This window comes from Frigidibacter sp. SD6-1, from assembly GCF_030143255.1.
In the GTDB taxonomy this organism is placed as follows: Bacteria; Pseudomonadota; Alphaproteobacteria; order Rhodobacterales; family Rhodobacteraceae; genus TMP-24.
On sequence record NZ_JARJNR010000001.1, the window covers coordinates 783,786 to 840,080 of the forward strand.

General features: G+C 68.0%; 52 protein-coding genes (2 of these 52 running past the window's edge). 24 read left to right on the forward strand and 28 right to left on the reverse strand.

The annotated features are described in order from the left end of the window. Together guaA and P0645_RS03805 are read right to left on the reverse strand one after the other, a co-directional pair. Positions 1-1,436, reverse strand: the 5' portion of a protein-coding gene (gene guaA / locus P0645_RS03800) for a glutamine-hydrolyzing GMP synthase (protein WP_284163222.1). It extends 121 nt beyond the left edge of the window; only the first 1,436 of its 1,557 coding nucleotides appear in the window; it begins with the start codon at positions 1,434-1,436; its stop codon lies beyond the left edge, outside the window. Positions 1,437-1,477: 41 nt separating this feature from the next. Beyond that, the gene (locus tag P0645_RS03805; protein ID WP_284163223.1) at positions 1,478-1,927 is read right to left on the reverse strand and encodes an NUDIX hydrolase; all 450 of its coding nucleotides are present in this window, start codon (positions 1,925-1,927) and stop codon (positions 1,478-1,480) included. A 166-nt stretch (positions 1,928-2,093) separates the two neighbouring features. Between P0645_RS03805 and P0645_RS03810 the strand changes: the two genes are divergently transcribed. Beyond that, a complete protein-coding gene (locus P0645_RS03810) occupies positions 2,094-3,635 on the forward strand; it encodes a trimethylamine methyltransferase family protein (protein WP_284163224.1) in 1,542 nt (513 codons plus the stop codon). A gap of 55 nt (positions 3,636-3,690) precedes the next feature. Here P0645_RS03810 and P0645_RS03815 read toward each other — a convergent pair whose 3' ends face one another. Next, positions 3,691-3,975 carry a DUF6477 family protein gene (locus tag P0645_RS03815; protein ID WP_284163225.1) on the reverse strand — a complete coding sequence of 95 codons (285 nt, stop codon included), beginning with the start codon at positions 3,973-3,975 and terminating at the stop codon, positions 3,691-3,693. A 221-nt stretch (positions 3,976-4,196) separates the two neighbouring features. Here P0645_RS03815 and P0645_RS03820 point away from each other — a divergent pair, with 221 nt between their 5' ends. After that, positions 4,197-5,309 (forward strand): DUF6456 domain-containing protein, encoded by a 1,113-nt coding sequence (locus P0645_RS03820; protein ID WP_284163226.1) that lies wholly within the window; start codon positions 4,197-4,199, stop codon positions 5,307-5,309. A gap of 55 nt (positions 5,310-5,364) precedes the next feature. On the opposite strand, the gene P0645_RS03825 is transcribed toward P0645_RS03820, so the two are convergent. Further along, positions 5,365-6,741 (reverse strand): M20/M25/M40 family metallo-hydrolase, encoded by a 1,377-nt coding sequence (locus P0645_RS03825; protein ID WP_284163227.1) that lies wholly within the window; start codon positions 6,739-6,741, stop codon positions 5,365-5,367. A gap of 260 nt (positions 6,742-7,001) precedes the next feature. On the opposite strand from P0645_RS03825, the gene hemA reads away from it, so the two are divergent. From hemA to P0645_RS03860, 7 genes are all read left to right on the forward strand, one after another. Continuing rightward, positions 7,002-8,225, forward strand: a complete 1,224-nt coding sequence (gene hemA, locus P0645_RS03830; protein WP_284163228.1) for a 5-aminolevulinate synthase — start codon at positions 7,002-7,004, stop codon at positions 8,223-8,225. A 109-nt stretch (positions 8,226-8,334) separates the two neighbouring features. Further along, positions 8,335-9,555, forward strand: a complete 1,221-nt coding sequence (locus tag P0645_RS03835) for a helix-turn-helix domain-containing protein (RefSeq protein WP_284163229.1) — start codon at positions 8,335-8,337, stop codon at positions 9,553-9,555. A gap of 66 nt (positions 9,556-9,621) precedes the next feature. Beyond that, the gene (ispG, locus tag P0645_RS03840; RefSeq protein ID WP_284163230.1) at positions 9,622-10,764 is read left to right on the forward strand and encodes a flavodoxin-dependent (E)-4-hydroxy-3-methylbut-2-enyl-diphosphate synthase; all 1,143 of its coding nucleotides are present in this window, start codon (positions 9,622-9,624) and stop codon (positions 10,762-10,764) included. A gap of 99 nt (positions 10,765-10,863) precedes the next feature. Then, positions 10,864-11,508, forward strand: coding sequence for a helix-turn-helix domain-containing protein (locus tag P0645_RS03845; protein WP_284163231.1), 645 nt, complete (start codon positions 10,864-10,866; stop codon positions 11,506-11,508). Continuing rightward, positions 11,505-12,218, forward strand: a complete 714-nt coding sequence (locus tag P0645_RS03850; RefSeq protein ID WP_284163232.1) for a DUF3307 domain-containing protein — start codon at positions 11,505-11,507, stop codon at positions 12,216-12,218. Before P0645_RS03845 ends, P0645_RS03850 begins: the two co-directional genes overlap by 4 nt. A 22-nt stretch (positions 12,219-12,240) precedes the next feature. Beyond that, positions 12,241-12,618 carry a HesB/IscA family protein gene (locus tag P0645_RS03855; protein ID WP_284163233.1) on the forward strand — a complete coding sequence of 126 codons (378 nt, stop codon included), beginning with the start codon at positions 12,241-12,243 and terminating at the stop codon, positions 12,616-12,618. A 10-nt stretch (positions 12,619-12,628) separates the two neighbouring features. Beyond that, positions 12,629-12,952 carry a TfoX/Sxy family protein gene (locus tag P0645_RS03860; protein WP_284163234.1) on the forward strand — a complete coding sequence of 108 codons (324 nt, stop codon included), beginning with the start codon at positions 12,629-12,631 and terminating at the stop codon, positions 12,950-12,952. A 36-nt stretch (positions 12,953-12,988) separates the two neighbouring features. Here P0645_RS03860 and P0645_RS03865 read toward each other — a convergent pair whose 3' ends face one another. Genes P0645_RS03865 through P0645_RS03880 form a run of 4 tightly spaced genes read right to left on the reverse strand, consistent with a single transcriptional unit; the run spans position 12,989 to position 20,382 of the window. Then, the gene (locus P0645_RS03865) at positions 12,989-15,346 is read right to left on the reverse strand and encodes a DNA/RNA non-specific endonuclease (protein ID WP_284163235.1); all 2,358 of its coding nucleotides are present in this window, start codon (positions 15,344-15,346) and stop codon (positions 12,989-12,991) included. Further along, positions 15,339-16,640, reverse strand: a complete 1,302-nt coding sequence (locus P0645_RS03870; protein ID WP_284163236.1) for a hypothetical protein — start codon at positions 16,638-16,640, stop codon at positions 15,339-15,341. Before P0645_RS03870 ends, P0645_RS03865 begins: the two co-directional genes overlap by 8 nt. Positions 16,641-16,648: 8 nt before the next feature. Beyond that, entirely contained in the window at positions 16,649-17,758 is a 1,110-nt protein-coding gene (locus P0645_RS03875) for a trypsin-like serine peptidase (RefSeq protein WP_284163237.1), read from the reverse strand. A 17-nt stretch (positions 17,759-17,775) separates the two neighbouring features. Further along, a complete protein-coding gene (locus tag P0645_RS03880; RefSeq protein ID WP_284163238.1) occupies positions 17,776-20,382 on the reverse strand; it encodes a DNA/RNA non-specific endonuclease in 2,607 nt (868 codons plus the stop codon). Positions 20,383-20,710: 328 nt separating this feature from the next. Between P0645_RS03880 and P0645_RS03885 the strand changes: the two genes are divergently transcribed. The 5 genes from P0645_RS03885 to P0645_RS03905 all read left to right on the forward strand — a co-directional run bounded on the left by P0645_RS03885 (position 20,711) and on the right by P0645_RS03905 (position 27,897). Beyond that, the gene (locus P0645_RS03885) at positions 20,711-22,639 is read left to right on the forward strand and encodes a trypsin-like serine protease (protein ID WP_284163239.1); all 1,929 of its coding nucleotides are present in this window, start codon (positions 20,711-20,713) and stop codon (positions 22,637-22,639) included. Further along, positions 22,636-23,526, forward strand: coding sequence for a S1 family peptidase (locus tag P0645_RS03890; RefSeq protein WP_284163240.1), 891 nt, complete (start codon positions 22,636-22,638; stop codon positions 23,524-23,526). The genes P0645_RS03885 and P0645_RS03890 overlap by 4 nt, the downstream gene beginning before the upstream one ends. Next, positions 23,508-24,821 (forward strand): hypothetical protein, encoded by a 1,314-nt coding sequence (locus P0645_RS03895; protein WP_284163241.1) that lies wholly within the window; start codon positions 23,508-23,510, stop codon positions 24,819-24,821. The genes P0645_RS03890 and P0645_RS03895 overlap by 19 nt, the downstream gene beginning before the upstream one ends. Before the next feature lie 157 nt (positions 24,822-24,978). Next, positions 24,979-27,195, forward strand: coding sequence for a peptidoglycan-binding domain-containing protein (locus tag P0645_RS03900; protein WP_284163242.1), 2,217 nt, complete (start codon positions 24,979-24,981; stop codon positions 27,193-27,195). A gap of 12 nt (positions 27,196-27,207) precedes the next feature. Beyond that, entirely contained in the window at positions 27,208-27,897 is a 690-nt protein-coding gene (locus P0645_RS03905; RefSeq protein WP_284163243.1) for a hypothetical protein, read from the forward strand. A gap of 212 nt (positions 27,898-28,109) precedes the next feature. Here P0645_RS03905 and P0645_RS03910 read toward each other — a convergent pair whose 3' ends face one another. From P0645_RS03910 to P0645_RS03970, 13 genes are all read right to left on the reverse strand, one after another. Continuing rightward, entirely contained in the window at positions 28,110-28,610 is a 501-nt protein-coding gene (locus P0645_RS03910; protein ID WP_284163244.1) for a hypothetical protein, read from the reverse strand. Further along, complete coding sequence (locus P0645_RS03915; RefSeq protein WP_284163245.1) at positions 28,610-29,602, reverse strand: hypothetical protein; 993 nt, start codon at positions 29,600-29,602, stop codon at positions 28,610-28,612. The genes P0645_RS03910 and P0645_RS03915 overlap by 1 nt, the downstream gene beginning before the upstream one ends. Positions 29,603-29,623: 21 nt before the next feature. Further along, a complete protein-coding gene (locus P0645_RS03920; RefSeq protein WP_284163246.1) occupies positions 29,624-30,814 on the reverse strand; it encodes a PASTA domain-containing protein in 1,191 nt (396 codons plus the stop codon). Between the two features lie 2 nt (positions 30,815-30,816). After that, entirely contained in the window at positions 30,817-31,353 is a 537-nt protein-coding gene (locus P0645_RS03925) for a phage tail protein (protein WP_284163247.1), read from the reverse strand. Beyond that, positions 31,340-33,895, reverse strand: coding sequence for a baseplate J/gp47 family protein (locus P0645_RS03930; protein WP_284163248.1), 2,556 nt, complete (start codon positions 33,893-33,895; stop codon positions 31,340-31,342). Before P0645_RS03930 ends, P0645_RS03925 begins: the two co-directional genes overlap by 14 nt. Then, positions 33,882-34,313: a GPW/gp25 family protein gene (locus P0645_RS03935; RefSeq protein ID WP_284163249.1), complete on the reverse strand. Its 432-nt coding sequence runs from the start codon at positions 34,311-34,313 to the stop codon at positions 33,882-33,884. The genes P0645_RS03930 and P0645_RS03935 overlap by 14 nt, the downstream gene beginning before the upstream one ends. Further along, positions 34,310-34,657 (reverse strand): hypothetical protein, encoded by a 348-nt coding sequence (locus P0645_RS03940; protein ID WP_284163250.1) that lies wholly within the window; start codon positions 34,655-34,657, stop codon positions 34,310-34,312. Before P0645_RS03940 ends, P0645_RS03935 begins: the two co-directional genes overlap by 4 nt. 2 nt (positions 34,658-34,659) lie before the next feature. Then, a complete protein-coding gene (locus P0645_RS03945; RefSeq protein ID WP_284163251.1) occupies positions 34,660-36,165 on the reverse strand; it encodes a phage baseplate assembly protein V in 1,506 nt (501 codons plus the stop codon). Next, a complete protein-coding gene (locus tag P0645_RS03950) occupies positions 36,162-37,010 on the reverse strand; it encodes a CIS tube protein (protein WP_284163252.1) in 849 nt (282 codons plus the stop codon). Before P0645_RS03950 ends, P0645_RS03945 begins: the two co-directional genes overlap by 4 nt. 1,116 nt (positions 37,011-38,126) lie before the next feature. Beyond that, positions 38,127-38,597, reverse strand: coding sequence for a phage tail protein (locus P0645_RS03955; protein WP_284163253.1), 471 nt, complete (start codon positions 38,595-38,597; stop codon positions 38,127-38,129). Positions 38,598-38,622: 25 nt separating this feature from the next. Next, the gene (locus P0645_RS03960) at positions 38,623-39,813 is read right to left on the reverse strand and encodes a phage tail sheath family protein (RefSeq protein ID WP_284163254.1); all 1,191 of its coding nucleotides are present in this window, start codon (positions 39,811-39,813) and stop codon (positions 38,623-38,625) included. 82 nt (positions 39,814-39,895) lie between these two features. Then, entirely contained in the window at positions 39,896-40,357 is a 462-nt protein-coding gene (locus P0645_RS03965; RefSeq protein WP_284163255.1) for a hypothetical protein, read from the reverse strand. Positions 40,358-40,691: 334 nt separating this feature from the next. Further along, complete coding sequence (locus P0645_RS03970) at positions 40,692-41,828, reverse strand: aminotransferase class V-fold PLP-dependent enzyme (protein ID WP_284163256.1); 1,137 nt, start codon at positions 41,826-41,828, stop codon at positions 40,692-40,694. Between the two features lie 139 nt (positions 41,829-41,967). Here P0645_RS03970 and P0645_RS03975 point away from each other — a divergent pair, with 139 nt between their 5' ends. Next, a complete protein-coding gene (locus P0645_RS03975; protein ID WP_284163257.1) occupies positions 41,968-42,765 on the forward strand; it encodes a crotonase/enoyl-CoA hydratase family protein in 798 nt (265 codons plus the stop codon). 3 nt (positions 42,766-42,768) lie between these two features. Further along, complete coding sequence (locus P0645_RS03980; protein ID WP_284163258.1) at positions 42,769-43,695, forward strand: DMT family transporter; 927 nt, start codon at positions 42,769-42,771, stop codon at positions 43,693-43,695. A gap of 84 nt (positions 43,696-43,779) precedes the next feature. Here P0645_RS03980 and dtd read toward each other — a convergent pair whose 3' ends face one another. Continuing rightward, positions 43,780-44,217, reverse strand: a complete 438-nt coding sequence (gene dtd / locus P0645_RS03985) for a D-aminoacyl-tRNA deacylase (RefSeq protein WP_284163259.1) — start codon at positions 44,215-44,217, stop codon at positions 43,780-43,782. Beyond that, complete coding sequence (locus P0645_RS03990; RefSeq protein WP_284163260.1) at positions 44,214-45,140, reverse strand: carbohydrate kinase family protein; 927 nt, start codon at positions 45,138-45,140, stop codon at positions 44,214-44,216. Before P0645_RS03990 ends, dtd begins: the two co-directional genes overlap by 4 nt. A gap of 185 nt (positions 45,141-45,325) precedes the next feature. On the opposite strand from P0645_RS03990, the gene P0645_RS03995 reads away from it, so the two are divergent. Beyond that, positions 45,326-45,754 (forward strand): Hsp20/alpha crystallin family protein, encoded by a 429-nt coding sequence (locus tag P0645_RS03995; protein ID WP_284163261.1) that lies wholly within the window; start codon positions 45,326-45,328, stop codon positions 45,752-45,754. Between the two features lie 2 nt (positions 45,755-45,756). Here P0645_RS03995 and P0645_RS04000 read toward each other — a convergent pair whose 3' ends face one another. From P0645_RS04000 to P0645_RS19290, 4 genes are all read right to left on the reverse strand, one after another. Continuing rightward, the gene (locus P0645_RS04000) at positions 45,757-46,917 is read right to left on the reverse strand and encodes a primosomal protein N' (replication factor Y) - superfamily II helicase (RefSeq protein WP_284163262.1); all 1,161 of its coding nucleotides are present in this window, start codon (positions 46,915-46,917) and stop codon (positions 45,757-45,759) included. 3 nt (positions 46,918-46,920) lie between these two features. Next, positions 46,921-48,057, reverse strand: a complete 1,137-nt coding sequence (locus P0645_RS04005) for an SPFH domain-containing protein (protein ID WP_284163263.1) — start codon at positions 48,055-48,057, stop codon at positions 46,921-46,923. A gap of 24 nt (positions 48,058-48,081) precedes the next feature. Beyond that, positions 48,082-48,900 carry a DUF2927 domain-containing protein gene (locus P0645_RS04010; protein ID WP_284163264.1) on the reverse strand — a complete coding sequence of 273 codons (819 nt, stop codon included), beginning with the start codon at positions 48,898-48,900 and terminating at the stop codon, positions 48,082-48,084. Between the two features lie 255 nt (positions 48,901-49,155). After that, positions 49,156-50,826, reverse strand: a complete 1,671-nt coding sequence (locus tag P0645_RS19290) for a pseudouridine synthase (RefSeq protein WP_349775068.1) — start codon at positions 50,824-50,826, stop codon at positions 49,156-49,158. A 119-nt stretch (positions 50,827-50,945) separates the two neighbouring features. On the opposite strand from P0645_RS19290, the gene P0645_RS04020 reads away from it, so the two are divergent. Both P0645_RS04020 and P0645_RS04025 read left to right on the forward strand, forming a co-directional pair. Beyond that, complete coding sequence (locus tag P0645_RS04020) at positions 50,946-51,398, forward strand: nucleoside deaminase (protein ID WP_284163265.1); 453 nt, start codon at positions 50,946-50,948, stop codon at positions 51,396-51,398. Positions 51,399-51,798: 400 nt separating this feature from the next. Beyond that, positions 51,799-52,029, forward strand: coding sequence for a hypothetical protein (locus P0645_RS04025; RefSeq protein WP_284163266.1), 231 nt, complete (start codon positions 51,799-51,801; stop codon positions 52,027-52,029). Between the two features lie 101 nt (positions 52,030-52,130). Here the strand turns inward: P0645_RS04025 and P0645_RS04030 are convergent, their stop codons facing one another. Continuing rightward, on the reverse strand, positions 52,131-52,835 hold the full coding sequence (locus tag P0645_RS04030) for a metal-dependent hydrolase (protein ID WP_284163267.1): 705 nt from the start codon (positions 52,833-52,835) through the stop codon (positions 52,131-52,133). Positions 52,836-52,939: 104 nt separating this feature from the next. On the opposite strand from P0645_RS04030, the gene P0645_RS04035 reads away from it, so the two are divergent. The 5 genes from P0645_RS04035 to P0645_RS04055 form a co-directional block, all read left to right on the forward strand. Then, on the forward strand, positions 52,940-53,497 hold the full coding sequence (locus tag P0645_RS04035) for an RNA polymerase sigma factor (RefSeq protein ID WP_284163268.1): 558 nt from the start codon (positions 52,940-52,942) through the stop codon (positions 53,495-53,497). Beyond that, positions 53,481-53,849 carry a DUF6768 family protein gene (locus P0645_RS04040; RefSeq protein WP_284163269.1) on the forward strand — a complete coding sequence of 123 codons (369 nt, stop codon included), beginning with the start codon at positions 53,481-53,483 and terminating at the stop codon, positions 53,847-53,849. The genes P0645_RS04035 and P0645_RS04040 overlap by 17 nt, the downstream gene beginning before the upstream one ends. Before the next feature lie 87 nt (positions 53,850-53,936). Next, positions 53,937-54,224 (forward strand): Asp-tRNA(Asn)/Glu-tRNA(Gln) amidotransferase subunit GatC, encoded by a 288-nt coding sequence (gatC, locus tag P0645_RS04045; protein WP_284163270.1) that lies wholly within the window; start codon positions 53,937-53,939, stop codon positions 54,222-54,224. Positions 54,225-54,235: 11 nt separating this feature from the next. Next, the gene (gene gatA / locus P0645_RS04050; RefSeq protein ID WP_284163271.1) at positions 54,236-55,723 is read left to right on the forward strand and encodes an Asp-tRNA(Asn)/Glu-tRNA(Gln) amidotransferase subunit GatA; all 1,488 of its coding nucleotides are present in this window, start codon (positions 54,236-54,238) and stop codon (positions 55,721-55,723) included. Between the two features lie 35 nt (positions 55,724-55,758). After that, positions 55,759-56,295, forward strand: partial view of a hypothetical protein gene (locus P0645_RS04055; RefSeq protein ID WP_284163272.1) — the 5' portion only. The gene runs 198 nt beyond the window's last position; 537 of the gene's 735 nt are visible here — the first part of the coding sequence; the start codon lies at positions 55,759-55,761; its stop codon lies off the right edge, out of view.

A 56,295-nucleotide genomic window follows, 5' to 3' on the forward strand; every position in this document is an offset into this window, starting at 1 on the left:
TAATAGTCCGCCGTCATCCCGTCGACCGAGGTCACGGCGCGGAGCCCGATGGCGTAGTCGTAGGTGCGATAATCGCCCATCACGCCCACGGTCCGCATCGGCAGGATCGCCGCGAAGGCCTGCCAGATCTGGTCGTAAAGCCCGTGCTTGCGGATCTGGTCGATATAGACCGCGTCCGCCCGGCGCAGGATGTCGAGTTTCTCGCGCGTGATCTCGCCGGGGCAGCGGATGGCGAGGCCGGGGCCGGGGAAGGGGTGGCGGCCGATGAACGATTGCGGCAGGCCAAGTTCGCGGCCGAGAGCGCGGACTTCGTCCTTGAAAAGCTCGCGCAGCGGCTCGACGAGCTTCAGGCCCATCTTTTCCGGCAGACCGCCGACATTGTGGTGCGACTTGATCGTGACCGAGGGGCCGCCGGAGAAACTGACCGACTCGATCACGTCGGGGTAAAGCGTGCCCTGTGCCAGGAATGTCGCGCCGCCGACCTCGGCCGCGTGTTTCTGGAAGACGTCGATGAAGAGCTTTCCGATGGTCTTGCGTTTCACTTCGGGGTCGGACACGCCGTCCAGCGCACCGAGGAAGAGGTCGCTTTCATCGGCATGGATCAGCGGCATGTTGTAATGGTCGCGGAACATCGACACGACCTGCTCGGCCTCGCCCAGCCGCAGAAGGCCGTGGTCGACGAAGACACAGGTCAGCTGATCCCCGATCGCCTCGTGGATCAGGACGGCGGCAACAGACGAATCCACACCGCCCGACAGGCCGCAGATGACCTTCGCGTCGCCCACCTGCTCGCGGATCTTGCGGATCGCTTCCTCGCGGTAGGCGCCCATCGTCCAGTCGCCCTTGAAACCCGCGAGCCGCACGAAGTTCTCGTAAAGCTTCGCGCCCTTCGGCGTGTGGTGCACTTCGGGGTGGAACTGCACCGCATAGAAGCGGCGGTCCGGGTCGGCGGTGATGGCGAAAGGCGCATTCGGAGAGGTGCCATAGACCTTGAAACCCGGGGCGATGCGGCTGACATGGTCGCCGTGGCTCATCCAGACCTGTTCGGGGCCCTCCTCGTACCATCCCGCCAAGAGCGGTATGGTCTCGTCGGCGGGCGTCACGAAGGCGCGGCCGAATTCGGCGGTGCCGTGCCCGCCTTCGACCTTGCCGCCAAGGCAGTGCATCATCACCTGCTGGCCGTAACAGATGCCGAGGATCGGCACGCCCATCTCGAAGACGCCCTTGGGCGGCATCGGCGCGCCCTCGGCATAGACCGAGGCGGGGCCGCCGGAAAAGATCACCGCTTTCGGGGCGAAATCCTTCAGGAAGGCTTCGTCCACCCGGTTGAACGGATGGATCTCGCAATAGACGTTCAACTCGCGAAGCCGCCGCGCGATCAGCTGCGTGACCTGAGAGCCGAAATCGATGATGAGAAGGCGATCATGCTGGGTCATGGCCAGCCTCTATTGGCTTCGCCCAGCGGGTGCAAGACCTATCAAAGATAGCCGATAAGACCGTCGGGAAAGAGCTTCATCGCCCCGTCGCGGAACAGTGCCGCTGGCATCCACGCCGCGAGGTCGCGCCGCCCGCGCTCTTCGATGAAGAACCGCTCCGTAGCAGCAGCGCCCGGGTCCAAAAGGCTGCCTTCGAACACGAAGACAATCTCATGTCCAGGCTGGCCCTGATGGTGGAAAAGGTTCTCCAGAACCGCGATCCGGACGAGTGGCCCTGCCGTTGCCCCGATCTCCTCGTGAAGTTCGCGCCGAAGCGCTGTTTCGGCACTTTCGCCGAATTCGATGCCGCCGCCAAGCGGGCGCCATCCCTTGACGCGCCCGTCGTCCCCGGTGACGGCGCTGACGAGCAGGCGCGCGTCCTGCCGGATCAGTCCGATTGCAATTGCCCGTAACCGTGTTGCCGGGCGCCATTCGGTTGTCGGATCGCTCATCGCGCCCTCCCGGCTACGGTCCGGCAGGCTGGCGGCCGGGCCTCTGCGTCACACGGAAAGCGACGCGGCGCAATGTCGTTTTTGGGCGCCAAGTGCCGCTTGGCGTGCGAGGACCGCAAGGCAAAGGCGTAAAAGCCGAGGAAGCGAATTCCAAGGAGCCGTGAACATGAGTGATGTCGTCGAGGGCCGCAGGGCAAGGGGTGGCGGCGGGGCCGCGCGTCGGGCGGAGCGGACGGCCGTCCGCATCGAGGCCGCGCGTTTCATCGAGCGCAATATCCCGAATCTCGAGATCCTGAACGAGGAAGCGCTTGAGATCATCGAGGCGAATGCCGAGACGATCCTCGAGGAGATCGGCGTAAATTTCGTCGAAAATCCCGGCGCGCTGGCGCTGTGGAAAGAGGCGGGCGCCGACGTGCAGGGCGAGCGCGTTCGCATTCCGCGCGGGCTGGCGCGTCAGCTGTGCAAGACCGCGCCATCGTCCTATGTGCAGCATGCCCGCAATCCCGAGCGTTCGGTCACCGTCGGCGGGCGGGGCCTTGTCCTCGCGCCGGTCTACGGTCCGCCTTTCGTGCGTGATGAAAATGGCCGCCGCTATGCGACGATGGAGGATTTCCAGAAGTTCGTGAAGCTCGGCTACATGTCGAAATGGCTGCATCATTCCGGCGGCACGGTCTGCGAACCGACCGACATTCCGGTGAACAAGCGCCATCTCGACATGCTGCTGGCGCACATGACGCTGTCCGACAAGCCCTACATGGGCTCGGTCACCGCGCCCGAGCGCGCCCAGGATTCGGTCGAGATGTCGGACATCCTGTTCGGCGGGCTCGACGGGCGCACGGTGATGACCTCGCTCATCAACATCAACTCGCCGATGACCTTCGACGGCATCATGATGGGTGCGCTTGAAGTCTATGCGAAGGCCAATCAGGCCGCGATCATCTCGCCCTTCATCGTCGGCGGCGCCATGTCGCCGGTGACGGTCGCGGGCACGCTGACGCAGGTCATGGTCGAGGTGCTTGCGGGCGTGGCCTACAGCCAGCTCGTCAAGAAGGGCGCGCCGGTCATCGCGGGCGCCTTCGTGACATCGACCGACATGGCCTCGGGCGCACCAACCTTCGGCACGCCGGAAGCCAGCCTCATCACCTATGGCGCGGGCCAGCTTGTCCGCCGTCTGGGCGTGCCCTACCGCTCGGCCGGGTCGTTCTGCGGCTCGAAGCTTCCCGATGCGCAGGCGGCCTATGAAACGGCGAACAGCCTCAGCATGGGGCTGATGGCGGGGGTGAACTTCATGCTGCATGCCTGCGGCTGGCTGGAAGGCGGGCTGGTTTCGTCCTTCGAGAAGTTCGTGATGGATGCCGATCAGCTTGGCGTGCTGCATCACATCGCCAAGGGCATCGACATGTCGGAAAACGGTCAGGCGATGGACGCCTTGCGCTATGTGGGTTCGGGTGAGGCCAGCCATTTCCTGGGCACCGATCACACCCAGGCGAACTTCCGCACCGCATTCTGGAAGTCGGACCTCTTGGACTACAAGCCGTTCGAGACCTGGGAAGAGGAAGGCGCCCGCGATACGGTCCAGCTCGCGCGCGAGCGGGTGGCGAAGCTTCTCAACGATTACCAGAAGCCCGCCATCGACCCGGCGGTCGAAGAGGCGCTGAGCGAATATGTGGCAAAGAAAAAGGCTTCGATGCCCGACGCTTTCATGTGATCTGCCTCACACGCGGCGAAATCGAAGGGCGCGGCATCTGCCGCGCCCTTTCCCGTCACACGGGCCGGGGCAAGAGCCGCGCCTCGGCGATCATGGCGATCAGCACGTCGATATGGCGGGCGAAGGAATAGGTCGCGTCGCCCTTGCGGCGGATTTCCTCCAGCCGCTCCTCTTCCTGCAGAAGCGCCGAAACCGCCGCCTCGGGCTGGGGCACGTCGGCGGTCCGCATCACCCGTTTCAGGTCGCGGCGCCGGTTATAGTCCATCAGCCCGGCGCGGGCGGCGCGCACCAGAAGGGCTGGGCGGCGCAGATCGGATACGAGGCGGAAGAGGTCGGTCATCCTGGGTCTCCTGTGAAATACAACCCAAGAGTGTTTTCCGTTTTGGTGCCGTTGCGCACTGGCGCGAAACAGCGAACGTTTCGTTCGAAGAAATTTATAATTTATCAATAATTCTCTGGATCGAGCCGGGAATTAACGCCCGGGTAAGAATTGCAACCGACGGTTGCTTTGGTCTGCAACCGCGCGGCGGAGCACCCAGCCGCGCGACAACGGGGAAAATCATGCTGGTCAATGCCATAGGCCCGGCGGCTTTGCCCGCCTGGTTGCCGGAGGACGCACGCCTGTACCTCGCCCATGTCTGCGGCGCCCGCACGCTGAGGGAACTGGCGCGTGCCGAAGGATGCCATGCCTCCACCGTCATGCGCCGGGTCCGCGCCTTCGAGATGCGCCGCGACGACCCGCTGGTCGACGAGGCGCTGTCGGCGTTCGAGGCCTCGCGCCCCGCCGCATTGGAAGATTCTGCAACCAGAGAGGGAAGCCCCATGTCCGCACCGATCCGTACCGGCCTGAAACACCATCCCGACCAGGCGACCATCGACCGCGAGGCGCGCCGCATCCTGCGCCGCCTGTGCGAGGCGGGCGCGGTTCTGGCGGTCGCGCCCGACATGGAGAAGGGCGTGGTCTTCAAGGGTACCGTGCGGACCGCCGTCGTCGACAGGACCGTCGCGCAGGCCTTCGCGTTGAAGGACTGGATCGCGGTCAAGGACAGCGGGCGGCTCATCACCTATGAAATCACCGGCGCGGGCCGCTCCGCGCTCAAGCGCCTCCTCGATGCCGAGCGGGCGCATCAGCCGGGCTTTGCCGAGGCGCGCGCGCCCTTCGCCGACCAGCACCGGACCTGGGGCGAGCGCAATGTGATGGAGCCGGGCGAGGCGGAACCCAAGCGCGTGCGCTACAATCTTGCCGAAAGCCCGTTCGCGGCGCTGGCGCGGCGGCGCGACAAGGACGGCAAGCTGTTTCTGGAACCCGATCTGGTTGCGGTGGGCGAGCGGCTGCGCGAGGATTTCGAACTTGCGCAGATGGGGCCGCGCGTCGCGCAGAACTGGGACAGGTTCCTGACCGCGGGCGACCGGGGCAGCTTTCAACCCGATGCAGGCAAGGCCGAAGGCCCGGCGAAGGCCCGCGCGCGCGTTGCCGCGGCGCTCCGCGATCTCGGCCCCGGCCTCGGCGATGTCGTCCTGCGCTGCTGCTGTTTTCTCGAAGGTTTGGAAGTCGCCGAAAAGCGCATGGGCTGGTCGGCGCGGTCGGGCAAGATCGTGCTTCGCATCGCACTGATCCGGCTGAAGCGGCATTATGACGAGGTCTATGGCGGCAAGATGCCGTTGATCGGCTGATCGGCTGATCGGCTGACGGGCGGGCGGGGGCCCGAAGGCCCCCGTTTTTCGGTTCTCAGGCCAGCCGCGCCAGCACCCGCGCCCAGCTGCGGATGCCCTTGTGAAAGCTTTCGACGTCGTATTTCTCGTTCGGGCTGTGGATCGCGTCGTCGTCGTTGGCAAAGCCGATCAGCATCGCATCCATGCCGAGGACCGACTTGAAGAACCCGGCAATCGGGATCGATCCGCCCATGCCGACGAAAACCGCCTCGCGGTTCCATTCGTCCGACAGCGCCGCGCGCGCCAGTTCGAATTCGGGGCGTGCGATGTTCATCACCGCGGCGGGCGAGCCTTCGAGGTCCTGATCCCAGGTGACATGGGCATCGGGCGAGAGACGCGCCGCGACATGGGCGCGGATCTTGTCGCGCAGGCGGTCGGGGTCCATGTCGCCCACCAGACGGCAGGTGATCTTGCAATGTGCTTCCGACGGGATGACCGTCTTTGACCCCGCACCCTGATAACCGCCCCAGAGGCCGTTCACTTCGAGCGTGGGCCGCGCCCATTGCAGTTCCAGCGTCGAATAGCCCTTTTCGCCATGGGAAACACTGTAACCCACGGAATTCAGATAGGTCTGTTCGTTGAAACCGCAGTTTTCCCACTGCTTTTTCAGCGCGGGCGCCAGCTCGTGCACGCCCTCGTAGAACCCGTCCACAGCCACCCGGCCGGTTTCGGGATCGTGGAACGAGGCGACGATGCGGGCGATTTCCTTCAGGGGATTGAGGCCCGGCCCGCCATAATGCCCAGAATGCAGGTCGATCTTCGGCCCGCGAATGGTGAATTCATCCTTCAGCATGCCCCTGAGTTGCGAGGCGATCGAGGGGATGCCGGGCGACACCATCGACGTGTCGCAGATCAGCGCGAGGTCGGCGGTCAGTTCGGCCGCATGTTCCTTCATGAAGGGGATGAGCGAGGGCGATCCGCTTTCCTCCTCGCCTTCCAGAAAGATCGTCAGGCGGCAGGGCAGGGTGCCATGCACGGCCTTCCAGGCACGGCAGGCCTCGATGAAGGTCATCAGCTGGCCCTTGTCGTCCGACGAGCCGCGCCCGCGAATCACCTTGCCGTTCGGGGTATCTTCAATGGCGGGATCGAAGGGCGGGCGGTGCCAGAGGTTCAGCGGATCGACGGGCTGCACGTCATAGTGGCCATAAAACAGCAGGTGCCGCTCGCCCGTGCCGCCATGGCCCACCACCATCGGATGGCCGGGCGTCGGCCGCGCGGCGGCGTCGAAGCCCAGGTCGCCGAGGTCGGCGGCGATCATCTCGGCCATTTTCGCGCAATCGGCCTTGTAGGCGGGATCGGTCGAGATCGAGGGCACGCGCAGCATCGCCATCAGCCGGTCGATGGCGTCGGGCAGGGTGGCGTCGATCCGGGCAAGGACGGCGTCGAGGGTCATGGCGGGGCTCCTTATTCTTGGCGCGACCATAGGCGCGGCTCGGCGCAGAGGCAATCTCCGGCCAAAGGCCTGAAGGCGGGCTCCTCGTCCTCTGCGAGGCTCGTCGCGCGAAGAGCGCATGAAATGCGACGATGAGCGCCCGTCCGGCCCATGCGCGGCAATTTGTTCCCTCGCAAAGGCTTGACTTGACCTCTATCAAGGCGTCCGATTCCCTATGAGGCCTATCCAGCCAGGCAGAAGACCGACCGCGCGAGGACCAGATGAATTACGATACCGCACTCGATGGCGCGATTTCCCGCCTGCATGACGAAGGCCGCTACCGGACCTTCATCGATATCGAGCGGCAGAAGGGCCACTTCCCCAAGGCCATCTGGAACCGGCCCGACGGTACGCGGAAGGACATCACCGTCTGGTGTGGCAACGACTATCTCGGCATGGGCCAGCATCCGGTCGTTCTGGAAGCGATGCACGAGGCGCTTGACGCGACCGGCGCGGGGTCGGGCGGGACGCGCAATATCTCGGGCACGACCGTCTATCACAAACGGCTCGAGGCCGAGATTGCCGATCTGCACCGCAAGGAAGCGGCGCTTCTTTTCACCTCCGCCTACATTGCCAATGACGCGACGCTTTCCACGCTCCCGAAGCTTTTCCCGGGCCTCATCATCTATTCGGACGAATTGAACCATGCCTCGATGATCGAAGGCATCCGCCGCAACGGCGGCCTGAAGCGCATCTTCAGGCATAATGACCTGGCCGACCTGCGCGCGAAACTCGCGGCCGACGATCCGGCGGCGCCGAAGCTCATCGCCTTCGAGTCCGTCTATTCGATGGATGGCGACATCTGCCCGATGGAGGCGATCTGCGATCTGGCCGAGGAGTTCGGCGCCCTGACCTATCTCGACGAGGTCCATGCCGTCGGCATGTACGGGCCGCGTGGGGCAGGGGTGGCCGAGAAGCTCGGGCAGATGGGCCGCATCGACATCATCAACGCGACGCTCGCCAAGGCCTATGGCGTGATGGGCGGCTATATCGCCGCAAGCGCCAAGATGGTCGATGCGATCCGCTCTTACGCGCCGGGCTTCATCTTCACCACCTCGCTGCCGCCCGCCGTGGCGGCGGGGGCTGCGGCCTCGGTCAAGTACCTCAAGACCGCTCAACATCTACGCGACATGCAGCAGGACCATGCGAAGATCCTCAAGATGCGGCTCCGCGCGCTCGGCCTGCCGATCATCGACCGCGGCACCCATATCGTACCGGTCCATGTCGGCGATCCGGTGCATTGCAAGATGATCTCGGACATGCTGCTGGAACAGGACGGCATCTACGTGCAGCCGATCAATTTCCCGACCGTCCCGCGCGGCACCGAGCGGCTGCGTTTCACGCCCTCGCCCGTGCACACGCCGAAGGATATCGACGCGCTCGTCGGGGCGATGGACCGGCTCTGGGCCCATTGCGCGCTGAATCGCGCCGAACTTTCGGCCTGAGGCGGCTTAGCCGGTGCATGTGCCCTTGCGCTGTGTTAAACAATCCACAATAGGCGGACGGATTATCACGAATCGTTGACCGCCATACTGGGGACAGGACGTAACAGGCATGATCGGGCGGAGGGCCAAACCTTCGACGGAAGAAATGGACAAACCCAAGGGGTTTGACGATTTCGAGGTGCGCCTGGGCGATGTGATGCGCGGCGAACGCGCAACGCTGTCCAAATCCCTGCTGGACGTCCAGCGCGAGCTTCGGATCAAGGCAAGTTACATCGCCGCGATCGAGAATTGCGATGTCGCGGCCTTCGACACGCCCGGTTTCGTCGCGGGCTACGTCCGTTCCTATGCCCGCTATCTGGGCATCGATCCGGAATGGGCCTTCGACCGCTTCTGCAAGGAAGCGAATTTCACCGTGGCGCACGGCATGTCTGCCGCCGCCTCGGGCAGCGTCGGCAAGACGCGACGCAAGGTCGAATATGCCGATCCGCTGGCCGACCCCAACGCCTCTTTCATTCCGCGTGCTGAAAGCATCTTCGCGGGGTTTGAGCCCCGCGCCTTCGGGTCGATCGCTGTTCTGATCGCGCTTGTCTCCGGTATTGGCTACGGCGGATGGAAAGTCCTGCAGGAAGTGCAGCGCGTCCAGCTTGCCCCGGTCGCGCAGGCGCCCGGCGTGGTAGCCGAGCTCGATCCGCTGACCGGCGCCGTCGCCACCCCCGCGCAACCGATGACCGAGGTCGCGGCCGCCCTGCCGGGAACCGATCTTCAGCCCGACCCCGAGGCGCTCGACCGGCTCTACCGGCCGCAGGCGCTCGACACGCCGGTCCTCGTGCCGCGCGACGGGCCGATTGCCTCGATCAATCCCGCAAGCGTGGGCGTCCTCAGCGACCCTGCCGCCGACCGCGTTGCGGCGGCGGTAGCGGCGGAGCCTGCGCTTGGCGACACCCCGGTTCAGGTCGTGGCCGCCGACGCGCCCGCGGTCGAGCTGATCGCCGCGCGCCCGGCCTGGGTGCGGGTGCAGGCGGCCGACGGGTCGATCCTGTTCGAGGGCACGATGGATGCGGGCGACCGCTATGCCGTGCCCGCGACCGACGAACCGCCGCTTCTGCGCGCGGGTGAATCCGGCGCGATCTATTTTGCGGTGAACGGCGTGACCTACGGGCCTGCGGGCGCTTCGGGCCAGGTGACGAAGAATGTCGCCCTGACGCCCGAGGCGCTGACCGAACGCTATGTCGTCGCCGATGTCGCCGCTGACGGCGATCTGGCCCGCGCGGTCGCCATGGCCTCGGCCGCGCCGGTCGCTCCGACAGAACCGGAAGCACCGTCGCAATAGCTGCCGTTGCACCCGGGGGCCGTGGGGTCTATCTAGGCGCCTGACCGACAGACGGAGCCGCGCCCCATGTCCCACAATCCGATCCGCCCCTGGCGTTCCATCGAGCGGCGGTCATCGCGTCAGATCCGCGTGGGCAAGGTTCTGGTGGGCGGCGACGCGCCGATCTCGGTCCAGACCATGACCAACACCATCACCTCGGACGTGGCCGCGACCATCGAACAGGTGCAGCGCTGCGCGGTGGCAGGGGCGGACATCGTCCGCATCTCGACGCCCGATGAAGATGCGACCCGCGCGCTGAGGGAAATCGTCGCGGAAAGCCCGGTGCCGATCGTGGCCGACATCCATTTCCATTACAAACGCGCCATCGAGGCGGCCGAGGCGGGCGCCGCCTGCCTGCGCATCAACCCCGGCAATATTGGCTCGGCCGAGCGGGTGCGCGAGGTCGTCCGGGCCGCCAAGGATCACGGCTGTTCGATCCGGATCGGCGTCAATGCCGGGTCGCTGGAGAAGCACCTTCTGGACAAGTACGGCGAACCCTGCCCGGCGGCGATGGTCGAAAGCGGGCTCGACCATATCAAGCTGTTGCAGGACAACGATTTTCACGAATTCAAGATTAGCGTGAAGGCGTCCGACGTCTTCCTCGCGGCCGCCGCCTATCAGGAACTGGCGCAGGTGACCGACGCGCCGATCCACCTTGGCATCACCGAGGCGGGCGGGCTCGTCTCCGGCACGGTGAAATCGGCGATCGGGCTTGGCAACCTTCTGTGGATGGGGATCGGCGACACGATCCGCGTCTCGCTCTCCGCCGATCCGGTCGAGGAGGTGAAGGTCGGGTTCGAGATCCTGAAATCGCTGGGGCTGAGGCACCGGGGCGTCACCATCATCTCCTGCCCCTCCTGCGCGCGGCAGGGCTTTGACGTGATCAAGACGGTGGCGGCGCTGGAAGAGCGGCTCGCCCATGTCACCACCTCGATGTCGCTCTCGATCATCGGCTGCGTGGTCAACGGCCCGGGCGAGGCTTTGATGACCGACATCGGCTTCACCGGCGGCGGCGCGGGCAAGGGGATGGTCTATCTCGCCGGTCGGCAGCATCACACGATGGGCAACGACCGGATGGTCGACCATATCGTCGAGCTGGTCGAGAAGAAGGCTGCCGAGATCGAGGCTGCGGCAGATGCCGAGAGTGCGGGCGCTGCAGCCGCGGAGTAGGGGCGCCAGCCCCGTCGACGCGCCCGACTCGCGACTCGCATCCTGTGGAAGCAAATCCACAGACTTGCAAAAAGCGATTGCAAGCCCTATGGTTTGCACATGAGTGACAGAAGCGCCGTCCTGACCGGAGATATCGTGCGGTCCTCGGTCGCCGGGCCAGAGGCGACGGATCGCGCCATGGCCGTCCTTTCCGCCGCCGCCGATGATGTCGCGGGCTGGACTGGCACTGACACCCGTTTCACCCGCTATCGCGGCGACGGCTGGCAGATCTATCTGCAGGACCGGCCGGGTCTGGCCTTCCGGGTCACGCTTTTCCTCGTCGCGCGGCTTTCCGCCGCGCTGCCGGGCATGGCGACGCGTATCTCGGTCGGTATCGGCCCGGTCGCGCGGCTGGGCGCGACGGGCCTCTCCGGCGCAAGCGGCGCGGCCTTCGAGACCTCCGGTCAGGCGCTCGACGCGCTGACCAGCGGCTCTCGCCGCCTCGCCATCGGCGGCGCGGGCGTTCGCGGCTGGCACGAGGCACTGTTCGAGGTCGCCGACTGGATGATCCGCCGCTGGTCGCGCGAACAGGCCGAGGCGGTGGCACTGGCGCTTGAACAGGACGACGCGCCGATGGCGGAACTGGCGGGCCGACTCGGCATCACCCGGCAGGCGTTCGAGGCGCGGATCGCCGCCTCGGGGTTCCGGGCGCTTGCGACCGCGCTTGCCGAGATGGACCGGGAAACCTTCGGAGGGGCGGCATGATCCAGACGTTCGCGGCGCTGCTTTTCGCCCATGTTCTCGCCGATTTCGTGTTGCAGACCGGCTGGATGGTCACAAACAAGCGCGCGCCCGCCGCGATGCTCACGCATATCGCCGTGGTATTCGTGACCGCTGCGGCGACCATAGGCACGCTCCACCCCATTCTTCTCGGCCTCGCGGGGGCGCATCTTCTCATCGACACGCTGAAGACCTTCTCCGGGCGGCGTGGCCTTATGCCCTTCCTCGCCGATCAGGCGGCCCATCTGGCGAGCCTGGTGGCGCTTGCCTGGTACGCGCCCGATCTGTGGGACAGCGGGCTCTGGCCCGGCCTCGCCGCCGCACCCGCCTGTCTCGCCCTTCTGGCGGGCCTCATCCTTGCCACCCGCGCGGGCGGCTTCGCGGTCGGCTTCCTGATGGAGCCATGGGCGCCCGACATGCCGGTCGGGCTTCTGGGCGCGGGCCGCGCCATCGGCATGCTGGAACGCGGGCTTGTCTTCATTCTGGTGATGACGGGCCAGACCGGCGCCATCGGCTTTCTCATCGCGGCGAAATCGGTCCTCAGGTTCGGCGCCGTAGGCGATGACCGCAAGATCAGCGAATATGTGATCGTCGGCACGCTCGCCTCCTTCGGCTGGGGGATCGTGACGGCGATCCTGACGCTTTCGCTTCTGACGCACCTGCCCCCGCTTGGAATTCCCGACCTTTCTCCTTAGATTAGAGGGAAGGAGACCTGACATGTTCGGCATACAAGGAAAACCGCCCGTTACCCTTACGCCGCGGGCCGTGGCGCAGATCGCGCGCCTGATGGCGAAGGACGGCGCCCATGGCCTGAAGGTGGGCGTCAAGAAGGGCGGCTGCGCGGGCATGGAATATACGATGGAATTCGCCGCCGCCCCCGGTCCGATGGACGAGGTGGTGGAACAGGACGGCGCGCGGGTGATGATCGCGCCGATGGCGCAGATGTTCCTCTTCGGGACCGAGATCGACTACGAGACCTCGCTTCTGGAAAGCGGCTTCCGCTTCAACAACCCGAACGTGGCCGAGGCCTGCGGCTGCGGGGAATCGATCAAGTTCAAGGACGCGCCCGGGTCCGGGCCGGGCGGGGGCGCCTGAACGTCAAGCCATGAGCATTTCGCCCGCCGACATCGCCTTCGCCGAGGAACTGTTCGAAGGGCTCGGGCCGCTTTCCAGCCGCAAGATGATGGGCGGGCTCTGCCTTTATCGCGAGGGCACGATCTTCGCGATCCTGCACGGCGACGGCTCGATCTGGCTCAAGGGCGCGGGCGCTGTCGCCGACCGTTTGACCGCCGAAGGCTGGGAACGCTGGACCTACAGCCGCGAGGGCGGGAAAGTCACCGCCATGCCCTACTGGCGCCTGCCGCCGGCCCTTCTCGACGATCCCGAAGACGCCTGCCGCTGGGCAAGAGCGGCCTTGGCCGCCCTCTGACCTCTCTGCCGCGCCGACCAGCCGAAGCGGGCGCCATCACGGCAGATGGATGGTCAGCACACCCGGCGGGGCGGCCGCATTCGGTTCGCTTCGCCCCGCAGAACCGAGCGCGGCAAGATCGGCGACGAGCGCATCGGCTGCGGCCTGATCGTCCTTCACCCCGTCCGCATGAAGCGTGCGGGCGGTCTCGGGGCCGGAACCCACGCGCTGGACCCGTTCGATCCGCCAACCCAGAAGCGTCAGGGCCTTCGCGATGCCCTCTGACTGCTCGCGGCTGGTTCGCGAGAAGAAGAGGAGGATCGGCTGGCGCGGCGCAGGCACGATGGCAAGCGCTTCGAGGAGGCTTGCGGGAACCTGACCGTCCGGCGCCTCATCCCCCGGCGCCTCAGCCCCTGGCGGCTCGACCGATGCCATCTGCGCCGCGCCGCTGATGTCCGGTCCCCCGCGCGGTTCCAGCAAGGGTGTGATGGCATGCCGGGCGCGGGCACGGATCGTCAGCCAGGCCGGATCGGCCCAGCGATCGGGCGGCACCAGCGAGAGCGCGGCGAGAAGATTGTCGCGGATCGCCGGATTGGCGGTCGTGGGCAAGGTCTCGTCGGCAAGCGCCGTCAGCGCGGCGGCAAGAATGGTCTGCTCCTCGACGGCAAGTCCATCGGGGGCGAAGGCTCCGGCCACGGCGTCGAGGACCGGCCCGCTCAGATCCCGGTCTGCGGTCAGAAGATCGCCCAGCCGTGCGGCAAGCGCTTCACCGGGCGTGGGGTCGGGCGGCAACGCGCCGCCCGCTTCGATGCCGAAGAGGATCGCGGGGAAGATCAGGCCGGTCCGCCGCTCGATCTCCTCCAGGCTCGTGCGGTGCGCCTCGGGCACGAAAGTGGCCGGAAGCGCGTCTGTCTGCATCAGGATGAACGGATCGACGATCAGCGCGCTGCTGCCGGTCCGGCGCGAGACGACGACCTTCCAGAAACCCGACGGCACCGGCGCGCCGTAGGGGGCGGGATCCGTCTCGGTCAGGATCGGGCCGGTGAAGATCACCACCCGGTCGGCCGAGGGGTTATGCCCGGCAAGCGCCCAGTTCTCAAGCCTGCTCCAGATGCCGCGATTGAACCAGCCGAACTGAGGGCTGGCGTTGGCATAGGTATCCACGATGCCGTTCAGGCGAAGCGCGGCCTCTTTCGGGTCGCCCTCGAAGACCGGTCCCCAGGTGATGTCGTTGCGCGCGATCAGGTGGCCGCGGTCGATCTCGGGCCCGAGGAACCAGGCCGGATCGGCCTGCTGTTCCGGCGGAAGGCGCGGATCGAAGGAAAAGGCCCCCGGCAGCCGCCTGAGCGAGCGGCGCGCCTTGCGGTCCACCGTCTCGGCGGCGAAGAAGGGCTGGCGCCGGGCGGCATTCATCACGAGGCTCGCGTTGGGATAGTCAAGGGCCGCGCCGCCAAGCGCGGCCGACGGGCGCAGGGCCTCGCCGAGGGCGGGCATCGGCAGATCGACGCCGAGGAAGGCCGGATCGTAGCCGCTGAACCCACCCGTTGCCTCTGCCGCCGAAATCACCGCCGAGGCCTCGGGCAGGGCATTTTCCACCGTTGCCTTCAGGTCGGGCGGCAGGTCTTCCGCCGCGACGCCTGCGCCCCTGGCGCCTTCGTTCAGCGCCGCCGCGAGGCGCGCATTCTCGGCGATGAGCGCGTCGATCCGCACCTGGCTCGATTGGGCATCCGCGCGCGCTCTCTCGATCGTCTGCTGGAGTTCGGCTTTCTCCAGCGACAGGACCTCGTTCGCGCTGGCGAGGCCTGTCTTCGCCCGCTCTGCCGCTTGCCACTGGCGCCACGAGACGGCGGCCAGCGCCGTGGTGGCGATCAGAAGCAGAGCGAGTATGGCAATGACCGCCTGACGGCGGCGCGTCTGCTGCGCGATCATCGCCATTTCGTGGCGATTGCTGGCGGTGACGAAGCCCGCGATGTCGGGGTCGCGGTCGGTAAAGCGCGCCGCCGCGAGGAGCGCGTCGCCCTGCAGAAGATAGCCCGGCGCCTCGCCTGAGCTTTTCCATTGCCGGGCGAGCGCGGAAAGCCGGATCAGTTCGCGTGCGGCCCCCGCCCGGCCCGCAATGTCGGCGGTGGCATCTGCCCTGTCGCCCGCAACCTCTGCGCCGAACGGATCGAGGATCGCGGGATTGAAATCCTCCGGCGTCAGGTCGCGGCTGCCCAGAAGCTCGGCCGACCAGTAATCAAGGATGCGCTGCGCCTCGCGCCGGTCGGCCGCCTCGGCAAGGTGTGCACCGGTTGCGCGGCCTCGCGCGAGCAACCGGCGGATCGCGGCCGCATCGCGCGCCCTGTCGTCCATGAAGGCCAGATGGGCGGACCGGAGGTCGGCGAGTGTCGGGAAGGGGGCAGGGGTCTCAGTCATGGGATAACTCCGCCACGAGGGACTGCAGGGGCGCGCTGACGGCGATCAGCGCCCCGCACTCGGATTTCAGGCTCTGGTCGACCGCGAAGAACCGGAAGCGCGCCTTCACCCGCACAATGGCGAAGGCCGCGACGAGGGCGTCGTCCATCGCCTCGCGCGCGATCTGATCGTCGAGCCGCCCGGCATAAAGCCCGGTATCCTTGGCCCATTGCGCCTCGGGCTCATAGGCCGCAAGGTCGAGGATCGCGCGCTTGAGGTCGGGCCAGTAGATCGCGAATTCCGCAAGCGCGTCCGGGCCGCGATGATCGCACAGATCGTCGATATAGCCGATCCTGATGTCGATCTCCTGCCAGGCCCGGTGCTCTGCCACCCGGGAGTGCAGTGCCGGCGCAAGGAGATTGAGCGCCGCCCCGGCCGTTTCCACCTGATCGCCCGCGCCCCCGGTAAGGGCGGGCCGGATGCCGCCCAGCGTCTCTCCGAGTTTCTCCAGCCCGAGCGCGTCCGCCGCGACCACGATCTGTTCGTTCAGCCGCGACGGCACCGTCGCGAGGATACGCGCCACGTCCGAGAGTGCCACCTGCGCGGGGCCCGGCTTGCGGTCGGCCAGCGCCTGTCTGAGGTCCGCGTTCGCCTTCGCCAGCCGGTCGAGCCAGGCCCTTTCGAGTTGCTGGGTCAGCCCGGCCTCGGGCAGGTCGGCGATCCAGCCGTCGATTGACGCGCAGGCTGTGTCGAGGCGGGTCTGGTAGTCGACCAGTTCCGCCTCGCGCAGCGGGTCCTCGCCCAAGGCCCGCGCCGCGCCGCGCAGATCGCTCAGCTGGCGGAACTGCAACTGGTGCAGGCAATCGTGGATTTCCTTGTAGGTCCTGAGTGTGCCCACGGTTTCGGCAATGCCCCCGATGAGGCCTTTGGACGCGGCAAGGGCCGCGCGCACCGCCGGATCGGCGAGGCTCGCCGAGGCGGCGGCAAGCCCGGTCAGCAGCGCGCCGACCTGCGCCGCAGTGGCCGGCAGGGCTTCCAGCGCCTCGGGGCAGGCGGTGCGGATCGCATCCGTGAGCGGGGCGTCGGTGCGCCGCCTGAGCGCGACCTCGGTCAGGACGGCGCGTTCGATGCCCCGGTCCGAGAGTTTGCGCAGAAGCTCCAGCACCGTATCGCGCATCGGCTTGCCCGGCCCGACCCAGGCCTTGAAAAGGCCCGCGCCGGTCGTCTTGCGCATCACGATATCAAGCTCGTCCGGGCCGAATCCGTCGCCGATCAGGATCGAGAGCGCGTCGATGGCGGCGGGTTCCAGCGGCATCGCGCCCCTCAGCGGTCGATCAGCCCGCCCTGACCCTTGGCGATCAGGCGGCGGGTGACAAGCGCAATGGGCACGCCCTGATTGAACAGCGGATGCTGCCAGGCCGGATCGCCATAATGATGCAGCGCGAGGATCCGCCAATCCATCGAGAAACAGGGCGAGCCGGAAGAGCCGCCCTCGGTATTCGTCGCATAGCGCAACCTGCGCCCGTCGCCCGCGAGGCCAAGCACCGCCTCGGTGTCGATGGCAAGCTTCATCGGCGCGCCGTCGGGATGCTGGACAATGAGGAGGGGGGCGCCCTTCGGCGCGGGCTGGTCGGCCTCGGGCAGGCGGACGAACCCGCGCGCGCCGCTTTCGACCGGATCGTCGCCCGCCGGTTCGGCCAGTTCGAGGAGCGCGTAGTCCAGTTCATCGGCGGTGGGCGGGGCTTCGTCGGGCTGGTTCTTCGCCTCGGCGGGCGAATAGGGGCTGTGATCGGCGATGGCGGCGACGGCGGCGGTGCGGCCCTCGGACCGCCCGCCCGTGGGCAGGGTCACATAGTCGAACCGGCAGGCGATCTTCGCGGCATCCGCCTTTTCGACCACATGCCAGTTCGTGAGCACCGCCTTCGGCCCGACCAGAAAGCCGGTGCCCGCCGCCGCGCCGCCGATCTCGACCCGGCAGACCCGGGCCTGCGCGCGTTCCAGCTCGCTCAGCCAGACCCGCACGTCGAAGGGGGCGAGGCCCGGCTTGACGATCCGCTCGAACCCCGGCGCATAGGCGTTCTTCGAGGCGTCCGCCTCCGGCGCGCCTGCGGTCTGCAGCGACAGGTCAGCCCTCGGCGGCGGCGCCGACAAGACCGTGCCGGGCAGGGCGGCGGCAATCACCGCCTGCACATCGGCCCGGCCCGGCCGCGCGCGGTAGAGGGCCGAGAGGACCGGCCGCTCGCCGCCCCGGGCAGAGGCCTTGGTCAGGAGCTTGAAGAGCGCTTCCTCCAGCGTGTCGACCTTGGCGGCATAGTGCTTGAACAACCGGTCGCCGGTGGCGAGAAAGACGATCCGGTCAAGCTCGTCCGTATCGTCGAGCGTATCGACGAGCTTGGGCAGAAGATCGCGGATCGCCTCTTCGCTCAGCGCCATGGGTCAGACCATAGTGCTCATAGCACGATATCCTCAAGGCTCTCGACCGGCATATAGGCAATCGCGCCCCGGTCGATCGCCTCGTTGCCGCCCCTGATCCTTGCCAGCGGATCGGCATCGCGGAGCGCGGGGAAGGAAAGGCCGGTCAGTTCCTCGACATGGGCGATGGCGACCTGGAAGGTGCGGAACTCGCCCAGCACGAACCCTTCCGCCGCCTCGTCGAGGTTTCGCGCCTCCTTCAGGTCGCGGATCAGGTCGCCCTGGCTGAGCAGATAGGCGGTCGCATGCAGATTGCCCTCGGGCGTCGGCATGGCGATCACCTTCCAGAATTCGCGCGGGATGGGCGCGTTCGAGGGCGGCATCAGCATGTCATCCTCGCGGCAGACCGGACCGGTGAAGACCGAGGCGCGGAAGCCATGGGTACGGGAGGAATTGAGGATGTAATTCTCAAGCCCCAGCCACATGGTCTTGGCGCGGTTGAGCCCGGAATGCTGAAGCGCGGAATTGGTATAGTGGAACGTGTCGAAGTTGGCGCGTTCCGCGAGCTTGCCCCAGTTCGGGTCCTCGCGCCGGACCATGTGGCCACGGTCCAGTTCGGGGTTCTTGTAGGCGCCCGAGCCGAGCTGGATGTCGCGGTCGATCCGAAGATCGTAGAACCATCTGTCGCGCTCCCGCTTGATGCGGACCGCATGCGCGCCGTCGATATTGACCGCCGTGACGCGGGGGGAGCGGCGGGCGCGGGAATAGAGCACACCGAAATGGGTGTAGCGCAGTTCGTAGTCGTCCTTGCCCCGCGCGTCGGAAGGCTGTGCGAGATCGGCGCGAAGCGCAGGCGCGAGGTCGGGCCAGGGCACCGACAGGCCACCGCCGAGGAAGGCGGGATCGTAACCCTCGCGACCCTTCAGATCGGCGGCATCATGTTCGCCGTCCGCAAGCCCCTCGGCCACTTCCAGAACCGCCCCCGGCACGGTCACCCGCGCGCCCTTCAGGATGCGCTTCACCGTCTCGGCGCTGACGGCGGCATTCGCCACGCCGTATTGCCCGGAATAATGCAGCCCCACCACCGCCTTCTGTTCGAGGCTGAGAAGGCAGGAACCGGAATTGCCGCCAAGCGTCGTGCAATCGTGCGACAGGATCGTGCCCGCGCCGCCGGTCTTGATCCGGCCCGGCGCGAAACGCTTCACGGCGTAGAGGTCGCCGAAATATTTCTCCATCGCCGCGCGGTCGTTGCGGCTGTCGCGCGCCGGATAACCGATGGTGGCGACCAGCTCGCCATCCTTCGCGCGCTTCTCGGCAAGCGGGATCGGCGCGGGCGCCAGCCCCTCGCGCACGGCGATCTCCAGGATCGCCATGTCGGCCTCGGTATCGTCGGCAATATATTCGATGCGGGTGACCGGCAGCTCGAACGCGTCGGACCGCGCGGCATTCGCCTCCTCGCGCATGTCGAGTTTCGCGCCATAGCGTGGCCCCAGGGGCGAACGCAGGAAGATGCCCGACCCGTCAGCGGCGCGGCGGGCGACGATCGAGGCGACATGGCGGTTCGTCACCACCCGGCGGCGGCCGTTCGGTGCCTCCTCGACGACAAAGCCGGTGCCGCCCCAGGCCATGTCGTGATTGACGAACTCGACCCGCCCCACAGAGGGCACGAACCGTTCGGCGCCCTGTGCCACCTTTTCGGTGAAGTCGGGCAACAGATCGATCTTTTCCCAGGCGATCCGGTCATTGCGGATCAGAAGCGGCGGGCGGCCGGTCTTGAGGATGATCGCTTCCAGCCCGAGCGGGTTTTCATTCGCCCAGGCCTCGACATCCGGCCCCGTGCTCTCGAACCCGCTGCGCGGCGCGAAACCGAAGCTCTCTGGCGCGATCCTGCCTTCCCGGATCGCCTTTTCGGCGGCATCGAGCCCCTCCTTGCCCCAGCGCGCCAGCCGGTCGCGCGAGGCGGCGGCCTCGGCGCCGGTGAAGGGCGCCGCACCGTCGGCATGGCTGTGATCGGGCATGTGGCTGTGGTCGGCGGCAAGGCCCGGGTCGGTTTCGGGGATCTCGTCGAAGGACCGCCCGCCGACCAGCCCCTCCTGGCCGGTGAAGCTCATCAGGAAATCCACTTCGGCTTCGGTATAGGCCGGGTCCCAATGGGTGTTCTCGGGCACGTTGGAATGGCCGTAATGGCCGCCCTTGGTGTCCCAGGTCTTCGCATCGCGGTTGTGGCCGCCCGGGTCCTTGCCGTTCTTGGCGGGCTTGGGCAGGCCGTTCGGCCAGACCTTCGGCACGCCGTGCGTGGCCTCTATCCAGCGGCAGAGCAGAGCGACATTGCGCAGGAGTGCCTTCGACTTCGGCCGATGGGCAAACCCCACCACCTCGATCTGGACGGCGCTGTCGCGGTTGGTCTCCACCCCGCCCGCCGGATTGCGCAAGGCCCGCGCCGCCATGTCTGTGTCGATATGCTGATAGACCGCCCCCTCATCCACGGTGAAATGCGGGTCCGACCGATGGGCGGCGAAGGCAGAGAACGCGCCCTGCGCGCTCGACCCTTCGGTCGTGTGATGGACGATCTTGAACGGGCCGCCAAGATAGCGGCCGGAGGGGCCGGAAATCGGGTGCCACAGTGCCGTAGGATAGATCGGCATTCTCTCCTCCCTGGAAAATTCTGAAAGAATGAAAGGCTGGTAACGGCCGCCGCCCGGGGGCAATCGGGCTGGTTGGCGGCGCACTCGGAAGCGAAAATCCTGTGGTGAAGTCTCGCGCCGATGGAAAAGTGACGCAAGGTCAGGTATCCCTTACCGCAAGCGCGCCGGAAGCCTGACGCAGGGTAAGGTTTTTCTGACTTTGCGTTCTGCAACGGCGGACGTAGCGTGAAATGCAAGAAAGCGGAGACGGGCCGGGGGCTGGCCGATCCGCTGTATTTTGACCATTCCGACCAGAGTTCTGGCCACCTTGGGTTCCCAGGAGGAGGACATGCCTATTTTCCCGCAGACTTTCACCAAGATCTTTGCCCGGCTTCTTTCAGCACCGATCCTTTGCCTTGGACTGTCCTTTGGCGTGGCCGCGCCTGTCGCGGCCACGCCGGGCCTTCTGACGATGGAGGACCTGCAGAAGATCGCGCCGAACGCGCGCGAGGAATTCCTGCAGGCGATCCTCGATGCCGAGCCGGACTTCGACGCTGCCGGGATCAACACGCGGCTTCGCATGGCGCATTTCCTCGCGCAGGTGATGACCGAGACCGGTGGCCTCGGCCGTCTCGACGAGAACATGAATTATTCCTTCAAGACATTGATGCGGGTCTTCAGCCGCAAGACCATATCGGAGACCAAGGCGCGCCAGATCGCCGGAAAGCCGGTCGAGATCGCCAACTGGGTCTATGGCGCGCGGCTGGGCAACCTTGGTCGCGACACGATGGACGGCTGGGACTTTCGCGGATCGGGCTACATCCAGCTGACCGGGCGATCGAACTTCCGCGCCCGGGGTGCCGAGATCGGCATCGACCTTGAAAGCGACCCCGAAGTGGCGCGGCAGGCGGCCGAAGGCCTGCAGGCGGCGATCGCCTACTGGACGGCGCGCAACCTCAACCCGTCAGCGGACGACAACGATCATCACCGCGTGCGGCTTCTGGTCAACGGTCCCGCCGCCCATGGCGAGGCGCAGGCCCGTATCTGGTTCAATCGCGCCTGGACGCGGGTCTTTGCGGCGAAGGAGGCCGAGGGCTTCGAGGGTGGTGCCGTTCTTGCCGGTGAGCCGGTGAACGAGGGCACGCTCTTCGACCAGATACTGACCGAGAGCGGGCTTGTGAGCGCCGACGAGCTTGGCAACGAGGCGGGCGGCGCGGACGCGCGCAGCGAGGCGCTGAAATCCTTCCAGGAAGAGGTCGGGCTGCCGGAGACCGGCGAACTGGACGAGGCGACCCAGGAGGCCCTGCTCGACCCGCGCGAATGGCGCTATCAGGAGGAGGTGATCGAGGCCTCGGCGCAGCCCGCGACCGATGGCGACCAGAGCGTTTCCTTCGACCTTGCGAAAGGCGGCGAGGAGGCAGCGCCCGCACCGAGAGACCCCAATGAAGGCACGGGCGCGCTGGCCGCCGACATCGGGCTCGGCGCGGCAGAGCGCGCGTTTCTCGACGGTGCGCGCAGCATCTATCCCGATTACGAAATGGGTGCGCTCGCCGACACGGCGCCAGAGCGGTTCAAACCCTTCTCGGTCATCGGCACCGACGACCGGGTCGCGGTGACCGACACCACGATCTTCCCCGCACGCGCCATCGTGCAGATCCTCTTCGAAAGCCCGCGCGGGCGGCAATTGTGCTCTGGCGCGATGATCTCGCCCGATACGGTGCTGACGGCCGCCCATTGCATCCACAGCGGCACGCTGAACGGCGTTCCCTTCACCGACTATACTGTCGTGCCCGGCCGCAATCAGGGGGCCGCGCCCTTCGGCAGCTGCGGCGTGACGCGCAGTTTCGTCCTGTCGGGCTGGGCCACATCGGCCACGGTCAGCGAGGCGCGCTATTACGACCTTGGCGGCCTGAAGCTCGATTGCCGGGCGGGCGAGGCGACCGGCTGGTTCGGGCTGACGCCGCTTGCCGATGCGTCGGCGGACCTGCCCATCGTCATCGAGGGCTATGCGGCCGATCTGGCGCCGACCGGGCGGCAATGGCGCAGCGAGGACCGGATCCGGCTTCTGTGGGACCTGAAGGGCTTTCATCAGGCCGACACTTTCGGCGGTACCAGCGGCGCGCCCGTGGCGGCGCTGGACAATCCGTCGGTGATAATCGGCATCCACACCAACGGGCTTTTCGGCGATGAGGACCCATGGGCCGCCAACAACGCCTTCACCCGGCTGACGCCGGACCGGCTGGCGCAGATCCAGACCTGGATCGGGGGCGGGGAATGAGAGCCGCTCTTCGCGCGGCGCTTTCAGCGCTCTTGCTCATCGCTGGCGGCGTGGCGGTACGGGCGTCCGACGATGTGACGGTCTATATCGAATGCACGGCGGATGGCAAAACCTCGCGCGGCAGCGGGGTTCTGGTCAGCGCGCAGGGCCATGTGCTGACCGCCCGCCATGTGGTGCCTGAAGGCGCAAGCTGCATGGGGTCGGTCGGCGTGGCGGATGCCAACACCGCCGCGCGGCTGATCGTCCAGCCCTCGAACCTGCCGGTCGACATGGCGCTTCTGCGCTTCGCCCGGCAGGCGACCTATCCGTTCGCGCCCTATTGCCCGCTTGAAGACTGGATGGTCCGGCGCGAGATCGTGGTGGCGGGTTTTCCGGGGCGGACCGAGACCGGCGCGGTTTCCTACCGGCAGGGCATCCTGTCCACGACGACCCCCAATCAGGCGGGCGTTCTTGAAACTGACGGCCAGACGGTCGCGGGCATGAGCGGCGGGCCGGTCTTCTCGCGCAACCTGCGCGGCGTTCTCGGCATCGTCGCGGGCGCGGAATTCGCCATAGATGGCACGGTCAGCTATTATGGCATCGTACCCTTGGCCGATTACGCCGGGTCGATGCACCTGACCGAAAGCCCGCTGCCCTGCTACCGGCAAAGCGCCGATCCGGGCCTTGGCGCGGGGTTTGACGCGGTCTGGAAGGCGGGCGACGCGCCCGTTGCTCTCAATGTCAGCCCCGAGGAGGGCACCTGTTTCCTTTACGAGACCTTCGGCGAGTTCAATTCCGTGGGCGACCGGGTCTGGGTTCTGCCGAAGGACGGGCACTATGAACTTGCCGGAGCCGATAAGGCGGGCGGCACCCATGGAGGGAGGGCGAGATGCGTCTTCTATCCCTGAAACCTGCGCCGCTGCCGATGCGGTGCATCCTGCCCGTCCTCTGCACGGTCCTTGCCGCCACAGGCGCTGCCCGGGCGCAGGACGAGGGCGGGCGCGATCCCGACTGGGCCCGGTCCGTCGCCGCTGCCGCGCTCTTCGACCTCAGGGTCACCGGCACGCTGAAGGCGGCCGACGGGCAGGGGCCGCGACCCGAGGAGCGGCACGGAAAGGCCTTCGCCATCGGCCCGAATCTTCTTCTGACCTCGAACCATGTGCTTGGCGACTGGTCCGAATGGGCAGCGGCCGAGGAGGACCGCAAGGAGGTCGCGCGCGCCGTCCGCCCGATCGACCGTCACATCGCCATGCTGACCGCCGACAGCGATCCCGACCGGCCGATCGCCGACCCGGTGGTGATCCCGCCCTTCTCGCCCTCGGTCGATGCCGCGACCCTGCTGGTCCCGAGCCTCGATCTGCCCTCCGGCGCCGTCTTCCGGCTGAGCCTCTGCGCGTTGACGAAGGGAGAGAGTTATGCGGCGCTTCTGGTCGGCGGCGACCCGCGCGACGCGGGCGCGATGTCGGACCCCGGTCTCGTGTCGCTGAAGGCCGAAGGCTATGACCCGTCGCATTACGGCGGCCTGTTCGTCTTTTCCGTCGAGGGCGGCGACCGGTTCGAGCCCGAGCCCGAGGGCCATGACGGCGCGCCGATCCTTGATGCGTCCATGGATGTGGTGGCGCTCGTCTCGGCGGTGACGCGCGACGCGGGGCGGACGAAGATCCTCGCCACGCCGATCCAGCCCTTGATCCCCGGGACCGACCTGCTTCTGTCGCAGGCGCCCCAGCTTGCCCAGGGCGGCGGGGCGCGGCCGCGCTGTTCGGTGGCCGAGAGGGTGGGCGAGATCGACTATAACGTCAGCACCCACGCGGTCTGGAACGCTTCGCGCGATCAGTTCACCAGCCAGCTCAGGCTGACCTATGACAATATCTACAGCCGCGGCACGATCAGCAAGGTCTCGGTCCAGTACGATTTCTTCGGGCGACGCAAGAAGAACAGCCGCTATGCGAGCCTGCCGCTGTCGGGTGGCGACGGCAATTTCGACGGCGAGCTGGTGCTTGAATCGATCGACCCGAGCTCGCGCCAGTTCCTCGACAGCGAGGTGGTGGTGGCCGGGCGGAACCTGTCGAAGAAACTCGATTCCGACGGTGGCTACATCTCCTGGGTCCGGCTTCTGATCACGCCGACCTATTCCGACCTTGGCGTCGAGGCGGCGGACCCGGTGGAGATCGGGCTCGCCTGGAGCGAGCTGGCGGCGGAGTGAGGATGGTGCCTATCGGACCTTTGGCCGACCCGGGCGCTCGTCGAGCACTGCGTGCACTCCTCGCCGGGCACCCGACGAGTGCACGCAGTGCTCGAGGAGGCCCGGCGCAGTCCGGGTGGCCGGTGTGCGGACATGAAGGGCAGGGGGTGAGCAGATGATGGCGCGAATATTTCGGAGCTATGTCGGCTTGCTCGTCAGGCTGGCGGTCGGCTTGGTTGTCTCTGTGGCGTCCGCCGGGGCCTTCGCGCCCCCGTCCTGGTTCAGTGGCAGCGTGACGATCGATTTGCCGTTCGAGGCCTCGAGCCTCGTCTCCGGGCCGGACGGAACGGCGCTGATCCTTGGCGCAGGCGGGGAACTGGCGCTCATCGACATTGCCACCGCCCGCATCGTCGGTGCGTCCGAGCTGAAGGGCCAGCCCGTCGCCGTGGCGACCGGGTCGCGGATGCGGACCGAGGCACGGATCGCGGTTGTCACCCGGGCTGCGGATGGCGGTCTTGCGCTGAGCGCGCTTTCCCTCGGCGCGCGCGGGCCGATCGGGACGATCGCCCTGAAGATCGACGAACGTCTCGCGCAAGCCATCGCACCGGGCGCCATCGTCGTCGGGGCGGACGAGGATCGCGCGGCGGGCGGGCGGCGGCTTCTTCTGTGGGACCGCGCGCCGGGCTCGCCGATCCAGTATTTCAGCCTCTTGAAGCCCGGGGGGTATGTCGCGGTTCCGGTCAAGGACATTCCCCGCGCGCTCGCGCCGATCGGGGCGGGCAGGCTGATGCTCGGCATCCATCCCGAAAGCGACCTTCTCTCGATCGTCGATCCGGCGCAGGGCGATCTGATCGACCTCGTATCGGTTGACGGCCTGTCCTACAAGGCGCCGGAAAGCCTTGCCCTCTTCGCCCCGATGGCGCCGGAGGGCGGTTCCGGCTCGGTGGTGATCGCCAATGCCGAAAGCGGCATCCTGACGATCGTCACCGTCGGCGGCCTGTCGCGGCCCCGGCTCGATCTGCCGCTGCAACTGACATTGCCCGAGCCTTTCCGGGCGCCGGGCGCGCGCCCGGCGCTGGCCGCCGATCACGATGCGCAATTCATCCTTGCCGGGATCGAGGGCGCGCGCGAATTGCGCGTGGTGCAGCGCCTCAAGGGTGCGCTGAATTTCGGCGATACGCTGGTGCTGGATGCGCCCTTGCGCGCTCTGACGGCGGTGAGCCCGCCCTCGGGTGCCGGCGAAGACGCCTTCCTGTTCCTCAGCGGCGATGGGCGCAGCCTGACCATCAGCGATATCGCGAGCCTTCTGCAGCGCGCGCGCAGCGGGGTCACCTTTCAGCCGCAGGTGGCGGCGGCGCCCAACGTGCCGCTTGAGGCAGGATCGCTGTCGGCCCTCGCCACGATCGAGGTGATGCGGCTTCAGCGGGCCCTTGGCGGGCTCGGCTACAAGATCGGCGCCATCGACGGGAGGGGCGGGCCGCTGACCGAAACCGCGCTGCGCGCCTTCCAGCTCGATCAGGGACTGGAGCCGACGGGCAAGCTCGATCCCGAGACGGCGACGGCGCTTCAGGCCGCGCTCTCGGCGAGCGGGGGGCAGACGGCGAACGCCCGGGTGCTCGATGCGTTCGACCGGACGACCGACGCGGCGCTTGGCGAGGATTTCGACAGCGGGCGACTGCTTGCGATGGGGCCGACCCAGACCAATGTCGATCATCCCTGTTTCGGCCTGAACGATGTGCCGCCCGAGACGCTTTGGCCGAACGCAGTCAAGTTCGCCAATCTGTTACGCCGGATCGAGGGCGAGCTCGGCCAGCCGGTCGAGGTGGTCGCGGGCTATCAGAACGAGGCCCTGACCCGCTGCCTCGGCGTCGGCGCCCATCCGCTGCACGGCGCGTTTCAGGCCTTCGACATCCGTCTCGCGGCGGAAGCCGATGGCGGCGTGAAGAAGCTGTCGGACAGCCTTCAAGGGCTCGCGGCACGCGGCCTCGCGACCTTCGACATGCGCGTGGAGGGCGGATTTGTGCATGTCGGGACCGAGATCGGCCGCAATCTGGCGCTCGTCGCTTCCTATCCGGCTGGCGCACGTAGCTGCGAGGCGGCGAAGGCCGATGTCGATGAATTCGCGCGGCTGCTGGCGGGCGGTGATCTGGCAGGCCGCGAGATCTTCGTGGCGCGGCTTGCGGACAACGACATCTACGCGGTGGCGGTCGATACCAATTCCGACCAGCGCGCCGCAGAGGCGGCGAGCCGGGCGATCGCGGCGGTGGCGCCGCAGAGCAGCGACCGCAAGACCGGGGCGGATTCCTATGTGATCCGCAACCGCGACCTGTTCTTCGACCCGGCCTGCACGCGCATCGCGGTGATCCGCGACCAGGCGCAGCGCAAGAAATACTGAGGGGCCGGTCGCATGGTCAAGATCGGGCTCTTCCTTCTTGGCTTTCTCTGCTTTCTTCTGGCCGTGCTGGCCGAAGTCGGGCTTGGCCTCAGCCTGTCGCTTGGCGGCGTCGCGACGACCGACCGCGCCACGCCCGGGCTCGGTATCCGGATGCTGGCGCTGATCGACGCGGGTCTGGCCTGGACACTTCTGCTGATGGCCATCGATTTCATCCGGCCGATGAGCGCGGTGGCCCGGGTACAGGGGATCGTGACGCTGATCCTGTCGTTCTTCGGGGTGCTGGGCGGGATCGTCCTCATCTTCACCACGCTTGCGCTGATCATGCTGATGATCTCGCTCCTTCTCGCCTTTCCCTTCGGGACGCTTGCCTATCTCGCCGCCTGGGGCGATTTTCCCAAGGGATTGGCCCGGGCAGCGCTTGGCCTGATCATGGTGCTGAAGCTTCTCGGCGCATTGTTCCTCGTGCTCGCCAGTCCGAGCCTTCTGAAGAACAAGGGGCTCGTCGTGCTGCTGCTCTTTTCGATCGGCAGCACCTTCCTGACCGGTCTGCTGATCGCCTTCGTTCCGGCCTTCGTGGCGGCCATCGCCGACGCGATCGGCGCGCTCATTTCGGCGATCCTCGGCACGATCTGGCTTCTGGTGATGCTGATCGGAGCGATCTTCGCGGTCATCCGCGCGATCCGGAGTCTAGCGCCCGGCTGAGCGGGCCGCTCGTCGAGCCCTTGCGCGCTCTCCTCGCTCACTCTGCCGACGAGCCACAAAGTGGACGAGGAGGCTTGCGGCGAAGCGGCCCGCGCCCATGCTCCCCGCGCCCATGCTCCCCGCGCCCATGCTCGTCGTCGCACCACCGGTGCGCTCCTCGCATCCGCCGACGAGGCACGGAGTGACCGAGGAGGCGCCGGCCGTGCGCGCGGTCAATCACCGATGGCTATCTGGGCCGTGCCGTTGCCAGCGTTCACGAACGAAAGGCTGCCGCCGCCGAGGCGGATCGAAAAGCTGCCGCGATTGCTGGGCTTTTCCTGCTCCGAGCAGGCGCTGTGCAGCGGTGAACCGAGGCACAGGACCTCGGTCTTGGCCTCGCAGTCACTTTTCGGCGCGGGGGCGCAGCGATAGCTGACCCGCACCGGCCCACCCGAAACGAGCACCAGTGTCAGCAGGCGATTGTCGCGCTTGGGGTCCCGGGCGAGCGAGAGGTGCGCCGACCCGTCCTTTGCAAGCGAGACCGACGCGCTTCCATCCGTGAAACGCTCGACCCGCGGGGCGAAGGCGGAGGCGACGCCGCCGAGCCCCTTCGCCCAGGCGGGCGGGGGAGGGGCATCCTCGCCCTTCTTCCAGGTGCGACCCGTGGGTGCAAAGATCATCGCGGCAACGAAGATCAGGCCCACGAGGCCAAGTCCGATGAAGAGCCAGCGCATCAGGGAAACCAGATGCGCCAGATCGCGAGGAGGATCAGGGCCAAGAGGATCGCCTCGCCGATGATCGACAGGATCACCTTCACCACCACGGGCCAGTCGAGCCAGCCGGTCCCGTCGCCCGGGGGCAGGTTGCCGGTACGTCCGGTCGGGTTATGGGTATAGGCCCAAAGCTCCCACGGGTTGTTGAAATAGCCCCACCACATCGGAAAATTGTTCGATATGCGGACGTTGGCGGAATTCCTGCCCGGCGCGATCATGCCGATCAGGCCTGCCGCCCCGAAGAGGATCAGCCAGCCGAAATAGGTCATCCAGAAGAAGGGACCGAAGAGGCGGTTCTGGAAGACATGGGTCTGTTCGTGGGTATAGATGCCCGCGCCGGGGCCATTGCCGAGGCTTGAGAGCACATTGCCCTGGGTGAAGGCGAAGCCCGGCTTGATCGCGAAGCCGCGCGTATAGCGATGCGCACCGCGCCGCCCGTCGCCATCCTGGAAATTGCCCCAGCCGAGGTTGATCAGGTGGATCAGGAAGGCGTTGACGTTCAGCGGCAGCCCCCAGGTGAAGTCCGACAGGAACGTCACCACCCCGAGCCCGGTCCAGTTGTGGACCTTGTGGAACCCGTCGAACCAGCCGCCGCCCGCGCCGAGCGCCATGGCGATCCAGAGATAACCGGGCACGCCCCAGAGGCTGTCTCCGGTGGCGGCGAGCCCTATCATGTCGATGATCCCCGGCCAGATCATCAGGAAAAAGCCGGTGCCGATCATCGCCGCATCGGTCGCGCCGCCGAGCCAGATGAAGAAGGCGACGACCAGCTGGGCGAAGAGCGCGCCCACCAGCGTTGTCAGCCCGGCCTCGACCGCGTTCTTCGCGGCCTCGCCCGCAGACTTGCCCTGGATCAGCCGCACGACCAAGGCGAGCAAGAAGCCAAGAACCGCGAGGCCCAGCCAGACGAGGATGCGGATCACCGAATAGAATTCGAGGAATGGATTGTCCATGATGGCCTCCCAGCCGCCGGATCAGGGTTGAACGAACTGGCCCTTCATCGTCTTGGTCATGAAGGGCGACCAGATGACCGGGCCGTCGATGATCTCGATCCGGTCGATGACGCCGCAGCGGATGCCGGTGCAGGGCAGGGGATTGTAGAAGATCGCGACCGTGCTGCCCTGTTCCAGCCGCACCGGACCGGCCGGGTCGCTGCGCTGGATGATGCCGTCGGCTTTGCCGCTCTTGACGGTGTTGTAGGAAACGCCGAGCCCGAGCCCGCCAAGAAGCGACACCGCATCCGCGACGGACTTGCCGCGCAGGTCCGGCAGGTTCACCTGCGGCATGGGTGGGGCGGCATTCTTGATCTGGTCAAGACGGGCCGAATCGAGCGCGACCACCCCGTCGGCGACCGAGAGCGCGGGGGCGTATTTCACGTCGAACCCCTCGGCAACGAGTGTGGTGATCACATCGGCCGGGAAGACGGCACCCGGGAAACTGCAGACGAGCGAGGAACAGGCGGCGTTGGGCGCCTGGATCGTCAGCGTCGCGTTCGAGCCTTCGGCAAGCTTCTTGCCGGATTTCGGTTCCGTCCTGAGCACCGTCAGCTCCGCCGCGCCGCTTTCCCGGACCGTGGCGAAACTCACGCCATGGCCGACGTTTGCCACCTCCATCGCCGCCGCCTCGGCGCGCTGGGTCGCGACATCGGGCATGAGCGCCAGTTCCTTGCCACCACCCCCGCGCATCACGAAGAAAGTGACCGCGCCTCCGACCACAAGGATCAGGACCGCCGCGACCGCGAGGATCCACCAGGGGAAGGGCTTCTTCGGCGCATCTATGACCGGCGGCGCCGCAAGGTCGAAGGCGACGGTCGGCCCCACGACGAAATCGGTGTCGGGGTCCTGCTCGGCCGTCACCTTCAGCTGGAAGCCGTATTTGCCTGCGGGCGCGCCCTTCGGCGGGCGGACGGTCACCTCGACCGCTTCGTTGCCGCCGAAATCGAACTCCTTCTCGACCTCGGAGGGCGAGGTGTCGGGCGCCCCGGTGATCGCAAACCAACCCGGCTCGGCGCCGTTCTGCGGCTCGATCCGGATGCGACCGGTCTGGGCGCGCGGGCCCATGTTGCGCACGGTGAAGCCGACCTTGCCGGGCGGGATGGTGCCGTCGGCCCCCGGCGGCTGCATGTCAAGGCGCGTGGGCGCGTCGGAAATCTGGAATGTGGGCACTGTCAGTCCTCCTCTTCTGTCTTGTTCGGCGCCTCGCCTTGAGCGACCAGATCGAAGGTCGCGAAGGCCGGCTTCTCGCCATGGATGATCGAAAGCACGAGGTCGCGGCGATGGGCCGCCGCCCCGGGCAGGGTGACGCGGAAATGGAAGGGCTGGCGCGCGTCTTCCTCGACCGCGAAGCCCGGCACGCCGGTGGCGGTTTCAAGGAAGCGCACCAAGGTCGCGGCGCTGCCCCTGCGGCGACCCAACTCTGCGCCAAGCGCGGCCAGTTCGCGCAGATCGCCGGGGAAGGGACGGTCGGCGCTCTGATCGTCGGGGCGGTCGAGATAGCGGGCGAGGCCCACCCAGCCCGCGAGCGTCGAAACCAGCCGGTCGGGCGCGCGGCGCGGGTCGATGAGCGTGGGCGGGTCGGCGATCGCCGCCTCAAGCGAGCCATGGAGCGCCGACATGATCTCCAGCAGCGCCGCGAGCGGCCCGCCCTCATCGAGGTTCGTCCGGTAGATTTCCGGCAGAAGAAGCCCGATCTCAGCCGCGCGCATCCGCCGCCTCCTTCTTGGCCTGCAGATCGCTCATGAAGCTCAGCCGGTGCTCGCCCGCGCAGTAAAGCCAGCCCGGCGGCAGGGGCGCGCGGTCGGTGAAGCGCCGACCGCCGACCGCGTGGAAAGAGAGGCCCTCGGCATCGCCCCGGAAGAGGCCCTGTTCCGTGCCCGCGAGCAGAAGCGGCAGGTCGCCCTGGCCGAGCGCCACCGCATCGACCGGCAGAAGTCGCGCGCGGTCGGCGTCAATGGGCAAGCCCGAGGTCAGAAGCGGCGCCGTCCAGGCCGGATCGGCGGCAGAGGCGTCGAGGATCAGCACCCCGCCATCGCGCGTGCCCGCCGCGACCCTGTTGCCCGCGACCGCGAACGACAGGCACGAGCCACCCTTCCAGCCCTTCGACAGGACGGTCCAGCCCTTGGGGTCAAGCCCGTCGGCGCGCACTGAAATCCGCATCATTCCCTTGCCGAGCTCGCCCCCCTCGGTCCAGATCGAGGCCCAGAGCCACAATTGCCCGCCATCGCGCACGAATTCGACCGCGCGGATGTCCTGGCCCTGCGAGCCGGGCAGAAGCTGGTAGGTGCCGGGCGCTCCCGCGGCGGACGACAGCCAGACCCCCGCCTTGCCGCGCGCGGCAAGGGCTGCGAACCGCTGGCCCGACTGGCTGGTGCCGGTCGCCACTGCATAGAACCCGCCCTGATCGGCCGCGCCGCCGTCGACCTTCACCGGAAGTATGCCACGCGGCCCGTCGCGATCCGTCCGGAAAAGCCCGTTCTTCGCCGCGATCAGCAGCCAGCGGCGGCTGTCATGCACCGTCACCGCCAGATCGTTCACCTGATGCTGGATGCGCTCCAGTTCCTCCCATGCCTCGCCGCAGCTTTGCGAGACGACGAGCCGCGACTGGCCGTCCGCGGTCAGGCCGACGACGGCAAGGAAGCCGGGCTGATCGGGATCGGCGGCGATCGCCATCGGCCGGGCGTCGGGCCAGGCCAGCACGCGTTCCCAGCTCGTCGCGTAGTCCAGAGAACGGTAAAGCCCGTCGGCCATCAAGGCATAAAGGCAGCGCGGCTGGTGCGGATCGGTGAACAGCCGCGCCGTGTCGCCCTCTGGGCCAAGCTCGGTCGTCAGCGTCAGCTGTTCGGTATAACGCACGCCCGGATCGTCAAGTATCGCCTCATAGACATCCGAGACGCGCAGCGTCTTGCCGAAGGGCCAGTCGCCCAGCGGCGAGACGAGGGCATTGAGCCGTCTCGTCACCCGCCGCTCAACCGCAGCCAGGTCTTCGGAGGGCGCGGCGGCTATGCGGCCCGAAATGGCCAGCGGCAGGCATTTCGCCCATTTCACTTCCGTCCTGACCCCGATTGGGCGGCGGACGTCGATCGTCATGCGGATGCGATCGCGCAGGGGTTCGGTGCGACCCGCTGCCAGAGCATCCGCCGTGACCGCGCCGCTGTCGGGGTCGGGCGCCACGGCCGGAACCGCCAGAACCTCGACCACGCCATGGCGGCCGAAGATCCAGGCCTCCCGCTCGGCATAGGCCTTGGCCCGGGCGACGCCACCAGCGGACAGGGCGGCCTGGGTAAAATCGTCCGCCGTCACCGCACATTCGAGGTTGCGCACCGCATCCCGGCCCCGGGCGAGGAAGGCGGCAACCGTCTCGCCATCCTCGCCTCCCGCAGCGCGGGCAGGATTGGTCACAGTGATCGCCGGGAGGCGTTCGCGCAGCTGGGTCAGCGTGCCGGGCGCCACATTGCCCGCCCGCCCGCCGCCGGTCATGTACCAGGCGCGGATCTGGGCGGCGGCGGGGGGCACGTCGGCCAGGGTGGCCGTCAGCGCCCGCGCGGCCCCGGTCGCGGGCGCGAAGGTGATCCGGCCCGCGCCCCGGTCGGCGACATAGGCGCGGGCAGCGGTGCGGCCCGCGAAATTCTCGACCTCGTCCCATAGAAGGAAGGTCCGGCCATCGGCAGTGACAGTGCGCGCCTCGGCGGGCAGGTCGCCCCCCTGCCATTCGACGCCCACGCGCAACTCCTCCGCCGCGCCCAACGGGCGCAGCACCGGCGCGCGGCGCACCGCGAAACTTTGCCCGCCGTCGCCATTGCCGGTGCCGATCACCTCGGCCGCGACGATCTCGGCATTCACCGCCAGCACCTCGGCCTCGGCTGCGCCCTTCGCGAACTGCACCGGCGCCAGCGTCACGAAGGTGATCTTGCCGCTTGCATCCGACACATGCAGCCCCTGCGGCAGCTCGACCTCGGGCCGCTCGTCGCCCTCGCGGGTGAAGCGCAGCATCACCACGGCGGCGGCGGGCGCCATCGGCGAGACGCCGAGAAGCTTCAGAAGCTCCGCATGCATCCGCTCGGGCAGGCGGTTCAGCCGGTAGAGCATCGTCTCGGTCAGCCAGGCATAGACCTCGACCAAAGTCATGCCCGGATCGCCGGGGTTGAGGTCGGTCCAGCCCGGGCAGCGGGCGGCGATGATCTCTTTCGCCTCCGCCACCAGATCGGCGAAACGGCGGCTGTCGAGGGGCGCGTCGTCACGCATCTTCATTCACTCCGCTGAGGTCGAGCGCGAAGGACAATTCCCCCCGCACCTGGGACAGGCGCACCCGGTATTCGAGCCAGATGCGCAACCGCTCTGCCGCGCCCGACGGATCGGCGCCCGCATCGAGCCTGAGGATCGTCACGCGCGGCTCCCACCGCTGGATCGCCTGGCGGACGTAATGGATGGCAAGGCCAGCCGTCGTGGCATCGTTCGGCGCAAAGACCAGCCGGTCGAGCGGGCAGCCGTAGAGCGGCCGCATTACCCGTTCGCCCGGGATGGTGGCGAGGAGCAGCATCAGCGACTGGCGGATGACCGCGTCGCCCTTGACCATCGCGACCCCGCCCGCTGGCGTCAGCGCGATGGCGCGGCCCGTGGCGCTATCGCCGTTCAAGCCCCCGAATGTCCAGCCGGTCAGCATCTTCATTCACTCACCGTCAGAAGGTCCTGCCGCGCGCTGGTCACGCCGAACGGCACGATATTGAGCTGGCTCCAGTTGGTGCGGCCGGTGGCCGTGTCCTTGCACAGCGCCTTGCCGCCGATGGTGACGAAGCTGGAGTAGGCGGGGCTTTCGTCGATCGCGACGGTCTTGGTGCAGGGCGGCGTCGAGGGGGTGGCATGCGGGCAGGCGGCGATCGGGCGGTGAAGGAGGTCGGGCTTCACCAGTGCCAGTACCCCGTCCACCGTGACGAAATCCTGACTGGCATCGAGACTGACCGTCCCGGAATGGGCGCATTGCAGGACGGATTTCTCGGTCAGCGCGAAGGTCATCCTCAGCCCCTTTCGAACCTGATCGCATCGGCGCGGATGGTGATGGTCTTTCCCGGCGCCTCGATCACCATGTCGGAGGCGGCGGCAAGCCGGGTGCGGCGCGGCGTGATGTCGAGCAGACTGCCCGAGCGGTTGGCGAGCCTCAGCGCGCCGTCCTTGCCCTTCAGCTCCAGCACCTGCCCGTCCTGCGAGCGCAGATAGAGGCCGCGCGGCTGATCCTCGGCGCCCTTCGGCAGCCGTTCGGTGCCGTAAAGCCCGCCCACCACATAGCCGCGCCCGGGGTCGCCGTCGGGCAAGAGGACCAGCACCTTGTCGCCCCGATCGGGCAGGGCGGCGAGCCCCTTGCGTGCGCCCGCACCGGGGATGACGACATGCATCCAGCCCGCCGCAGCGGCGCCGAAATCGGTCAGCGTCACCCTGCAGCGGCCAAGGCCTTCGGGGTCCTTCACATCGGACACCTCGCCGATAGTGACCGATGTAGCGCGGGCGGGTGTGGGGCGCTTTGGTCCTTCGGTCGAAAACTCCGTCACATAGCCCTCGTCGGCGCTGATCCGGTGCAGCGCGCGCGTCAGCGCATAATCGCCCGGGAAAGGCCCCGGCACGCCCTCGATCCGCACGATCCTGCCGGGGCAGAGCGCCGGATCGCCCTCTGCCAGCCCTTCGATCACCGCGACAGCCGCCGCCGCCCGGTCTATCCCGCCCTGAAGCTCCGCCTCGGCCGCCGCAGGGCTGTCGCTCAGCCGGTTCAGCCAGGCGCGGTCGCCCATTCCAAGATCGCCGCCCGGATCGCGCATCTCGACCCGGTCTTGCCGGGCGAGCGACAGTTTCGTCTCGCGCGGATCGAGCGTCACCGCATCGCGGCCCAGATGCCTGCCGCCCGGCAGCCAGGCATCGCCGGAAAGCGCGGCGCGATAGGCCAGAAGATTGCGGCCGCGCGTCAGCGTGGCAGGCTCTCCGCCATTGCCCGCAAGTGAGATGAGACGCAGTTCGCCGTCGCGGAGCGTGGGGTAGAGCCCGGCCTCGCCCGCGATATCGCAGAGGAAATCGAGGTCGGTCTGTTCGCCCTGAAAAATCAGATGGCGGGCGGGGGCGCCTTCGTCCACCCGCGCCTGCAGGCCGATATCGCCCGCCAGACGCCGGGCCAGATCGGCTGCCGAGGCTGCTTCCAGCGCGATCAGGCTCTGCCGCCGGGCGAGCTGATGCAGCGCGTCGCGCGCGGTGAGGCGATAGAGTGCAAGGCCATCGGAGGTCTCTTCCGCCACGACTGCCGTCACCTTGCCCTCGAAAAGCGTACCCGCCGCGGCCAGCCCGACCGCAAGCACCGCACCGGGCATCAGGCCCGAGACCGCTGCGCCGGGTGGATCGGCGAAGGTCAGTTCGGCCACGGCGGGGGCGCCGAGCAGCTGGGTCACCGTCACCTCGCTCAGCCGCGCGGCCAGCGCGACGTCAAGGGACGTGCCGTCGAGCGTCAGCGTCAGGCGCGGCAGCTGGAGAAGGGCAAGCGTCATGCCGCACCTCCGGTCGTCGCAACAGCCGCCCCGGCAGCGGGAATGGTCAGGACGGTTCCGGCCTCGATCCTCAGCGGATCCTCGATGCCGCTCGCGGCGGCGATCGCCGACCAGGCGGCGGGGGAGCCCAGGTGATCATTGGCAATCTGGTAAAGCGGGGTCGCGACATTGCCGTCGGCGTCGGCGATCACCTCGACATAGGCGGCGTCGCTGTCGGTGCCGGGACCGGCAAGCGGATAGTCGCCCACGCCGGGCAGGGCGGGCGCGGGCTCGAACCGGTCGGGCGAAGGGGGCTGGGTATCCGGTACGCGGCGCAGGCGCAGGGTCAGCCAGGACCGCTGCGGCATGCCGCCAAGGCTGAACCGTTCCAGCCGCTCGGCGGCGGCGGTAACGACGGCGGGCAGGTTCCAGGCCCGGCCCCAGATGAAGCGCACGACCGGCGCCTCGGTCGCGGCGCCGCTGGCGCGGGCGGGTTCGGCGAGGCTCCAGAGCGGGCGGGTCAGGTCGCGCACATCCGGCTCTGGCGGCGGCAGGGCGGGCAGGGGGGCTTCGCCCCCGTCTGCCTGCGCGGGCGCTGCGGGCGGTGCCACAGGCGCGGCGAAGCTCGCTGCCGGGTCGAGGCTTTGCGCGAGGTCGGTGTCGAAGAGCAGCTGCAGCTCGACCTCGGTCACCCCGCCGCCGGTGACGATCAAGGGATCGTCCGCCCCGGCGGCGCCCAGGATCGTGCCGCCGCGCGCGGTGCGGGTGCGAAGACCCGCCTGCCGGGCGAAGGTCAGGCTTTCGGGGTTCAGAAGACAGGCGATCCGCTCGCCCGTCGCTTCGATGAGGAAGACTACCCGATCCATGTCCGCGCCTCCTGCTCAGGCCGCGGGGCCGCCCAGCGGACGGGTGGATGGGGCTGCGCGTTTTCCGGCCGGGGGCTCGCGGGGTCGGACGGGAGGGTGGGCCAGAGGGTCTCTGTCACCTGTTGCGGTTCGGCTTCCGGCGCTGCTTGGCGCGGGGCCGGTGACGCATGCGGCGCTCGGTGGGGCGCGGATGGCCGGGTGGGCGCGCGTCCACCCTGCGGCAAAGGCGGAGCCGGGGGGGCGACCGCGATGGCCATGCCGGACGGAGCGTCCGGCCATCCGGCGTCCGCGAGCCGCGCCTGGGGCGGCGCGTCGAGCGCCCGGAAGGGCGCGGCGCGCGGCCGGTCCGGAAAGTCGACCGGGGCGGGGGTGGGCCCTGCGGACGGCGGCGCGGCGAAAGCAGCCGACTGCCTAAAGGGGCCGCTCGTCGAGCCCTGCGTGCTCTCCTCGCGGGGCTGGCCCGACGAGGGCACGGAGGGGCCGAGGAGGGGCTCGGGCAGGACGCGTGCCGTATGGGGCGGCGGCACCTGTATCATGCCGACAGGCGGGGCCGCTTCGGCGGCGTCGCGCGCCCTGGCGTCCGGCGCGAAATCGACCGGCGCCCGGGTCCGCCGGACGGGCATGCCTGCGATGGCCGGGGGCGATGCGGGTCTTTCGCCCGCGTCCGAGAGGCCCGAAAAGTCCGGCCGCGTGCGCCGTTTCTTCGGATTTTGCCCATGCGGTGCATCTGATGCCTCGGGTCGCGGCGGCATTGGCGTCTGAGGAGGTGCGAGCGGAGGCCTTTTCAGTGAGGGAGACGCGCGATCGGGCGTTCCGTCAGAGAGCGTCGGGGCGGGCGTCGGGGCGGGCGTCGTGTCCGCGACGTTCATCTCGATCGCTGATGCGGGTATCCCGTTGGCGTCATTGTAAACAGGGCGTTGCGCAGGCGTCGCCGCCGCAAGCGCGCGAAGCCAGACCTCCGGCGCACCGGGATAGCGCAGGCGGAGCGCGGCCAGCGGGTCGGGGCCAGCCGTCAGCTCCGGCAGTGCCGCATCGGGCGCGAGCGCGTCGGCGCAGCGGCGCAGAAAGGCCGCCGCGCCAAACCTTATCTGGAGGAGAAGCCCCACCGCCGCCCCCTCAGGCCCGTTCGAGCCGGTCGAAGGCGAGCTTCAAGGTTTCGACCGCGATCTCGCGGCCAAGCGCGTCAAGGGGCGCGCCCTGCCATTCCGACGGCCAGGCTGCGAAGAGGTTCCAGCGCAGCGCTTCGGCCGATCCGGAGGCATCGAGCATCAGGATCGAGATATCGCGCCGCTCGACCCGTCCCTCGATCGACTTGTGCATCCAGTCCCAAAGCTCGCGGCCGCGCGTCAGGCCGTAACGCAGGGTCACTTCGGCATAATCGACCCGGCCGGGAATATGGCGGACGATCTGATTGAGACCGCCTTCGCGGTATTTGATCGGCTCGACCCGCACGCCAAGGCCGGTCACTTCGGTGAAGTGCCCGGCGGTCACCCCGCCGATCTCCACCTGGAACTGGAAGGCGCGCAAAGGGTCTTCGGGCATCGCCGCCTGGGCGGCACTGGTCTGGGCTTGGGCTGCTTCGGGCATTGTCTTTCTCCTTCCGGGAAACGGGTCAGATCACGTCGGGCGCGGCATGGCCGATGCGGAAGATCACGAATTCGGCCGGTTTCACCGGGGCGAGGCCGATCTCGATCACCACGCGGCCCGCGTCGATGACATCCTGGGTGTTGGTCTCGGCGTCGCATTTGACGAAGAAGGCCTGTTCCGGCGTCGATCCCATCAGCGCGCCCTGACGCCAGAGAAGCGTGAGGAAGGACGAGACATCGCGGCGGATGCTCTTCCACAGCCGTTCGTCGTTTGGCTCGAACACCACCCAGTCGGTGCCGCGCTTGATCGAGGTCTCGACCATGGTGAAGAAGCGCCGGATCGGCACATAGCGCCATTCGCTGGCCTCCGCCGCGAGCGTCCGCCCGCCCCAAAGGACGGTGCCGCGCCCGGTGAAGAAGCGGATCACATTGACGCTTTTGGGGTTCAGCTGGCCCTGTTCTGCATCGGTCAGGCGACGGCTGAGGCCGAGCGCGCCGCGCACCACCATGTTGGCGGGCGCCTTGTGGACGCCGCGTTCGGTATCGTTGCGGGCGAACATGCCCGCGATATGGCCAGAGGGCGGGATCGTCACCAGCGCCGAGGCGTCGCGGGCATCGCGGATCTGGATATGGGGGAAATAGAAGGCGCCATATCCCCGCTCGCTCTCGCGCGGCCGCAGTGCCGCCTCGGCCTTCCTGTCGGGCTTGTCGGGGGCGTCGGCCTTGCCCTTCTTGTCGCCATCGGCGGGCGGCGCCCCGACGCGCGTCAGGGCGCCAAGATCGTCGCTGTCCGCCGGCCCGTCGAGGATCGCAAACGAGGTGCTGCCCTGCCGTTCGCAGAAGGTGAGAAGAAGGTCCGCGACCGCGAAGTCGCACAGGCCGGGTGCCGCGACCATCGCCACATCGTCAAGCGCCGCGAGCCGTTCCAGCGCCGCCGGAATATCGCCTGCGCCCGTGACATTGACCACATAGGCCCGCGAGCCGCCGTTGAGGAAGAAGCCCGCCACCGCATTCTCGAAGGGCGTGGCACGTGGCGCCTCGGCCATGAACCGGTCGCGAAACTCGCCCCAGTTCACCACCTGCACCGGTTCCCCCCGCCGGAAATCCTTCGAGGCCGTGCCGATGAAGGCGGCGGTCGTGGTGCCGACGGCGGCGATCGGCCGTGCGCCGGTGCTCACCTCTTCGACATAGACGCCGGGGGTCAGATATTCACCCATTGCGACTTTCCTCCTGTTCGAGGGGCCTGATGCCCCGGTCGCGTCGTCTCTGCCCCCGGGCGGCATGCCCGGATGGCGGCTTTCAGTTCATCCGCTTGGTGCGCAAGACCGGCGGCTCCTGCACCACGCCCGCAGTGCGGCCCGGGCGGGCGCGTTCGATGGTCACGTCAAGGTAAAGGCTCGCCGGATCGGCAAAATCGCCATAGCGGGCGATCGCCGCCTGGCCGGAGACCAGCGCCATGGGCAGCGCAAGCTCGCCCCCGCCCGCCGTCGCCATCGCCAGCATCGGGGTCGCGAGGGCGGCAAACATCAGCTCGATCAGCGCCGCATGGGCAACCGCGGGATCGTCGCTGGTGACCGAAATCCGGTAGGTCAGGCACAGGCGATGCGGCCTTACCGCTAGATCACTGAGGCTCGTCGCCTCTGCCGCGGCGACAAGGCGCAGCGTGATGCCGCTCTCGTCGGCACCCGGCCGCGCCGCAAGCGTGACGGGAAGCCCGCCAGCATGGGCCTTGCACCAGTCGAGAAGGGCATGTGTTGCCATTTGCAATCCTGACGTCAAAAGCGGTCGAGAATGGACGGACACGGTCACTCGGTACGGACGGACAATCGGACGGGCCCGGCGGCCGGGAAAATCCCGCCGGGTGCCGGAACGCGGATGCGTAACCGGCTGAAAATGGTCTTCAATCTAGCAATCACTCGCATGCCGGGCCTCCCGCACCTGCGCGTCTGACGCAGGAACACGAATGACGAGGGCCCCGCACGGCCTGAACTGACGTTAGGTCACCTTTGCAAGCTGCAAAAGTCTGCAAAACCTTACCTCGGGGCAGGTTGCACGCAGAGGGCGAACGTGCCTGTGCTGACCGACGGCCGCCCCGTCAGCGCAGCGCGGCAGTGAGGGCGGCGATCAGGGCGGCGACCCCGTCCGCGGTGGTCATCACCCCGGGCGAGAGCCGAAGCGTCTGCCCGCGCGCGTCGCAATGAATGCCCTGCGCGCGCAGCGCGTCGACAAGGGCCGGGGCAGGGCGGCCATCCGGCAGGCGGACCATCAGCGAGCCGCCGCGCTGATCCTCGGCACGAGGCGAGGCGAGCGTCAGGCCGAGGTCATCCAGCCCGTCGAGGATTCGGGCGGACAGGCTCCGGTTGTGCGCCAGAAGCGCAGGCGCGTCCTGCGCCGCATGCCAGTCGAGCGCGGGCAGCGAGGCGGCGGCGGCCATCACGCCCGGCGTGCCATGGTCGAAACGGCGCGCGTCGGGGGCGAATGCGAAGCGGTCGAGGTCCCAGCGGAAGGGATCGTCCTGGCTGAACCAGCCGCGCAGCAAGGGCTCGCAGTCGGGCAGGAGGGCGGACGCCACGTAAAGCGCACCGGCGCCGGGCGTGCCGCACATCCATTTGAGGCTGGTCGAGACCGCGAAATCGACCTCCGGTGCGCTCACGTCGAACGGCAGAAGGCCTGCCCCTTGCGTGATGTCGACGCCGATCAGGCTGCCCATGCGCCGCCCGTGCGCGACAAGCGGTTCAAGCGCGATCCGGTGCGACGAGGTCGAGGAGATCCAGGTCAGAAGCGCGAGCCCCACGCCCTCGTCCCAGCTTGCAAGAAAATCCTCGTCCTCGACCCAGTGCGCGCCCTGCCGCAGGGGCACGGTGTCCAGCGTGAAACCCATCGGTCCGGCAAGACCCTGAAGCAGGAAATGGACCGAAGGGAAACAGTCCGCCGCGATCAGCAGCCGTTTGCCGCGCAGCCGGTCCGGGGGCAGGGCGGTGATGAGCGACGACACCGCCGCCGTCACGCTTTCGGCGGTCGTGACGCTGCCTTCGGGCGCCTTGAGGATCCCCCGCCAGCGGTCGATGAACCGTTGTCTGATGCCGAGGACGGCAGGCCATTGCCCGTCGTCGGGCCGGCCCCAGACCCCGGCGAACTCGGCCATCGACCGGGCGAGGTCTGCTGCCTTGCCCGGATACTGGCCGATCGAGTGATAGAGGAAATAGCGCGATCCGTCGGATTGGTCTGTCATGGGGTACCTCTCGGACCGTAGATTGCCCTTCGCCGCAGGGTGTTTCAAGCTTGAAAGACCCCCCGCGTCAACTTTCCGGCCGGGGCATGGCCTTTGCCTTCGGCCTCTGGCAGTCTCCGCCCGACGAAAGGATGTGACGATGCGTTTTCCCGATTCCCTGAAGCTTGAGAACCTCGCAGTCACGGTCGATGACGACGCCATCGCGACCGTCGCGCTGAACCGGCCGGACAAGCGCAACGCGCTCGACAGCGCGACGGTCGAGGAACTGGTCAGCCTCTTCACCGCGCTGCCGCGTGCGGGCGTGAAGGTCGTGGTGCTGAGGGCCGAGGGGCCGCATTTCTGCGCAGGTCTCGACCTTGTCGAACATTTCAAGGAAGACCGGGAACCAGCCGATTTCATGCACTTGTGCCTGCGCTGGCACGAAGCGTTCAACAAGATGGAATATGGCGGCGTGCCGGTCATTGCCGCTCTGAGGGGCGCCGTCGTCGGTGGCGGGCTGGAGCTGGCCTCGGCCGCCCATATCCGCGTGGCCGACGCGTCCACCTATTTCGCCCTGCCCGAGGGCCAGCGCGGCCTCTTCACGGGGGGCGGCGCCACGATCCGGGTGGCCGACCTCGTCGGCAAGGCACGGATGATCGACATGATGCTGACGGGACGCATCTACAAGGGCGAAGAGGCGGTCTCGGTCGGGCTTGCGCAATATCTCGTCGAGGACAGCGAGGCCAAGGCGATGGAACTGGCCCGCATCGCCGCCGGCCACCCGCCGCTGACGAACTTCGCCATCTGCTCGGCGATCAGCCATATGCAGAACATGTCGGCCCTCGACGCGGCCTATGCCGAGGCGGTGGTCGCGGGCGTGGTCAATACCCAGAAGGCGGCGCGCGGGCGGCTTGAAGCCTTCGCCAACAAGACCGCCGCGCGCGTCCGGCCCGAATAGGCGATGGTGCTGCACGGCCCGCTGCGCGGCATCGCGATGAAGCTTGCCTCGGTCGTCGTCTTCATGACGATGGCGACGCTGATCAAGCTGGTGGCCGACCGGGTGCCCGCGGGCGAGGTGGTCTTCTTCCGCTCGGCCTTCGCGATGCCGGTGATCCTCGTCTGGCTGGCGGCCACCCGCAGCCTCGGCGCGGGGCTTCGGACCGACAGCTATGTCGGCCATCTCTGGCGCGGCCTCGCGGGGACCGCCGCCATGGTCTTCAGCTTCGCGGGCTACGGCCTTCTGCCGCTGCCCGAGGTGACGGCGATCGGCTATGCCGCGCCGATCCTGACGGTGGTCTTCGCCGCGATGTTTCTGGGCGAGGAGGTGCGGGCCTTCCGCATCCTGACCGTGGCGCTCGGGCTTCTTGGCGTGCTCGTCATCCTCTCGCCGCGCCTGACGGCGATGGAGGCGGGCGGGCTCGGCGCGCGCGAGGCGCTTGGCGCCGTCGTGGTGCTGACGGGCGCGGTCTTTGCCGCGCTCGCGCAGGTCTTCATCCGCAAGCTGGTGGCGAGCGAGACGACAAGCGCGATCGTTTTCTATTTCTCGATGAATGCCGCGATCCTCTCGCTGGTGACCCTGCCCTTCGGCTGGGTCCGGCCGGACGCGGCGACGGCCGCGATCCTCATTGCCTGCGGCCTTCTGGGCGGGGTGGGGCAGATCCTGCTGACCTCGGCCTACCGGTCCGCCGATGCCTCGGTCGTCGCGCCCTTCGATTATGCCTCGATGCTCCTTGCGCTCGCCATCGGCTATGTCGGCTTTGGCGAGGTTCCGACGCCCGCCGTGATCGGCGGCGCGGCACTGGTGATCCTTGCGGGCATCCTGATCATCTGGCGCGAGCGCCAGCTCGGGCTGGAACGGGCGCGCCAGCGCCGGTCGATGACGCCCTGAGGGGGCGGCTCGTCGTCGACTGCGTCGCTCCTCGCCCGGCAGCCCTAGCGAAGAGAAGCCGAAGGCGCACGATGAGCGCCCCCTTCAGACCTCGAGCCAGATCGTCACCGGCCCCTGATTGACCAGGCTCACATCCATGTCGGCGCCAAACGCGCCATTGGCGACCCCGATGCCCTGCGCGCGGAGCGCGGCCGAGAAATGCTCGTAGAGCCCCTCGCCCACATCCGGCGCCGCTGCCGCCGAAAACCCCGGCCGGTTGCCGCGCGACGTGTCGGCGGCGAGGGTGAACTGGCTCACCACCAGCGCTGACCCGCCCGTGTCGAGCAGAGAACGGTTCATCCGACCGTCCTCATCCTTGAAGATCCTGAGTTTGGCTATCTTCGCCGCGAGCGCCTCGGCCCGCGCCGCGTCATCGCCCGCCATAGCGCAGACAAGGACCAGGAGCCCCGCGCCGATCGCCCCGGTCTCTCGCCCGGCGACCGTCACCCGAGCCTCGCTGACCCGCTGGACCAGCGCCCTCACGGCAGAAGCTCCGCCGCCCAGGGCGGGTTGGCGCCGGGGCGCGAGACCGTGACCGCCGCCGCCCGGACCCCAAGGTCGAGCGCCGCGCGGACCTCTGTCTCCGTCAGGCGCGAAAGCGCCGCCTTGCTCAGAAGCCCCGCAGCCTGAAGCGCGGCCAGCACTCCGGCATTGAACGTATCGCCCGCGCCGACCGTATCGGCGACCTCGACCTTTCGCGCCGGGACGAAGACCGATCCACCGCGCGTGACGCCATGCGCCCCCTGCGCGCCCTCGGTGACGAGGACAAGTTTTGCGCCATCCTCCAGCACCTTCTGCGCCCCGGCGGCAATACCCACATCGCCATACAGCCAGCGCAGGTCTTCGTCCGAAAGCTTCACGATATCCGCGACGGCGCGCATGCGGCCGATCCGCGCCCGGTAGGCCGCCTCGTCCCTGATGAAGCCGGGTCGGATATTGGGGTCGATCATCGTGACCCGCCCGGGCGCCTCGCGCAGCGTCAGCGCCTCATAGCTGCTGCCGCAGGGTTCCGACACCAGGCTGATGCCGCCGAAGAACAGCGCGGTGACCTGGGCGGGCAGCGCAGGCAGGTCGCTGGCGCCCAGCATCCGGCCGGCGGTGCCTTCATCATAGAAGGCATAACTCGCCTGGCCGTCCTTCAGCGTGACGAAAGCCAGCGTCGTCGGCCGGTCGCTGCGGGCGAGAAGCGTGCAATCGACCTTTGACGCGGTCAGCACCTCTTCAAGCTGCCTGCCGAAAAGATCGGTCGAGACGCCCGAGAAGAAACCTGCAGGCGCGCCGAGGCGGCCGAGGGCGATGGCGGTGTTGAAGACCGCGCCGCCCGCATGCGGGGCGAAGGCCGCCTCTCCGGCCGCGGTTTCGCGCGGCAGCATGTCGATCAGCGCCTCGCCATTGCACAGGATCATCGCGTCCCCCGATCTGCTCCGACCGCTCACGCCCGATGTTCGCGGTAACAGCGTCCTCATAGCGGCGTCACCCGCACCCCGCAACAGAAACCACCGCGACCCCGTGCCGGGAGCGTTGACGCAGGTCAAGGCGCCCTCGGTTGGCATGAGGTAAGATGCGGTTTCCACAATGAGAGGAGGCCATCATGGTCGAAAAAGCATCCCTGCCGGGCCTGTCGGGCGGATTCTGGCCCTCTTTCTACGAGCCCTTCCGCCAGTTCGGCGCCAAGATCGCCGAATGGGTGGCGCCCGCGTCCGAGGCCTCGTCCGATGACAAGCTCTACCGGATCGCGCTGGAGCTGCCGGGGGTCGAGGAGAAGGACATCGAGGTCACCGTCGATGACGGCGTGATCAGCGTCAGGGGCGAAAAGCGCACGAGCCGCGAGGAGAAGGGCGAGACCTGGTATTTCAGCGAGCGCCAGTTCGGCAGCTTCTCGCGCTCGTTCCGCCTGCCGCCCGATGCGGACGGCAGCCATCTGTCGGCGGCGCTGAAGGACGGGGTCCTGACTTTGACGGTCCCGCGCGCGGCACCTGAGGCGGCAAAGGTCCGGAAGGTGCCGATCGGCAAGGGCTGAGGTCAGCGCCCGATCAGCCCGCGCAGCGTCGCAAGCGCCCGGTCCGGGTCCTGACCGATCCACAGGCCCGCGCCGATGACCAGCGCCAGAAGACCGACCGCAGCGGCGATCTTTACGCCCGACCAGGGCCGGTCGCCGCTGACCTTGCCGGTCTGGGCGTTCACGACAAAGCTGAAGCTTCTGCCGCGGAACCGGTAGGCGGCGGTCCAGGCGGGCAAGAGGACATGCTTGAAGGTCACGCCGGAAACCTCTGTATCCACTGAGGTAATCTGTTGCCGGTCGCCGCCGATGTCGAAGCGGATGTCACGTTCGATCGTCCGGTCCATCACCGCGCGCGCCTCGTCCATTCCCTCGTCGAGCGTCACCGAATAGGTCTCTGACCGGAACCCCGCCAGATATTCCGGCTGGTAGGGTTCAAGCCGCGTGAGGTCCCAGGGCGCGAGCGCCGCGCCATGGCTTGCGGGCATCGACCGCGAGGCGGCGACCAGAACATCGTCGAAGTCGCGCGCCACCCGGCCCGAAACCGGCATCCAGCGGATCTGCTGTTCGCGGCGCATCTCGGTGCGCGTCCGTCCGGCCTGATCGCGCACCGTCACCGGGCGTTCGGTGTAGTAGACCGTGCCCCTCCGCCCGGTGTAATCCGACCGGGTCCGGGCATCGAAGGTCCAGAAGGGCAGGTATATCCCTTCGAGCCTGCGGCCCTTGCGAGCATAGTCGACAAGCCCCGAGGGCGCGAACCACAGGGAGCCGAGCCAGCGGCTCATCGCCTGATGCGCCTCGTCTTGCGTGACGAGGAAAGGCGCAACCCCCTTCGGCCTGATCTGCCGCCGTGTGCCCGGGTCGGCCACGACCGGCGTCGCGCAGAACGGGCATTCCATCGCATGAAGGCCGGGGTCGAAGGCAATGTCGGCCCCGCAGTTCGGGCAGTGCGACAGGCGTTTTTCCTCGGTCTCGGCGGCGGGCAGTTCCGCCTCGATCCCGCGCCGGAAGGCCGTTTCAGGGATGGCGCCCGACGCGGCGGGCGGCGAGGCCAGCGCCTCGGTATGGCCGCAATGGTCGCAGAGGAGCCGCCCCTCGCCGGGCTGGAACCTGAGGTCCGCGCCGCAACTCGGGCAGGGGAAGCGCCGGTCGGCCTCAGACCCCGCCTTGCCTTCGCTTTCCATCCGTCACTTCTCGGGTTCGGGCAGCACCGACGGCGTGGAGGGCAGGGGCGGCGGCTGCACGGTGAAAAGCCGCGCGAGGTCGGGGATGTCGCCCGCCGGTTTCCAGCCGTCCTGACCGGGCGTCCAGACCAGGCTTTCACGGCTGAACCTTCCTTCCGACACCAGCCGCGCCAGATGGGCGCGGCCATAGGGGCCGGTCGCCTGTCCGCCTTCGGCCAGATGCCACACGATTTCGGCCGCCGGGGGCAGGGGCGGCGGTGCCGCCTGAGCGGGCGCCGCGCCCCATGGCCCGATCTGCGCACCCATGTTCATCCCCATGCCCGCACCCATGCCGGCCCCGATCGCTGCGCCCATGGCACCACCCGCCGCCCCACCGGGCTGGCCCAGCGCATCGGCGGCCGCATATTGGGTGAAACGGTTCAGATCGCCGACGATCCCCATCGAGGTCCGCTTGTCGAGCACCGCCTCCACCGCCTCGGGCAGCGAGATATTCTCGATATAGAATTCAGGGATTTCAAGGCCATAGGTAGACACCGCGGGGGTAATGCCCTTTGCGACCAGCTTGCCCAGCATCTCGGTATTGGCCGCCATGTCCAGAAGCGGAATGCCCGAACCCGCGATCATCCGCGAGAAATCCTGCACGATGATATTGCGGATCTGAAAACTGATCTCGTCGGCGGTGAACTCGCCATCGGTGCCGACGATTTCCTTCAGGAACAGGCTCGGATCGGCCACTTTCATCACATAGGTGCCGAAGGCCCTGATCCGGGTCGGGCCGAACTCCGGGTCACGCACGATGATCGGATTCTTCGTGCCCCATTTCTGGTCGGTGAAGCGGGTGGTGTTGACGAAGTAGATCTCGGACTTGAAGGGCGAGGAAAAGCCGTGGTCCCAGTGCTGCAGCGTCGTCAGGATCGGCAGGTTGTTGGTCTCCAGCTCGTAAAGCCCCGGGCGGAAGACATCGGCGATCTGACCCTCATGGACGAAGACCGCGGCCTGGCCTTCGCGCACGGTCAGCTTCGCGCCGTACTTGATCGCGTGGTCATAGCGCTCGAACCGCCAGACCATCGTGTCGCGCGTCTCGTCGGTCCAGTGGATGACGTCGATGAATTCGCCGGTGAGGAAATCGAGAATACCCATGTCACTCTCCCTGAAAGGTCAGGCCTAACTGTCGCCGGGATGAAGCTCGGCTGCAATGATGTCGATGAGGGGGCGGGCCTCGTCGAGAGAAATTCCGGGCCTGAGGCGCGCATCATAAAGCAGCCGGATCATCAGCTCGTCCTGCCGCGTGAGCGTGGCGAATTCCTGATCGTCGTTGAAGATCGAGGGCCGCGCGCGCGGGCTGTCGTTCACGAGGCCAAGCGCCTGGGCGATCTCCTCCTCGATGCAGGCCTGGCGCATCAGGTCGGGCAACTCGCCGCGGATCACGGCAAGCGCGCGGTCATAGCGCCCGCTGTCGCCAGCGGTATAGCTGAAGGCGGTGCAGTAGGTGGTGGGCGCCATGGCGACGACCGACCGGATCGCCGCCTCGGACGTGCCGGGCCGAAAGACGCGGATGCGGGCGCCGAGCGCGCGCCGTTCGGGCGGATTTTCGATCAGGACGAGGAAGTTCGGCCGGTCGGCGACCAGCCGGATCGGCAGCCCGCTCAGCCGCGAGAGCCGCGCGATATAGCTCTGGATCGCCGAGCGGTCGGCGCGGCGCTGGTCGAGCGGCACCGAGGCGCCGAACTCGACCGCCAGCCGGATCGGCTGCGCCCAGCGGTGCAGACGGTTCTCGCGGTTGCTGGCGACCAGCCTGCCGCCGGTTTCGGAAAATTCGTCATGGAAGGCGATGGCCACGACATTGCGGGCGAGGTCCGTGGCGGTGAAGGGCGTGTCCGCCCCGCCGCCATCGGTACGCAGCTGACCCCGCGACAGATAGCCCGCCTCGATCCGCGCGTAATAGGCGGTGGCGATTCGCGTTTCGTCGTCGAGCGGGGTCACGGTGGGATCGGGCGGCGGACTGTCCGTCAGAGCCGGGGCGGGGGGCGCCGCGCCCGGTTCCGGCAGGTCGCATCCGCCAAGCGCGAGCGCCGTGCACAAGACGGCAAAGAGCCCACGAAAGGTTCCTGACCCAAGCCCTGTCACCTGATGCCCCACCCCAAGCGCCCGCCTTCTTCGCCCGCCTCATTCTGCGGGCGCACTCTGCCACGCCGGATGGCCAAGGCCAAGCCGCTCCGCGGGTAGGATTAGGTGCGATCAGCCCTTCCGGGGCTTGTCGCCACCGGGTTTCGGTCTTGGGCCACGCGCAGGCCGGTCTGCTCCGCCGCCCGACCTGAAACCGCCACCGCTGCCGCCCTTGCCGGCTGCCTTCGGCTTGCCGCCGCTGGCAAAGCCGCGCCCCTCGCCCCGGGGACGGTCGCCAGCCTTGTCGCCCGCCTTGGCAGAAGGTTTTCCACGGGGCGCCGCGCGGTCACCGAAGGACCGCCCCGCGCCGCCGCGCCCGCCCGAGGCGCCGCCTGCCCGGTCGCCGAATTTGCCTTCGCCCCTCGGACCACGCGACGGGCGCTCGCCTGCGGCGCCGTCGCGCGCGGGGCCTTTTCCGCCGCTGCGGTTCGGTCCGCCAAAACTCTTGCGCTCGCCTTGGCCCTTGTGGTCACCACGTCCACCGGGCTTGCTGTCGCGATCCTCGCGGCGGCCGCCGAAACTGCGGGCAGGTCTGTCGCCGTCGCGCGCCCCGGCCTTGCGCGGCGGGCGGTCGCCCTTCGGGCCGCCGCGACGTTCGCCAGCACCGTGACCCCGATCTGCACCCCGATCCGCACCCCGATCGGCACCGGGCCCGGAGCCATGGCGGGGCTTGCGCGGCCTGTCCGTGCGCTCACCCGCTGCCCCTTCGGAAGACGCCTGTCTGGGGCCGCGTGGCGCGAACCCTTCGGCAGGGCGGCCGAAGGACTTGCGCGGGCCGCCTTCAGCAAAAGCGCCCCTTGGCTTGCGGTCACCCTCGCCACGCGCGGCGCCGAATTCCCGGCGCTCGGGCCTGTCCCCGCCACGGTCTCCACCACGGTCGCCGCCGCGATCGTCGCGCCGCGCCGGTCCGCGACCACCCGGCCGCTCGCTGCGCCCGTGCGGGCCCGCGCCCGGCTTGCGGGCAGCCCGCTCGCCGCGTCCGCGTCCGGCCTCTTCATCCTCTGGCCGGGCGGGCTTCTCGCCGAGTTGGTCGCGCAGGACCCGCGCTTTCACCTCGATCACCTCGCCCGGCTTCATCTCGTTCAGCCGGAACGGGCCGTAGCTGACCCGGATCAGCCGGTTCACCGTCAGGCCCACCTCGGCCATCGCCCGGCGGACCTCGCGGTTCTTGCCCTCGCGCAGGCCGACCGTCAGCCAGGCATTCGCCCCCTGCTGGCGGTCGAGATGGATTTCCATCGGCTGGAATTCCTCGCCGTCAATGGTGATGCCGCGCTTCAGCGGATCGAAAGTGGCCTCGTTCGGCCGCCCGTTCACCCGCACCCGGTATTTCCTGAGCCAGCCGGTCGAGGGCAGTTCCAGCTTCCGCTTCAGCTCGCCGTCGTTCGTCAGCAGCAGCAGCCCCTCGGAATTGAGGTCGAGGCGGCCGACCGACATTACCCGCGGCATGCCGTCGGGCAGGCTTTCGAACACGGTCTGGCGGCCCTTTTCGTCCTTCTCGGAGGTCACAAGACCGAGCGGCTTGTAGTAAAGCCAGACCCGCGCGGGTTGCGGCGCGTCGATCGGCTTGCCGTCGAGCGTCACCCGGTCGCCCGGCAGGACGTCGAGCGCGGGCGAGGTGACCTTCTTGCCGTTGACCGATACCCGGCCCTCGACGATCAGCCGTTCGGCATCGCGGCGCGAGGCGACGCCGGCGCGGGCCATGACTTTGGCGATCCGGTCGCCGGTTTCGGGTCTGTCGGTCATGGCCTACTCTATCGTTCGGGGGGCAACGAGGAAAGCGCCCCCATACAGGGCTTTTGCCCCCCCGTGAAGGCTTGATCGGCAGGCCTTGATTGCGCGGGCCGCGCGGGGCATCAGGGGGCATGAGCGATTTTCGCAGTCAGATGGAGGCGGCGCTGGCCGAGGCGCGGGCGGCGGCCGGGCGCGGCGAGGTGCCGGTGGGCGCGGTCGTGGTGGCGCCGGGCGGGCGGGTCGTGGCGGCGGCAGGCAACCGCACGCGCGAACTGAGCGATCCGACGGCGCATGCCGAGATGCTGGCGCTGCGTGCCGCCTGCGCGGCTGCAGGCAGCGAGCGGCTGGAGGGTCACGACCTCTACGTCACGCTCGAACCCTGTCCGATGTGCGCGGCGGCGATTTCCTTCGCGCGGATACGCAGGCTTTACTACGGGGCGTCCGATCCCAAGTCGGGCGGCGTCGCCCAGGGCGCGCGGGTCTTCGATCATCCGCAGTGCCATCACCGGCCCGAGGTCTATGACGGGATCGCAGGCGCCGAGGCCGGACAAATGCTGACGGACTTTTTCGCCCATCGCCGTTGACAGGGCGGTCGCCGCGGGATTGTGGCGGTTCGGGCACATACAATCGGCCGCATGCGCAAGGTACAATCCCGTGCTTTGTAGCGTTGTGATTCCGTGTATTGTGCACGCAGGTCGCAGCTCAAAGAGAAGGAGGCGCGAGATGAATGCATTTCTGATCCATACGCGCCTTTGGGAGCAGACCGGAGCCTATTGCGCCGACGGGGTAACCCTCAGCGCCGCACAGGGCTCGCGCCGCGGCTAAGGCGCCAGCGACGGCACCGGAACCGACCCGGCCGTCACCTTTACCACCCAACCTCTAACGCCCCCGGCCCGGTAGCTTCGCGTCTTCGCACGCGCGCTTTCCGGTCCATCCATTGACCCTACACCAGAGGACCAGTGCCAGACCGGCCTGGACAGATCCATGAACGCACAATTCATTGCCCCTAACGAACGGCCGCCCTTCGCCGTCATCGACGGTCTCATCGCCGAATATGGTGTCTGGCGTACGCTCGGCGCCGTCGTCGGCGCCATCCTGGCCCGCGACCGCAGGGTGGCGCGCCGGATGAATTACGAGCTGAACGCGCATCTGCAGCGCGACATCGGGCTGGAGCCTGACGTGCGCGCCCCGAAATACTGGGAGCTTCGGCTGTGATCCGCCCGCGCGGCCGCGCGCCGCCGGGCTGGATGCGATAGGGTGGAGCCAAATTTCTTCCCGAAGAAATTTGGCCCCGCCGTCGCGCCTGCGTCCGGCGGTCAGATGTTCGCAGGGATGCGGATCGGCGCCAGCACCTCGGGTTCGATGACCTCGACGCCGGGCAGGCCCGCGACCAGCTCCTCCGCCGACTGGGCGAGCAGCGGGAAGGTGCGGTAATGGCACGGTATCACGGTGCGGAAGTTGAAATATTTCCGCGCCACCCAGGCCGCGCGCCTCATGTCCATCGTATAATGGCCGCCGCAGGCGAGGATGCCGATGTCGGGCGCGTGATATTCGCCCATCCAGCCCATGTCGGCCATGATGTCGGTATCGCCCGAGACATAGATCGTGTGGCCTTCGCCCGCGATCATGAAGCCGGTCTCGGACCCGGCGGGCACCGGATCGCCGCCCTTGAAATCGACAGAGGAGGAATGGCTCGCATTGACCATCGTCACTTTCGCGCCGCCCACATCGACGGTGCCGCCCTTGCCGAAGCCGATCGCCGGCGCCCCCTGACGCTCGAACCATTCCGACAGTTCGTGGATGCAGGCGATCGGGATGTTGCCCTCCCTCGCGATCGACAGCGCATTCGCGGCATGATCGCCGTGTCCATGCGTCACGAGGAGATGGGTCGCCCCCGCGACCGCCTCTGCCCGCCGCGCCTCGGGGAACATCGGATTGCCGGTCAGCCAGGGGTCGATGAGCAGCACTGCGCCCTCGATCTCGATGCGGAAACCGGAATGGCCAAGCCAGATGATGTTCATGTCGCACTCCCTGATCGCGTCTCGCCGTCGGGCATCAAGTATTTTTGGCCTGGCCAGTGAACTTTTGCGCGGGTCCTGCCCACCTTATCTGCAAAGGAGCAAGAATGGACGGGCCCGGCAAGGAAAGATTGCGCGATGCGCTTGATATCGCCGCCTGGCGCGGCGGCGAGCGGGCAGCGTTCGACGATCTGGTGCGCCGCCGCGCGCCCCGGCTTTACGCCCATGCGCGGCGTCTGTCCGACGATGCCGAGGGCGCCCGCGATATCCTGCAGGAGGCCTGGGCGGAAATCTGGCGCGGGCTTCCCGGCCTCCGGGACGATCTCGCCTTTCTGCCCTGGGCCTATGCGATCACCACCCGCGCCGCCGCGCGTGCGGTCCGGCGCAGGCAGACGGGCAGGGCGGTCGCCGCCGATCTTGCAGTGCTGGCGCCGCGCACCGCCCCTGCGGTTCAGGCGGAAGCCGCCCATGTCAAGACCATCCTTGCCCGCTTGCCTGCGCAGGATCGGGCGCTTCTGGCGCTTGCCACGCTCGACGGGCTCACGCTCGTCGAGCTCGCTCAGGCGCTTCACATACCGGTCGGGACGGTGAAGTCCCGCCTGCATGCCGCGCGGACCCGTCTGCGCGCCCTTCTGGAAGGAGAAGATGATGACCAAGGAACATGATCGCGCCAACGAGGCGCGGATGACCGAGCTTCTGGGCGAGGAGGATCGCGCCTTGACGGCCGAGTTCGAGGAAAGGCCCTTCGTCGCCGAGGCATTCGGCCTCTTTTCCGGGCGCAACGGCTGGGTCGCCGCCGTGACCATGGCATCCCAGATCGCGATGTTCCTCGCCGCCGTCTGGTGCGGCTGGCATTTCTTTCGCGAGACCGACCTGCTTGCCGCCCTGAAATGGGGGCTTTCGGGGGCCACGCTCCTCATCCTCGCGACCGTGGTGAAGATGGCGCTTCTGCCGATGATGCAGGCCAACCGCATCCTGCGCGCGCTGCGTGCGCTGGAAGGCCTTGCGCGGCACTGAGCCCCTTCCACCGCTTGCAGCTTCGGGCGGGGGCGGCTAAACCCGCGCGCAGTCGAAAGCCTATCAGGAACGGATGGAGTTTGCCCCATGTCGATCGACAAGGACACGGCGCGGAAAGTGGCGCATCTGGCGCGGATCGCGGTCAGGGAGGAAGACCTGCCCGCGCTCGCCGGTGAGCTTTCGGCGGTTCTGGCCTTCATGGAGCAGCTGAACGAGGTGGATGTAACCGGCGTGGAGCCGATGACCTCGGTCACGCCGATGCGGCTGAAGCGCCGGGTCGATGAGGTGACGGACGGGGGTATCCAGGCGCAGGTCCTGAAGAACGCACCCGATGCCCGCGAAGGCTTCTTCGCGGTGCCGAAAGTGGTCGAGTGAGGGGGGGGACGATGAGCGAATTGAACAATCTGACCATCGCCGAGGCCCGCGACGCGCTGCGCAAGGGCGAAACCAGCGCGACCGACCTGACCATGGCCTGCCTGACCGCCATCGACGCGGCCGACGGGCTGAATGCCTTCGTCCACAAGACGCCCACGCTCGCGCTCGATCAGGCGCGGGCGGCGGATGCGCGGCTGAAGGCGGGCGAGGCGCCCGCAATGTGCGGCATTCCCCTGGGCATCAAGGATCTGTTCTGCACCAAGGGCGTGCCCTCGCAGGCGGCCTCGAATATCCTCGCAGGCTTCAAGCCCGAATATGAATCGACTGTGACGGCGAAGCTTTTCGACGCGGGCGCGGTGATGCTCGGCAAGCTGAACATGGACGAATTCGCCATGGGCTCGTCGAACGAGACCTCCTGCTATGGCAACGCCGTCAACCCCTGGCGCCGTCAGGGCTCGAACGTCGCGCTGACGCCGGGCGGCTCGTCGGGCGGGTCGGCGGCCGCCGTCGCCGCCGATCTCTGCCTTGCCGCGACCGGCACCGACACCGGCGGCTCGATCCGCCAGCCCGCCGCCTTCACCGGCATCACCGGGATCAAGCCGACCTATGGCCGCGTCTCGCGCTGGGGCATCGTCGCCTTCGCCTCCTCGCTCGATCAGGCCGGGCCGATGACCAAAACGGTCCGCGACGCGGCGATCATGCTGCAGGCGATGTCCGGGCATGACCCGAAGGATTCGACCTCAGCCGATCTGGCGGTGCCGGATTTCGAAGCGGCGCTGACCGGAGACATTCGCGGCAAGAAGATCGGCATCCCCCGCGAATACCGCATGGACGGGATGCCGGAAGAGATCGAAAAGCTCTGGGCCGACGGCACCGCGATGATGAAGGACGCAGGCGCCGAGATCGTCGATATCTCGCTGCCGCACACCAAATACGCGCTGCCTGCCTATTATGTGGTGGCGCCTGCCGAGGCCTCCTCGAACCTCGCCCGTTATGACGGCGTGCGTTACGGCCACCGGGCGAAGCTCGCCCAGGGCGACGGCATCACCGAAATGTATGAAAAGACCCGCGCCGAGGGCTTCGGCCACGAGGTCCAGCGCCGGGTGATGATCGGTACCTACGTGCTGTCGGCGGGTTTCTACGACGCCTACTACAACCGCGCCCGCAAGGTGCGCGCCCTGATCAAGCGCGATTTCGAAACCGTCTTCGCCGACGGGATAGACGCGATCCTGACACCCGCGACGCCGTCGGCCGCCTTCGGTCTGGGCGAGATGGCGGATGCCGATCCCGTCGCCATGTATCTCAACGACGTCTTCACGGTGACGGTGAACCTTGCCGGTCTTCCCGGCGTCGCGGTGCCTGCCGGGCTCGATGCGCAGGGTTTGCCCCTCGGGCTCCAGCTGATCGGGCGGCCGTGGGAAGAGGGCGATCTTCTGAATCACGCCTATGTGCTGGAGCGCGCCGCTGGCTTTGTTTCCAAGCCCGGCAAATGGTGGTAAGGGGCGCTTCAAGCGTGTCTTTCGAAGGTTTTGCGATGTCAGTTCGCCTGTCTCTGCCGGTGCTTGGTTCCGTTGTCCTGCTCGGGGCCTGTGTGACGCCGGAGCATCTGCAGCCGCAGCAGACCACCGGCTTCGGGGCCGGGGCCACCGGCTATGGCGCCTATGTGCCTGCGCCGGCCTCGCAGCCCGCCGGCACCTATGCGCCGGCGACCGCCCTGCCGCCCTCGGGTGCGGCGACCGGCGCGATTCCGTCGTCCGAGATCAATCAGGCGCTGTTCGGCACTCAGCCCGCACAAGGCACCGCACCGGTCGCGACCTATCCGGCGGCGACGGCCCCGGCCGCTCAGCCCGTCGTGACAGTCGATCCGACCGCCAGCGCCTCGACGTCTCTCTCCGACGAGCAGGATTTCAGCGCCGTTTCCTCGCGCGAGACCATCGAAAGCGACAAGGCGCGGATCGAGGCCAACAAGGCGCAATATGTCCAGATCCAGCCCGGCGCGCTGCCCGAACGTCCGGGCGAGGCGACCTCTGCCGTCGTGGCCTATGTTCTCTCGGCGCCGAACGGGCTTGGC

Bases quoted from the DNA above. Each gene is read 5' to 3' on its own strand.
- P0645_RS03990 (WP_284163260.1), bottom strand. From the start codon at position 45,140: ATGATCCTGTGCAATGGCGAGGCGCTGATCGACATGCTGCCGCGCGAA.
- gatC (WP_284163270.1), top strand. From the start codon at position 53,937: ATGTCGATCGACAAGGACACGGCGCGGAAAGTGGCGCATCTGGCGCGG.
- P0645_RS03910 (WP_284163244.1), bottom strand. From the start codon at position 28,610: ATGCGCTGGCTCTTCATCGGACTTGGCCTCGTGGGCCTGATCTTCGTT.
- P0645_RS03820 (WP_284163226.1), top strand. From the start codon at position 4,197: ATGCTGGTCAATGCCATAGGCCCGGCGGCTTTGCCCGCCTGGTTGCCG.
- P0645_RS03915 (WP_284163245.1), bottom strand. From the start codon at position 29,602: ATGGACAATCCATTCCTCGAATTCTATTCGGTGATCCGCATCCTCGTC.
- P0645_RS19290 (WP_349775068.1), bottom strand. From the start codon at position 50,826: ATGACCGACAGACCCGAAACCGGCGACCGGATCGCCAAAGTCATGGCC.
- P0645_RS04025 (WP_284163266.1), top strand. From the start codon at position 51,799: ATGAACGCACAATTCATTGCCCCTAACGAACGGCCGCCCTTCGCCGTC.
- P0645_RS03960 (WP_284163254.1), bottom strand. From the start codon at position 39,813: ATGGGTGAATATCTGACCCCCGGCGTCTATGTCGAAGAGGTGAGCACC.
- P0645_RS03945 (WP_284163251.1), bottom strand. From the start codon at position 36,165: ATGACGCTTGCCCTTCTCCAGCTGCCGCGCCTGACGCTGACGCTCGAC.
- P0645_RS03930 (WP_284163248.1), bottom strand. From the start codon at position 33,895: ATGAAGATGCGTGACGACGCGCCCCTCGACAGCCGCCGTTTCGCCGAT.
- P0645_RS03940 (WP_284163250.1), bottom strand. From the start codon at position 34,657: ATGACCTTCGCGCTGACCGAGAAATCCGTCCTGCAATGCGCCCATTCC.
- P0645_RS03980 (WP_284163258.1), top strand. From the start codon at position 42,769: ATGGTGCTGCACGGCCCGCTGCGCGGCATCGCGATGAAGCTTGCCTCG.
- P0645_RS03975 (WP_284163257.1), top strand. From the start codon at position 41,968: ATGCGTTTTCCCGATTCCCTGAAGCTTGAGAACCTCGCAGTCACGGTC.
- P0645_RS04020 (WP_284163265.1), top strand. From the start codon at position 50,946: ATGAGCGATTTTCGCAGTCAGATGGAGGCGGCGCTGGCCGAGGCGCGG.
- P0645_RS03950 (WP_284163252.1), bottom strand. From the start codon at position 37,010: ATGGATCGGGTAGTCTTCCTCATCGAAGCGACGGGCGAGCGGATCGCC.
- gatA (WP_284163271.1), top strand. From the start codon at position 54,236: ATGAGCGAATTGAACAATCTGACCATCGCCGAGGCCCGCGACGCGCTG.
- P0645_RS03925 (WP_284163247.1), bottom strand. From the start codon at position 31,353: ATGCGCGCGGCTGAGATCGGGCTTCTTCTGCCGGAAATCTACCGGACG.
- P0645_RS03870 (WP_284163236.1), bottom strand. From the start codon at position 16,640: ATGCCGCTGGAACCCGCCGCCATCGACGCGCTCTCGATCCTGATCGGC.
- P0645_RS04040 (WP_284163269.1), top strand. From the start codon at position 53,481: ATGACCAAGGAACATGATCGCGCCAACGAGGCGCGGATGACCGAGCTT.
- P0645_RS03850 (WP_284163232.1), top strand. From the start codon at position 11,505: ATGATCCAGACGTTCGCGGCGCTGCTTTTCGCCCATGTTCTCGCCGAT.
- P0645_RS03970 (WP_284163256.1), bottom strand. From the start codon at position 41,828: ATGACAGACCAATCCGACGGATCGCGCTATTTCCTCTATCACTCGATC.
- P0645_RS03855 (WP_284163233.1), top strand. From the start codon at position 12,241: ATGTTCGGCATACAAGGAAAACCGCCCGTTACCCTTACGCCGCGGGCC.
- P0645_RS03825 (WP_284163227.1), bottom strand. From the start codon at position 6,741: ATGACCCTCGACGCCGTCCTTGCCCGGATCGACGCCACCCTGCCCGAC.
- ispG (WP_284163230.1), top strand. From the start codon at position 9,622: ATGTCCCACAATCCGATCCGCCCCTGGCGTTCCATCGAGCGGCGGTCA.
- P0645_RS03900 (WP_284163242.1), top strand. From the start codon at position 24,979: ATGGCGCGAATATTTCGGAGCTATGTCGGCTTGCTCGTCAGGCTGGCG.
- P0645_RS03810 (WP_284163224.1), top strand. From the start codon at position 2,094: ATGAGTGATGTCGTCGAGGGCCGCAGGGCAAGGGGTGGCGGCGGGGCC.
- P0645_RS03845 (WP_284163231.1), top strand. From the start codon at position 10,864: ATGAGTGACAGAAGCGCCGTCCTGACCGGAGATATCGTGCGGTCCTCG.
- P0645_RS04035 (WP_284163268.1), top strand. From the start codon at position 52,940: ATGGACGGGCCCGGCAAGGAAAGATTGCGCGATGCGCTTGATATCGCC.
- P0645_RS03865 (WP_284163235.1), bottom strand. From the start codon at position 15,346: ATGACTGAGACCCCTGCCCCCTTCCCGACACTCGCCGACCTCCGGTCC.
- P0645_RS03955 (WP_284163253.1), bottom strand. From the start codon at position 38,597: ATGCCCGAAGCAGCCCAAGCCCAGACCAGTGCCGCCCAGGCGGCGATG.
- P0645_RS04005 (WP_284163263.1), bottom strand. From the start codon at position 48,057: ATGGGTATTCTCGATTTCCTCACCGGCGAATTCATCGACGTCATCCAC.
- P0645_RS03995 (WP_284163261.1), top strand. From the start codon at position 45,326: ATGGTCGAAAAAGCATCCCTGCCGGGCCTGTCGGGCGGATTCTGGCCC.
- P0645_RS03890 (WP_284163240.1), top strand. From the start codon at position 22,636: ATGAGAGCCGCTCTTCGCGCGGCGCTTTCAGCGCTCTTGCTCATCGCT.
- P0645_RS03835 (WP_284163229.1), top strand. From the start codon at position 8,335: ATGATCGGGCGGAGGGCCAAACCTTCGACGGAAGAAATGGACAAACCC.
- P0645_RS04000 (WP_284163262.1), bottom strand. From the start codon at position 46,917: ATGGAAAGCGAAGGCAAGGCGGGGTCTGAGGCCGACCGGCGCTTCCCC.
- P0645_RS03885 (WP_284163239.1), top strand. From the start codon at position 20,711: ATGCCTATTTTCCCGCAGACTTTCACCAAGATCTTTGCCCGGCTTCTT.
- P0645_RS03905 (WP_284163243.1), top strand. From the start codon at position 27,208: ATGGTCAAGATCGGGCTCTTCCTTCTTGGCTTTCTCTGCTTTCTTCTG.
- P0645_RS03935 (WP_284163249.1), bottom strand. From the start codon at position 34,313: ATGAAGATGCTGACCGGCTGGACATTCGGGGGCTTGAACGGCGATAGC.
- P0645_RS03860 (WP_284163234.1), top strand. From the start codon at position 12,629: ATGAGCATTTCGCCCGCCGACATCGCCTTCGCCGAGGAACTGTTCGAA.
- hemA (WP_284163228.1), top strand. From the start codon at position 7,002: ATGAATTACGATACCGCACTCGATGGCGCGATTTCCCGCCTGCATGAC.
- P0645_RS03895 (WP_284163241.1), top strand. From the start codon at position 23,508: ATGCGTCTTCTATCCCTGAAACCTGCGCCGCTGCCGATGCGGTGCATC.
- P0645_RS03875 (WP_284163237.1), bottom strand. From the start codon at position 17,758: ATGGCGCTGAGCGAAGAGGCGATCCGCGATCTTCTGCCCAAGCTCGTC.
- P0645_RS03805 (WP_284163223.1), bottom strand. From the start codon at position 1,927: ATGAGCGATCCGACAACCGAATGGCGCCCGGCAACACGGTTACGGGCA.
- P0645_RS03815 (WP_284163225.1), bottom strand. From the start codon at position 3,975: ATGACCGACCTCTTCCGCCTCGTATCCGATCTGCGCCGCCCAGCCCTT.
- P0645_RS04030 (WP_284163267.1), bottom strand. From the start codon at position 52,835: ATGAACATCATCTGGCTTGGCCATTCCGGTTTCCGCATCGAGATCGAG.
- P0645_RS03965 (WP_284163255.1), bottom strand. From the start codon at position 40,357: ATGGCAACACATGCCCTTCTCGACTGGTGCAAGGCCCATGCTGGCGGG.
- P0645_RS03880 (WP_284163238.1), bottom strand. From the start codon at position 20,382: ATGCCGATCTATCCTACGGCACTGTGGCACCCGATTTCCGGCCCCTCC.